We start from the raw sequence: 40,540 nt of genomic DNA on the forward strand, positions 1-40,540 counted from the left end.
GAATCGAACCCGCATCATCAGCTTGGAAGGCTGAGGTAATAGCCATTATACGATGTACGCACATCGTCTTAACGAGAGTGATAATGCCACATCTAACTGAAAACGAAACCTTTTTCTTTCATTTTTATTCTAAGTGCTCGCATAACCACCACACCGCTAGTTTTTCAATCATGTTCGGCGTTTTCAGAGTGAATAAAATGTGACTAAACTCTCGCTAAACGGAGGGCGAGAAACAATGGAAAATCCCCCGCTATTTCTGTGACAAATTCGGTTTGATTTATAAACCAGTTTGTTGGTATTAGCTTGTCATAAAATCCATACAAATTAAGGAATTTTGAGTGTTAACATAAACTGATTTCTAATCGTGTTTTGGCGTCCGTTAATAACAATCAGAATGCATAAATTTAACTTATCAGCCAGTCAAAACATTCAGTAAACTAATCCCAAATGAGTAGAGTTATAGGCACTTCTAAGCCTTTGCAGAAAAAAGTAACGAGTTCAGTTGATAATTCACGCAAAAGTCTCGTCATTCCGTCTATCGTTTGGTACATTTGCCGCACATTTTGTCTCCCCTAAAATACCCATGCCTTCTCAGTTCCGAATTAACAAAATTGTTGAAATTGGTGATACTCTTCACCGCAGTGGTTGCGCTCCGTATAAGCTTGAAAAATATACACAATATTATGCTAAAAAGCATGGTGTGGATGTGATGATTCAAGCAACGCCAACCGCGATTAATTATCAGTTTCCAGACGATAACAACGCCGTTATTCTTAAGCGTCTAAAGCCTGCGTCAATTAACCTGAGTTTGTTGGCCAATACCATCATTCGTATTAACCAGCCAAGCAGTGAGCCTGTACCAGAGCCTGTCGGTTACTCTAAATTTGTGACGGCACTTGCCAATATGGGTATTCCTCCTGCGTATTTGATGCTGGTGGGCAGTACGTTGGAAGCGGTGGGCTTTTCTGCGTTATTGGGTTTGATGGTTTGGGTATGTCAGCAAGTTCTTCATTCACGTCGTGCTATCGCGGTTGAATTCATCTCGGCATTGTTAACGGGTATTTTTGTGGCGTTTTTGGCGAGCACAGGGTTGCCGATTCCGGTGTGGGCGTTGTGTATCGCCTCGATTGTCTTGTTTGTCCCTGGGTTATCCATAGCCAACGCATTAGAATGTTTGGCGTTTAATGACTTGGTTTCTGGTACCAGCTTGCTAGGGCAGAGCGCCTTAACCCTGATTAAGCTGTTTGTCGGGATTATCATGGGGCTAAACATCGGTGAAGCGATATGGGGGCAAGCGGTCTCCATCGACTATACCAATGCGGTACCGATGTGGATGCACATATCTGGCTTGGTGCTGATCTCTGTGTCTATCGGTGTAATGTTCAATGCTCGCCCTAAAGACATCTTACTTGGCTTACCCGTTGCGGTTCTCGGTATGTGGGGCCCGTTCTATCTAGGTTTTGATAGTGGTTGGGTTGTCGGTACTTGGGTAACCACGGTTCTTATTACTTTGTACGGGACTTGGATTGCCAAGAAGATGGAGCTCACGGGCTCTATTTATATCGTGCAAGGGATCATCATCTTGGTTCCGGGTAGCCGAGTATTGGTGAGTGCCAGCCAGTCGGTGTTTGAACAATCGATTTTGCCTATCCCGAGTATTGGTTTGTCGGCGTTATTCATGTTCTCTGCAATCGTGGCAGGGCAAATCACCGCTTACTCGATTTACTCACCAAAAGTCGAACGTTAAGCCGTTCCGCTTTTCAAACCTTTAAACAAACACAGCTTAGCGGCTGTGTTTGTTCGTTTTAGGTACTGCTCTTTTTTAAGACAATTAGCTCTCCGTAAAACTTGTTAGATTTATGCTCGCTAAGCCTGACAAGAGCCATTAAAATGGAACAAATTCTATTTAAATTAAGTATTAACGTATGTCTCTACCTCCTTGCCCGCAATGCCAATCTGAATATGTTTACCCAGACCAAAACAACCTAATCTGCCCTGAGTGCGCCTACGAATGGAACCCAGAAGAAGAGCGTTTAGAAAGAGAAGCCGCGCGTGTTAAGGACGTGAATGGCGTTGTATTGGAAAGTGGCGATAAAGTTACCTTCATTAAAGATCTAAAAATTAAAGGCAGTTCTAGCGTATTGAAAATTGGTACTAAAGCTGTGATTCGACGCATCAATGAAGGCAAAGATCACCAACTAGATTGCAAGCTGGATGGTGGCGGTGAAATGCTGGTTACGGCGAAGTACGTTAAGAAGCAGTAGTCGATAATAGGTCAAAATTGCGAGTCGCTCCTGAACTAAATAGCGTAGAAGCCGTTGGAGAATCAACATCATATGGACATGGTTAAAGCTGCTCTTTCACATTCAACGGCCTTTCATTACTATGTGAACGCTTGCGCTGAGGATGGGGTAGATATTTACACGGGGATTTCCGATGGCAGTGATGCCTATTTAGAAAGACGAATTGCTTATTCAAAAGGCGAGGGTTTGCCAGAAGGGTGGACGCCTGCTTCTACGTATTTTTGTATCGACTCTGGTCAAATCCTTGGTGTCATAAGAGTTCGTCATGGTACCAGTCCGCACATTCACGATGTTATTGGACATATCGGATATGAGACGCTGCCACAAGCCAGAGGGCGGGGTATCGCAAGTCATATGTTGTCTTGGGTTCAACGACACGTATTGACCGAAAGCGCTATTATTACGTGTGAGAGGGGCAATATTGCTTCGCAAAAGGTGATAGAGAAGTGCGGTGGACAATTCCTGAATACCTTTTATTCAGAGCAAGATAAACACGAAGTCTTACGTTACCAACTAGAACCAAAATGAACATTTAAGCGTGGCATTTTTGGTTGTGTCTGGGGCTCTGAATTCCGGCTTAAACGAAAATGAAACCATAGCCAATTATTGTTGGAGGTATTTTGAAGTATTCAACAAGACCGGCTCAGTCATCAGATTATGAATTTCTGTTTGAGCTCAAGAAAGCCGCTGAGTTTGAACCGATCAAAGCCGTATTTGGCTGGGATGAGCAAATTCAACGAGATATACACGCCGAAGAGTGGGCAGAAGAACGACCTGAAATCATTGAATATCAAGGCAAGGCGATTGGCAGTGTGTTGTTGCAAGACAAAGGCGAACACTTCTATTTTTGCCGATTCTTCTTACTGCCTGATTATCATGGAAAGGGCATTGGTAGCCAAGTACTGAAAGATTGCTTAACTAAGGCTGACAGCGTCAATAAACCCGTCGAACTTTGTTACCTAAAAGGTAATCGAGTTGGGGAGTTGTACTTGAGGTTTGGCTTTGAAATCACCTCTCAGAACGAGCAGTTTGTCTATATGTGGCGTAAATAGACACTCATTCAAAATGATCACACCGTGTCGGTAACTTGATAGGCACCTGACACTTATCTAACGTAAAACCTTGTAAAGCTCCCTATGCTTGATGACTAAGCGATTACACTTAGAAAAGATCGAGCGTAAGGGAGTGTGCAATGAATTATTACCCGACTTCAAAAATCGTGGGTGAACAAAGGTTTGGCTTTGGGCCAAAACTAGGTCAAACAACCTATTATTCTCCTGTAGAACAGTTGGATAAAAAGCCATTCGTTCACCAAGCTATACAAGACTTACCGAGTACTGAATCTACTCTGATTAAAGTAGGAGAGAATCGTGTACAACGAATGAAGGCCAAGGGTGACGAACAACAGATGCAAGCCACGAAGAAAGAAGCGCAGTCTTTTCTTCGAACGCAGTATCGACAACAAGCTCAAGCTCGCCACCTACAAAGTGTTGAAACTCCTTATGGTTTTCAAGAGCGCATCATTCAGTTTTGGAGCAATCACTTCGCCATCTCGGTCGATAATCGAAAACTGATGCCCTTGGCCGCCAGCATTGAAAACGATGTGGTTCGCCAGCATTGGAATGGTAACTTTGGCGAGATGCTGATGGCTTCTTCTAAACATCCTGCGATGCTTCTGTATCTCGATAATCAACTCTCGATTGGTCCCAATTCAAAAGTCGGAAAGCGCCGTAATAAGGGGCTCAATGAGAACCTCGCTCGTGAGATCTTAGAACTCCACACTCTTGGCGTTGACGGTTCTTATACTCAGCAAGATGTTATTGCTTTAGCAAAAGGCATTTCAGGCTGGGGCATTAAATTTAAATCTCCTGGTGCTGGGTTTCGATTTGCTAATAATCTGCATGAACCCGGAAGTATCACACTGCTTGGCAAGTCCTATTCTCAATCCGGCGTCTCGCAAGGAGAGTCGTGTTTAAAAACCTTAGCGACCCACAAAGACACTGCTGCGCACTTGGTTGATAAGCTTTGCCAGCATTTCATTGGCGACATATCTAAAGAACTCTCAGAGCAAATGGTTGCTGAATATCTGAAAGGCGAGGGAGATTTACTGCCTATCTATCGCTTGTTATTGAACAGCGCTGAGGCGAGTAAACCTAACCCTAATCGTTTTAGACCGCCGAAGGAGTGGCTGTTTGCCGTTCTTCGTAGTGCCGATATTTCTTTAAACGAGAAACAGGCATTCAATGCACTCAACAATTTAGGGCAGCCTCCTTTTAAACCGGGTTCACCTGCAGGCTGGTCGGATCAAGACAGAGACTACAATAGCCCTTCGGCGTTGACTCAACGTATGCAAGTTGCGAATAGGCTTGCGTCTGCTGCAATAAAATCGGCTAAAGCGTCAGGAGTTAAGCCGAAAGCGGTAGTGGATAAAGTGATCGCGGGTTTATATGGCGATGCTATTGATGAACACACCCAAATTGTATTGAACAAAGCCGACAGCGCTGCAATGCAACTTTCCCTGTTGTGGCTAAGTCCGCAGTTTCAATATCGTTAGGAGTGGGTATGAAAAAGTCAGATTGTTCTCAGAATAAAGCGCCACATAGTATTAACCGCCGCCAGTTCATGGGTATTGCGGCGGCTGTTGGCGTCAGTGCGATGCTGCCATTTCCAAGCTTTGCCAAAACAGGTTCAGACAATATCTTCATTTGGGTATCACTGCGTGGCGCGATGGATGGTTTAAATGTTGTAGTGCCGCATGCCGATCCGGATTACTCTAATTTGAGACCCAACATCGGATTAAAACCTGAACAGCTAGTGAAGTTGGATGATTTCTTTGGGCTTCATCCATCTCTAAAGCAGTGCCATCAATGGTATGAGATTAACGAACTCAGCTTTGTACACGCTTGTTCAACCGCTTATCGTGAGCGTTCACATTTTGATGGACAGAAGATATTAGAGAATGGTACTTCCGACCCGTTTAACACCGTAGGGTGGATTAACCGTTTACTCACGTTGAGCTCAGAAAAATACGATGGAATTGCGATTGATTCGGGCTTACCACTCATCATGCAGGGCGAATCGACCGTGGCAAGTTGGTACCCAAACCGCTTAAAAACACGCGATAAACAAACGGAATTGCTGGAAGAGTTGTTTCAAAGTGACCAAATGCTGTCTTCAAACTTTGAAAGTGTCATGAAGATAGATCAACTGGTGGGAGACCAAGGTGTCGGCAAACAGTTTAAATCATTGATGGGTAAAACAGGCGACATATTATCGGCTGATAACGGACCAAACATCGCAGCGTTAGAATTGGGTGGATGGGACACTCACGCCAATCAAGGCAACGTAAATGGACGGTTGAGTAATCAACTTAAAACTTTGGATGGTGGGTTAGCGGCTCTCAAGACTTCACTAGGTGATCGTTGGCAGAAGACAGTGATCATCGCGGCCAGTGAATTTGGTCGAACAGCAAAAGAAAACGGCACCAAAGGCACCGACCACGGCACTGGCAACGTCATGTTTGTTGCGGGTGGTGCGCTGCCATCGTTGAAAGGAGTGGGGGGTAAGGTTATTGCCAATTGGCCGGGCTTGAGCCAAAGCCAGCTATATGAGGGCCGAGACCTTAATCCAACGACTGATATGCGCTCGGTTATCAAGGGCGTGCTCTACCAACATTTATCGGTAGAAGTGAAACAACTCAACATTATCTTCCCTGATAGTGCCGATATTAGACCGATGAATCTTGTTTAGAGATTTACCAAGACCCTGTTAGATGCGATTCAGTCGTTTGAATCGCATTCTATTTCTGACTCGCTTGTTTACGATTTAATTGCCAACAGTGCTCCGAACGTCACTAAGCCAAATCCACACGCTTGATTAAGCCTTTTCTTTGCTCTCAATAGATGCTTTTGCAATGTACTCGAAGTAAACAGCATAGCGACAATCCCAAACCACAAGCCGTGAAGAACGATCATGTAAAGCCCATAGCCGAGTGCGACATGCTGGTTTTCTGCATCAGGTGAGATGACTTGGCTGAAGATGCTCAAAAAGAACAACATGGTTTTTGGGTTGAGCACGTTACATAAAAAGCCTTGGGCTAAATAGCGCCAAACACTAGTGCTTTGCTTTGTATCTTCGATAGGTGCAAGCTTGTTGTCTGCACTCAAGATACCTTTTAGTCCTAGATAAATAAGGTAGGCTGCACCTGCGTATCTAATCATGTCAAACAGCTGCTCATTCTGTGAGATTAAGTAACTGATCCCAAGTATTGAATAACTGATGTGAACACAAATCGCTAAACTCACACCGATTGCAGTCCAAATCCCTGCTTGTCTTCCTTGATTGACACTGTTTTTCAAAACTAAAACGAAATCAGCGCCTGGACTAATAACAATCAATAGTCCCAATACTGCTAGGCTTAACCACTCCATAATGACTCCAACTCTTTATATTTGATGAGCGAGCATTGTATGGTTTTTTATTGCTGCCTATAATCGAAATGAATTCCATCTATCTGTGAGAAAAAATCACACATGAGACATTTGAAAGCATTTCATATTTTCCACGTAGCAGCGCATTCGAGTAGTTACAGTGAAGCGGCGGATAAACTCAATATCACACATGGCGCGGTGAGTAAGCAGATCAAGGTATTGGAAAATCACTTATCCCAAGTTTTGTTCTACAAACAGGGCAGGAATGTGTGTCTCACCAAAGAAGGGGAATTACTCAAAGGTTACACAGAGCAAGCGTTCCAAGCCTTGGAGACTGGAGTCCATAAGCTTAATCAGCTGAATCATCAAGCGTTGGAAGTTTCATGCGAACCCACATTGACCATGCGTTGGTTAATGCCTCGACTCGGTGATTTCTATAACGAATCCGGAATTGATGTTCGATTGTCGACTGCTGGTGGGCCTGTGAACTTGAATGCGACAGGGCTCGATATGGCGATTCGCCGAGATGACTTTAAATTAACCGAGCGTTACGAACAGATACCACTAGTTGAAGAGTGGGTAGGCCCTGTGTGTTCCCCGGGTTATTGGCAGCAGGTAAAAGATAACTTAGATGATGTGAAATTACTGCACAGCAGTACACGGCCAGGTGCTTGGAGTCATTGGGGTGCTATCACTATAGATAAAGTTAATGGTGGAGAGTGGTCAAAAGCTCGAGCGAACCAAACATTTGCACACTTCTACTTTTGCTTTCAGGCGGCTGTCGATGGGTTAGGCATAGCGCTTGGGTCTTATCCACTTGTCGCCGACGATCTTGAAAGAGGTAACTTGATCGCGCCGTTTGGCTTCGTACCTTCTGGTCACCAGTACATATTGCTCACGCAAGATAGCAACCATGAAGAGCCAGAAAGCCCGTTTGTTGTTTGGCTGAAGAATGAGTTATCGCAGTGTGTTCCAACTTTATAGGAACGACATCCGACCTAGAAGTGTGCTTGTCTTATGTCAGGCTCTAGTTCGTTGTTGTGGAAATCACTCAATAGGCAAAGACAGCACACCGCCATTGAGTTCGACTTGTTTTAGCCATTCGGTTGGAATGCCTCCATCTTCCTCGTAGAAACACGCCGCTAATACCGCGCCAATTACAATTGCACGCCCGCAGCTGTCACCGCCACATAAGATGTTGTCGCGAATACCTTGTTGATAACTTTGAGCACCTGCAATGATGCGAATCAGCAAGGGAAATGCGGCACTCAGTTCACAATGCAATCCGAACTTCTTCGCGGCATCTGTTATTGAAAGTTTGGGATCAGCCAAAGCCATGTCGATTTGGTCGTGTACAAACTTGCTACAGGTTTGTCGCACCATTTCTACCGATTGCAGTGGAGAGTTGCCTTGAATTGCCGCTTGAACCAATAAGGTGATGGCTTGTGCCCATTCCACGGCTTTGTCGTTGTTGTTGGTCACTCGTACCGCACTCTCTACCATTGCTGGTAAGGTGTGAGAAGTATAAGTACATGCGATTAATGGAATGATCTTTGAGATTGTGGGGAGCTGTGTATCATCCGCACCACACGCTGTAATCGGAGCGTTTGCCAATTCTAATTGATGGATGTTCAACAAGCTCATACGAGTCGCTTTATCAATGTAGCCTTTCCAACTACCACCAAAATCAAACCAGAAGCGGAAGTGCTTGATGTAGCTCGCTTCATCGTATTTTTGGTTGTCGACTAAGCTATCGACCATCGCTAATAGCTGAGCACCATATTGCGATTGCTCGCCTGCGGTTTTTCCTTGGTGCGCAAAGTAGCCCTTGTCTTGATAATCGAACTGATTCGGTGAGCGAAATTCTGGCTCAAAACCCGCCACGTGCAAGATCCTCTCTTGGTCATACAACCAATGCAGCCCCATGGAAGCGGCGTCTCCAACCAATGCGCCAACAACGGCGTAAAAAGCTCTTTCTTTATGATTGTCCATGCTGAGTGAAGTCCTTGAGAAGATCCAATGGAATTTGATACTTCAAGTATAGTGACTAAATGATGGGTTTGCTGTGTTTCAGTAGAGAGTTTTCAAGCAATTAATCCTGATTGGTCAATGAGTTAAACCAATCAGGGTAAGTGGATGAATATTATGACTTAGGTGGCTATGTTGACATCTAACAGACGCTTGAATACACGTCTAAATAAACAATGACACTAGCGGTTAAGGTAAACACTCGAGCGTTGTTCAATGACTTTGAAAATACGTGAAAGGGTGAAACATAACGCGAAGTAAACCGCACCAACAATCAGCCAGATCTCGAAGATCAAACCGGAAGAGTTCGCCATTTCAGTGCCAACAAATGTCATCTCTTGAATCGAAATCAGGGATACAATCGAGGTATCTTTTACTAGAGAAATTGCCTGACCTGCTAAAGGCGGTGTGATGGCCGTTAATACTTGCGGGCCAACCACAAATCGATACTTAGACAACGCCGATAAGCCGAGTGAATCGGCCGCTTCCCATTGCCCTTTAGGAATACTTTCTAAGCCAGCTCGAATCACTTCTGCGATGTAAGCCGAAGAGAGCAAACCAATACAGATAACACCAGACGCCAAGTTTTCCCAAAGGTTAGCAGGACCAAACAGAAAGGCTTGAACAGCGTTAATCTCGCCGTTGTGTTCACGTAAGATACTTTCTAAACCAAGTAATGGAATCAGTTGGTTAGAAACGAAGAAATAGAATATGAAGACAAAAACCAGTGGTGGAATATTTCGAACCAGTTGGATAAAAATCAGTGCAGGCGTACGAAAGAAAGCAATTTTAGAGTGCCTAGCAACGCCAAGTAATGTGCCAAAAGAGAGTGCTAAAACCATGCTCCAAACACTCAAGCGCAGTGTCGCGATCAAGCCTTGGAAAAAGTAAGGAATATTGCCTTGAGAAGGCGGAATGAAAATCAGGGTAAACGCATCTTCCCAGCGCCAATGGTAGTTAATACCAACAGCGGAACGATAATAAAGCCAACCTGCGAACGCGAAAATGATCGCAAACAACACTCCATCTAATAGATTGAGGCGTTGATACCAAGGCTTCGTGTGAAGGTTGGGCTTGGGCGTTGATAATGCGCTAGTACTACTCACGTCATTCCTGTTTAAACAATGATAATTAATATGCTGTGAGAGTGGCTATGAGTTTATAGCTATCTCGGGTGTTTCTTAAAAGACAGTACCAGCAAGGTACTGCCTTGATTGGTTCTTTAGCGTCTAATTGGCAGTTGATTATTGACCTTGAGCAATCTGGTCTTGCCAATCTAGAGTAGAGAACCAGTACTCGTAACGCTCTTTCAACCAACCGTCTTCAGTACGTGCTTTGATCCACTCGTTGAAGAATTCTGTCTTGTCAGTTTCACCTAGGCGAACTGCAAATGCTTCATTACCTTTTGATAGGCGTTCTTCGAATGGAATAAATAGCGTGTCTGCGTTTTTAATCGCTTCATGTTCTGGTTTCGGGCTAGACGCGATCACCGCGTGCGCGTTGCCGTTTAACACTTCTTGGAATGCTTGAGCATCGTCATCGAACTGTAGAACTTTCGCTTTAGGGAAGGTTTCACGAGCCACTTGAACTGTGAACGCACCACGACGCGCAGCGATTTTTACACGGCGAGAATCAAAATCAGAGATTTGTGTATAACCTTCTGCTAGCTCTTTATTCGCCGCCAGTTGGACGCCGGAGTGCGAGTAAGGTTCAGTGAACAATACGCTTTTAGCGCGAGCTTCAGTGATAGACATACCGCCAATGATTACATCAAACTTGTTCGAAAGTAGAGAAGGGATGATGCCGTCCCATGCCGTAGGAACGAACTCGACTTTCCAACCCGAATCTTCGGCAAGGCGTTTCGCCACGTCGATTTCAAAGCCAACAAGATCGCCTTGTTTGTTACGCATCGCCCAAGGAACAAACGTCGACATACCAACGCGTAGAGAGCCACGTTCGTTGATTTTGTCTAGGTTAGGCGTTTCAGAAGCAAGAGCAGGCAAACTGACGGCAAGCGCAAGTAGGGCTGTAATTGCGGTTTTAAATAGCTTCATGCTGATAAATCCTTATTGTGTTCGCCAGTTAGCTCCGAGCTTATGCTCAAGCCAAGCAGCAACGGCAGAAAGTGAAAGTGTAAGAGCAAGATAAATGATCGCCACAGAGAACCAAATCTCGAATGGCATCGCGGTTTCAGAAACAATGTTTCTGGCTTCAGTCGTCAGGTCAAAAATAGCCATGACACTCACAATTGAAGAGTTTTTAATAAGAGAGATCACTTCATTGGTCAAAGGTGGCAAGGTGCGTTGCACCACCTGAGGAAGAATCACATCCCAGTAAGTATAGGTCTTTGATAAGCCCAAGGATTGAGCTGCTTCAAATTGTCCTCTCGCAATACCATTTAAACCAGCACGAAATATCTCGGCGGTGTAAGCGCCTTGGAAAAGTGCCAAGGCTAAAACGGCAGTACTAAAGCGATCGAGCCCTAATACGGGGCCAAATACAAAATAGAGCAAATAAATTTGTACTAATAACGGCGTGTTACGAATCAACTCAACATAGCTGGTGGCCAAGGTGCGTCCAACCACAGAATTTGAGTTTCTCAATAGCGCCGTCGTTAAGCCGATGATCAGTGTCGCGACCAAAGAAATCAGAGAGATATTGATGGTAACCAGTAGCCCTTCAACTAACACTGCAGGCCACCATTCGCCATCTTCATAGAAAGCAATATAGTCCGGCACGCGCTCCCATTGCCAGCTGTATCCCATGGTTTGTGCGCCAGAATCGAGAATCCAGACAACAGCGGCCACTAGTACAACAATTTGTATTAGAGCGGAAAGGGCTGGTTTAATAATTCGAATCAACATCAATAAGTCAGGATCTGATTTAGGAACGCTTGAGTACGTTCATGTTGAGGGTTTTCAAAGAGCGCTTGTGGGGTATTCGATTCCACAATTTGTCCTTCATCCATGAAGATAACGCGGTCGGCCACTTGTTTTGCAAAGCCCATTTCGTGGGTGACACACACCATGGTGATGCCTTCGCTCGCCAGTTCAACCATCACATCGAGTACTTCGTTGATCATCTCCGGATCAAGCGCTGAAGTGGGTTCATCGAACAAGAGTAATTCCGGCTTCATACACAGAGAACGGGCGATAGCCACACGTTGTTGCTGGCCGCCAGAAAGTTGCACTGGGTATTTGTTGGCTTGTTCTGCAATGTGCACACGCTCGAGATAGTGCATTGCTATCTTTTCGGCTTCTTGTTTGCTTTTTTTAAGCGTACGAATTGGAGAAAGAGTAAGGTTCTCAAGCACGGTAAGATGGGGGAATAAATGAAAGTGCTGAAACACCATTCCGACTTGGCCCGGTGTGTTGAACTTACTCGGGAGCACTTGTTCTAGCACGGAAAGTTCGCCACTTTCGAAAGGCTCTAGCTGATTGATACAACGGATCAATGTTGATTTACCCGAACCAGACGGCCCGCAAATCACCACTATCTCTCCTTGTTCAATATTTAAATCGATACCCTTTAGGGCATGAAAATCACCATACCACTTGTTAAGTGACTTAAACTTAACCATTTCCTTGAGATTGTTCAAATCGTTGTTCATACCTAGTAAAGAGACAGGTTTACCTTAACAATATAGAAATATGATTGCACATAAAATTAGGGACTTATGAGAATTTAATAGCATCTTGTAGGGCAAATTAAAAAGCAGCGCTCAAAATGAACGCTGCTTCTGTTGTACGAAAGAAAAAAGTAATGGGTTCAGTCAGATGTGAAAATTCATCGTTGTATGACCAATATCTTTACTTTCTCTCTATTTTCCCGATTCTTAGTGAATCGCAGACTCTAGAATCTCACGTGTTTTCTCTGGCGTGATTGCTTGGTTCTCACCAAGTTGTAGGTAGCCGTGTGATTCAAGTTGAGCAACAACATTGTCAATCGCCGTTGCTTTGTTTGTTTCGTAGCCGTCGAACATGGTTGCTACGTCTAGGCTGTGGTAGAAAGCTTCGATTGCAGCAATAGTGCGCTCTGCTAAATCGGCACCCGCTTCTAGGCCAAATACGTTGCGACCCATTTGCTCTAGCTTGCCACGCTTCGCTTCGATTTGATTACGAAGTAGTGAAGGTTGAACAATCGCAAGAGAACGCGCGTGGTCTACGTGCCATAGTGCTGTGAACTCATGGCCAATCATGTGTGTTGCCCAATCTTGAGGAACGCCAGTACCAATCAGGCCGTTAAGCGCTTGGTTTGCAGTCCACATTAGGTTTGCACGCCATGCGTCGTTGTCACGCTCGTCGTATTGCTTACCCAGTACAAGTAGGTTCTTAAGCAGTGTTTCTGCGTAACCGTCTTGAACCATCGCGTCTGTTGGCATTGTGATGTATTGCTCACATACGTGAACCCACGCATCAACTAGACCGTTGATCAGTTGGCGCTCTGGCAGAGACTTCATTACGTCTGGGTCCATAACCGCAAACTTAGGTTGTACTGCAGGGTTCATGAACGCCAGTTTCTCTTGAGTCTCTTTACGAGTGATTACCGCACCCATGTTAGATTCAGAACCTGTCGCAGGAAGTGTCAGTACCGCACCAATTGGTGTCGCTTCGGTTACTTGGTGTTTACCCGCTAGGATATCCCAACCGTCGCCGTCGTATTTAGCCGCTGCAGCAACGTACTTAGAACCGTCGATTACCGAACCACCGCCAACAGCGATAATGAATTCTACGTTTTCTTCTTTAACAAGAGCGACGGCTTTGTCTAGCGTCTCTTTCGTTGGGTTTGCTTCAACGCCAGAGAACTCAATCCAAGAGTGATCTTTTAAAGCTTCTACAACTTGGTCGTATACACCGTTGCTCTTGATTGAACCGCCACCATAGATGACCAGTACTTTCTTCGAAGTATCAACAGCTTGGCTGATAGCGTTGATTTGGCCTTGGCCGAAATGGATAACAGTAGGGTTAACGTAAGTAAATTGCATCAGAGATTCCTTGTGTAAAGCGAAATTTGTTATTTTGGTTTATTGCTCAATTTCTATATTTGCATATTAGTACAGTAATCTAGGTCAATGAAGAGCTGTTCCTCCAAATAAATTGCCTATTTCTACAAACTTGATATTCTTCCTCTGCTTTAGCTTACTTACTCTTAGCACTTAGAATGGAAAGTCGCCACTTATGAAAACACTCGCGCAGTTGTTACAGTCTTATGTAGAACACAAAGGTTGGGATGATCTCGAAGGGATCAGAGAAACTGAAATTGGCGGTGTGTGGTTGTATAGAAGCAGTGGAGGGAATCAGCGTCAGCCATTTACTTACCAGTCTGGCATTATCATGCTCGGACAGGGTAAAAAGAACATCTATATTGGCGACAGACCCGTTACTTACGCGGCTGGTGATTACCTTGTGGTGGGTGTGCCAATGCCGTTAGAGTGCGAAGCCTTGCCTGTTAATGGTGAACCATTGCTTGGCTTGTCGATTAGCATTGATTCTCAACGCTTGCATAGCTTAGTCAAAAAGCTCGAAGATCAAGGCTTCTTAGAGAGCTACTGCAACAAGCACAAACAGAACTCGAGTGGCTTAGAATCGACGCCAATGGAAGAGCAAATGCTAGAGAGCTTTACCCGATTGGTGAAAACGCTGCATTGCGACATTGAGGCCAACATATTGGGCGATGCCATGGTAACGGAGATTGTCTACCGCGCATTAACCGGTTCAGAAGGGCGTGTGCTGTTTGATTTAGCTCATCATGATGGCCATTACGCACGTGTTGCCAAAGCGCTGTCTAAAGTGCATGAAGAGTACGACCAAACCATCACCGTTCAATCGCTTGCTGACGAAGCCAACATGAGCGTGTCTGCCTTCCACAATGCATTCCGTAATGTCACCTTTGAATCACCTCTTCAATACTTGAAAAAGGTTAGACTTAATAAAGCCAAAGAGCTGATTCAACTAGAAGGCCTTCGTATTAGTGATGCTGCACGTCGAGTCGGTTACTCCAGCCCATCTCAATTTAGCCGCGAATTTAAGCGCCACTTCAATACTACTCCAAGAGCGGTTTAGTTCTTCTTTCAACGAAACTATGTGTTGAGAGCTATAATGCCAAAAGCTATGGTGACGATTGCTCATATTTGTTGAATTATATGAGTAAATGTATCTAATCATAGGCATTGTCAGATTGTAGGTATTTGATTCTCGAATATATTATTAACGTACTTATATAAAATAAGCTCTCGAAAATAATTAATTAAATAGCCTAAGAGTTTATGCACAGGTATAGGGGAGAAACTCACTAACTTAGCTATTAACGAAGTTTTAGTGTGAACAACCTATCAAATATTATCTAAAATTCTGGAATTACTCACCGTACTATCAGAGAGAGTATTCAGGATTATTGAATAGACTTAAAATTAAAGATAATTTAGCAGTTGATAAAGCCTAGTACGACGGATAATTAGTCGTTTGATGACTAATTATTCTGTAACTTGCTGATTTATAGTCAACTGAGAGTCTGATGGATATCACGTTTACCCTAAAATAATTCACTTAACATGGCGCTACTTTAATCATTCTTCCAAATACGATTGTTAAATATAAATACGTATACCTATTTTATTTAAAGGATAATACCGATGAGTAGCGATATCATTAAAATTTCAAGAAACACTGAAAACGCACCAATTAATTCTGTATCTACACAAACGGTCGCTTTTTCTCATTATAATAACTTTTCTGCTCAACTTCCGATTGACCCTAAAACGGGTGAAATAGTCATCGGTGATATTAAAGATCAAGCAGCACAATGTTTGAATAATATTAAAGCGATTGTTGAAAGCATCGACCATGTTATGGATGATGTCGTGAAGATTAATGTTTTCGTTAAGAATATTTCTGATATCGATGCTATTGATGAAGTTTACAAAAGCTTCTTCCACAACAGTCTGCCAACACGCACTGTCGTGGGTGTCGCTGCACTGACAAACAGCGATGCGCTGGTTCAAATGGATGCTCTCATTTCTAACGGTGAAGGCACTAAACCACAAGCACCTTGCGCTCTAATTAAGGTATCAAGAAATACGGATAATGCACCTCAAAGTACTGTGTCCACGCAGACTGCTGCCTTTTCTCACTACAACAATCTTTCAGCTCAGTTGCCTATAGATGTAGCCACAGGTGAGTTGGTTGATGGTGGTATCGAAGCGCAAACAGCACAATGTCTATCAAACATCAAAGCTATTCTAGAAAGTATCGGTCATGTCATGAATGATGTGGTTAAAACGACTATCTACCTAAAAAATATCGCAGATGCGGAAGTGGTAAATGAAGTATGTGCTAAATTCTTCCCAAGCTACGTTCCTGCTCGTACTGTTGTTAACGCAGCTGAATTACCAATGGGTGCTTTAATTCAAATTGATACATCCATTTCACATGGCGACGGTACACCGCCGCAATTACCAGAAGACACTCGCTTACTGGTTATTGAAACCAATAATACTGTTTCTGCACCATTCATGCCTTATTCGCATACTGTTGCTTTCTCTCACTACAATCATATTTCAGCCCAATTACCTTTAGATCCGAAAACAAATGAAATCGTTGCTGGCGGGGTAAAAGAACAAGCGGAACAATGTTTAAACAATATTAAGGCGATAATTGAAAGCGTTGACCATAGCATGGACGATACGGTGAAAATTAATATTCAACTTAAGGATATTTCAGATATTGATGTGGTAAACGAAGTCTACACCACATTCTTTAATGCTGAGCTGCCTGCAAGAACGGTAGTAGGGGTTTCAGAAATCCCAATGAATGCTTTAGTACAAATTGATGCTGTCGTTTCTAACTGTGAAGGGACACCTCCACAAGACGTTGTTGCATAAATCAATTGAACCCTTCTCGATAATATCGATCAGATCTCGGTTTAGCTTCCAAATAGGGAGCAAACTCAACAGGCCGAGATCTGATCCGTTCACTTCATTACTCAAGTCCATCGAAGCGACACACCTAAGCTTATCCCGTAAACATGGTATTTATAAGGTTGAAGTGTTTTAATATGAAAAACGGACGCTTAACGTAATAAAGAAAACCAGTTTATGCAATTTAGAGCCATTTTACTGCTATGCCTTACCCTAATAGGGTGTTCGTCCAATCAAGAGTTGGTACCCGACCCAACAACCATCACGCTATTTTATGGTGATACATCCATCGCCGCAGGTGTTTTAGAGGATAAAACATTCAATTCAGTCCTTGCCGATAGGGTTGAAAGCGTTACGTTTTCGGGCTCAATATCAAAGAAAGACTCTGGCTATTTTGTCGATATGTTAGTGATTCGAGAAACAAAAGAGCCACGTTCAACACGACAGCTTAACACCTCGCTTCTAATGAAACCGGGAGAGTTAGTAGATGTTGGCGGCGTGAATAACGATGTGTTCAGGGTAATCCTCGAGTAACAAAAATAAAGTGTTCAATTAATCTGATTTTTTGCTTTACCTCAACCTAACTTCAAGCCTTAAGCTTCTCTTACTGATTAAGAAGGAGCTTATTATGCAAAATAACTACGTAAAAGAACTCGCCGTTAAAACTTACCAAGAAGACCTTCAAAAAGAGTACGTTAGATCTAAAGCTCAGCCATTCCACGCCCCAAGTTTTATCGGTGGGGTGCTGTTGTCAGTTGTGCTGGTGGGACTGTTTTAATTTATGCAGAATTTCTGATCCATTGCCAACTCTCAACATATCTATTTGCTGCACTTTAATGCTTACGGCACAATCTCTTAGGTTGAATTGTGACGCTAATGTCGAGAGGAAGTGAAGTATGGCAAGTCCAAGAGTATTAAAGTCACAGATTACTGATATTACCTGTGGCGAGAATGTCACTATCATCAAGCCAAGTAACGTTTATGGCTGTGAGCTTAAAGATGATGTGTTCGTTGGCCCCTTTGTTGAGATTCAAAAGAACACCGTGATAGGTGCGAGAAGCAAGATTCAATCTCACACCTTTATCTGTGAGTATGTGACCATTGGAAGTGACTGCTTTGTTGGTCACGGAGTCATGTTTGCCAACGACTTATTCAAAGAGGGCAAGCCAGATCCTAATCCTGAAAGTTGGGGGCGTACCTTGATAGCTGACAACGTCACGATCGGTTCTAACGCTACGGTTCTGTCTGTCAGCATTTGCGAAGGTGCAGTAATCGGCGCGGGCAGTGTGGTAACGAAAGACATCACCGAAAAAGGTATCTACGCAGGTAACCCAGCCAAGAAATTGAGAGGTTTACCGTAACCGTATTAATAAGCCGTGGTTCATGAATCATAAGGTGCGGCTTTTTAGGGAAACATTAGAGTATTTGTCATGGATGTATTTTTACACTTACTTCAACCGAATGACGCGAGTGCGCTTTTGGATTTTGAGGTCGAAAATCGAGAGTGGTTTGAGCAATTTATTCCAGTTAGGGGTGATAGCTTCTATTCAAATGCAGGTGTGACCGAGCAAATCACCAGCTTTCTAACTGAATACGAGAATGGTGAGATGATTCCTATGTTGATCAAAGATGCCAATGGCACTGTCTGTGGAAGAATCAACATCCGCGATATCGACCAGATCGCCCATAGTGGAGAGCTAGGGTATCGAGTAGGTCGTTCCTTTGCTTCAAAAGGCATTGCGTCTAACGCAGTAAAGCAGTTTCTACTCTATTTGGAGGAACAGACCAACCTTAAATATGTTGATGCCTATGCGTTAGTGGGCAATATCGGTTCCAACAAAATCTTATCCAATACCGGTTTTGAATTGGTCGAGTATGTTGAGAGCTACGCGGTGTTTAAAGGAGAACATCAAGATGCTAATTTTTATCGTAAGGTTTTAGCTGACTAGGTGACTATCAGTGCCTTATACATTAGAAGCTGGCAGCGTCCTTCTAGCCAGCTTCGAGTCTTTTTATTTAAAGGTTTAAGGTTACTTCTAGGTTTGGCCACTTCTAGATTTACGGTTACTTCTGAGGTTTGTTATGTTCGATTACGCTAATCGCGATAGCCAAAAACAGGATATCTTTCACTAGGAAGAAGTTAGTGACTAAGATGCCATCCGATACTTTCCAAGCGTTTGGCGTTGTAACCAGGAAGCTAAGTGTCACAACAAAGATAGCCGATGCAGCAATGCCTGAGTAGAAAGCTACTGTCGGCTTCTTAAATCCAACGATCAATCCAATCGCGACGATGATCTCCGCGCCACCCACCATGTTAGACACAGCTTGTACTGAGAACAGATTGTAAAGCCAGTTCATTGCAGGATGGTTTGCGATTAAAGGCTCGATAAGCATTGCTTCGGTTGGCGTAAACTTGTAAATACCAATCCAAGCTAACACCAACGCTACGCCAATCACGCCTAGGTTATATCCCACATTACTCTGTTTTAAATCATAGGTTTGAACATGCATAAAAGTACTCAATTTAATAAACTCCCTGAATATGACCGCAATAGCTCAGATTAAATTTCGCATTGAGAATAATAATTAATATATTTATCTAAAAACTTAATAGGTAGCGACTTATTGTCTCGATAGGAACTCAAAGGCTAGTGATGTTGAGAACCAAAGCAATGGGTAGGCGATAGTGCTGTTCAAAAGGTAACGCGAGCTTTCTAATTTTTGTTTTCAATATTCATGATTTGGATTAGATTACGCTGATGTTCACCCTAATTATAAGAAGAGTATAACCAGTGAAAATTCATAGAATTAACCCGACCAAACGTTGGTCTGATGTAACTGTTTTTAACGGTATTGCAAGCTTTGTGGAAGTGGCAGAGACGGATACAACAGCAGGAATTAAGAGTCAGGTTCAGCAAATCTTCGAACAAGCCGAAGAAATGATGAGTTTGGTAGACAGCGACAAATCTCGCGTATTGTCAGTGACTATTTATCTCACGGATTTCGCTAACTTTGATGCACTCAATGAAGTTTGGGAAGCGTGGTTCCCTGAAGGCTGCGCGCCAAGCCGTGCATGCGTGAAAGCAGAACTTGCTAATCCTGAGCTACTGGTTGAGATGTCGTTTATGGTTGCTGCGGGTGAAAAGTTTCAATAAGCCGAACTATCGATTGAAATAAGCTTCGTAGATAGAAGTAACGAACAGATAAAACAAAGCCACTCAGGTGAATCACTTGAGTGGCTTTTTAGTGTTCTACGCTACCCGAAACTAAATCGGGTCAGGTATTAAGCGATACCTTGATCTCTTGCCATCTGCTTCGCGATCTTCGGCGCGTGCCATAGACACGGGAGCAAGATAAACGATACCGGAACCGCTGTGATTACAATGAACGACTGTAGAGCGGAGATGCCGCCTGAACCCATCGAGATAAGTGTGATCGCTACCGCACCCATGATGATACCCCAGAAGGTACGTACCGCTGCGTTTGGCTCTGTCGTACCCGTCATTACCACACTGATTGTGTAAGTCATTGAGTCACCTGTTGTCACGATGAACGTGGTCGTCAGGATCAGGAACAGAATTGCAATCAAAGTCGGGAACGGCAGTTGAGCGGTAATGGCCAGTAGCACAGCAGGAAGGTTAAAGCCTTCGAATGCACTAGAGATCACACCTGGGTTCTCTAATTCAAACGCTAAACCGCTACCACCAACGATGCTGAACCAGAAACACGTTACAAGCGGTGCAACGATGCTGATAGAAACGATCATTTGGCGAATAGTACGGCCACGTGAGATGCGAGCAATGAAGATAGCCATCATTGGGCCATAACCTAAGAACCAACCCCAGAAGAATACCGTCCAACCACCTAGCCACGCTGTATCTTGGCGGTATAGCGCCATTGGGATGAAGTTATCAACCATTTCGCCCATACCTTGCAGGTAGCCATCAACGATGAAGCTCGTTGGGCCAACAAGAAGGATGTAGCCGATTAGACACACAGACAAGATGATGTTGTAACGGCTTACCAGTTGGATACCTTTGTTCACGCCGCTCAAAGCAGAAAGCGTGTACATTGCGATAGCAAAGATAATAACAACACTTTGAGTTGCAAAGCTGTCTGAAATGCCAAACAGTTCGCTCAGTGCGTAGCTGATTTGTAGGCCAAGGAAGCCGATAGGGCCGATAGTACCTGCGGCTACAGCCACGATGCTGCATGCGTCGACAACGTTACCAACCCAACTGTTAATCGCTTTGTCGCCAAGTACTGGGTAAAGCAGAGTGCGAGGCTTAAGAGGAAGGCCTTTGTCGTAATGCAAGTGCATTAACACGATGGAAGACAAACCACCTAAGATTGCCCATGCAAGGAAACCCCAGTGCATGAAAGATTGTGATAGAGCATTGAACGCCATCGCTTGAGGATCTGCGTTGCCATACAGTGGCGGAGCTGAAACAAAGTGAGCGATAGGCTCTGCGGCTGCCCAGAACACACCACCGCCGGCTAGCAGCGTACATAGGACGATAGACATCCATTTAAAGGTGGTCATTTCAGGTAGGGCAAGCGTTCCTAAGCGAACGTGGCCGGTGCGACCTAGTGCAAGCACTAAACCGATAATGAAGTTGAGAAGTAGTAGGACTTGCCAGAAAGCACCGAACCACTTAGTTGAATAACTAAAGCCGATGTTTACAAGTTCGGACAACACGGAGGTGTTGGTGAAGGCTAGGATGACAAAGAGGGTTAAAAAACTGCCACTAAGCCAAAAGACTGGGTTTCCGAGTTCCAGTTTTTCACCCAAAGATTGAGCTTTATTGAAATCGATAGAAGTAGATTCTGCGTTGATGTTTTCGTTGGCGACTTGCGTCAAGTTGGACATTATTTCTTCGCTATATTTGGCTCTTTCGAGCCTATGTATTTCTCCCACACTTGCATTGGAAATGTGAGGTTCGTCAAAAAAATCCGCGATACTACCACAATTGTTAAGAAAAAGTGGGCAAATTTAGAAAAGAAATCAGTTCTACGGCGAAATCAATCCCTTTTGGTTAGTTTTAAAACGAAATTTCAGAACGAACAAATAAAGCAGATATGAATAGAGTTTTGTAATTAAGGATACGAATTAGGCGATATTTTTTAGCGTACCGAAATAAATTTAATATTAGTTGTTCGTGCAAAATAAGTGTCGACTCATTGCATGCTATAAACAAATTAATGCGAGTCATTTTATAAATATCGAATATTTTAGGTGTTAAATTGGCACTGTTACCTACAGTTGTTTTGCGAAGAGATTTAAGTGATGAGAAATATGACACTTAAATTAAGCATCTTGAAACAATAACTTAAGGGACAGCTAACATGCACCTAAACCAAGGAAGAGTGGCCAAGAAAGTTTTTACACTCAGTACTCTCACCGCGTCATGCTTAATGGCGTTCAACAGCTACGCGGCTGTGGATTGTTCAACGTTAGAAGCGTGGGATTCCGCCACGGTGTACACCGGTGGTGATCAGGTTTCACATGACGGCAGCGCGTACTCAGCGAATTACTGGAATCAAAATAACAACCCGAGCCAATTTGAGGGTGACTATGCACAATGGAAAAAGATTGATGTGTGTAGTGGTGGCGGAGGTGGCGGTACGCCAAATGAAGTACCAACGGCTTCATTAACGGCACCCTCTGCTTCTGACGTGATTACTGAAGGCGATAATGTTGTATTGAGTGCAACAGCACTAGATTCTGATGGCAGTGTGGCTTCGGTTGAGTTCTTTGTTGATGGCGCATCTGTTGCGGTAGTCACAGCGGCACCTTTCGAAGCGACTTGGGCTGCAACGTCGGGTAATCATCAGGTTTCTGTTGTTGCAACGGATAATGAAGGCGCAGCAAGTGTTGCAAGTGCGGTTTCTGTTTCTGTTGATTCAGCACAACCAGGGAATGAAGCACCGACAGTTTCAGTTGCACTTTCAGTGACATCTGTTGATGTTGGTGGTGTAGTCACACTGACAGCAACGGCAGCAGATAGCGATGGCACGGTTGATAAGGTTGATTTCTACGTAGCGGGTGCTCTTGTGGGCACTGCTGCAACGAGCCCTTACACGTTAGATTACACAACAACTAAAGCGGGTTCTTTAGCGGTTTACGCGAAAGCAACAGACGACCAAGGTGCGACTGCAGATTCTGCGTTGGCATCTTTGACCGTGAACGGCGCTCCAACAGTGAGCACATGTCGCCCTGATGGCTTATATCAAACTCAAGGTGTCGATGTTCCTTACTGTACAATTTACGATGATGAAGGCCGTGAGAAAATGGGCGCAGACCATCCCCGTCGTGTCATTGGTTACTTCACAAGTTGGCGTGCAGGGGATGACCCACAAGCTGCTTACCTAGTAAATGATATTCCTTGGGAACAACTCACACACATTAACTACGCTTTCGTGAGCATCGGTTCAGATGGCAAAGTAAACGTCGGTGATGTAAACGATCCAAATAACGCAGCGGTTGGTAAAGAGTGGCCGGGTGTGGAAGTTGATCCGGCATTAGGCTTCAAAGGTCACTTCGGTGCATTAGCGACAGCGAAGAAAAAACACGGCGTGAAAACGTTAATCTCAATCGGTGGTTGGGCTGAAACAGGTGGTCACTTCGCGACTGATGGCAGCCGCGTGGCTGATGGTGGTTTCTACACCATGACGACCAATGCTGATGGTTCTATCAACCATCAAGGTATCGAAACATTCGCGACTTCAGCGGTCGAAATGCTGCGTAAGTACCAGTTCGATGGTCTAGATATCGATTACGAATACCCAACTTCTATGGCTGGCGCAGGTAACCCATACGACAAAGACTTCATGGAGCCGCGTCGTCAATACCTGTGGGCGTCGTACCAAGTGTTGATGAAAGTGCTACGTGAGAAGCTCGATGCGGCGTCTGCGCAAGATGGCAATCACTACATGTTAACGATCGCAGCGCCTTCTTCTGGTTACCTATTACGCGGTATGGAAACATTCGATGTAACCAAGTACCTCGATTACGTAAACATCATGTCTTACGACCTTCACGGTGCGTGGAACGATCACGTAGGTCATAACGCAGCCTTGTTTGATACGGGTAAAGATTCAGAGCTAGCGCAGTGGAACGTATACGACACGGCGGCTTACGGTGGTATTGGTTATCTGAACACGGATTGGGCTTACCATTACTTCCGTGGTTCTATGCCAGCAGGCCGTATTAACATCGGTGTGCCTTACTACACTCGTGGTTGGCAAGGCGTAACGGGTGGTGAGAATGGTCTTTGGGGCCGAGCAGCACTGCCAAACCAATATGAATGTTCAGCGGGTACGGGTGAAGGCGAGAAAAACAACTGTGGCCATGGCGCTATTGGTATCGACAACATGTGGCACGATACCGATCCAAAAGGTAACGAAATGGGCGCGGGTTCTAACCCTATGTGGCACGCGAAGAACCTAGAGAAGGGTATTTGGGGCTCTTACGCTGAAGCTTACAAGCTTGATCCTGTGAATGATCCTTCAGATGTTCTAACGGGCACTTACACGAGAAACTACGACAGTGTGGCGGTTGCCCCTTGGTTGTGGAACGCAGAGAAGGGCGTATTCCTTTCAACAGAAGATAAACAGTCTATCGACGTGAAAGCGGACTACGTTATCGACAAAGAGATCGGCGGCATTATGTTCTGGGAACTAGCAGGGGATTATAACTGTTATGTTCTCGATGCGAATGGCAACCGAAGCTCTATCGATACGACTGAGCAAGCGTGTAACAGCGGTAACGGTGAGTTCCACATGGGTAACACCATGACGAAAGCTATCTACGATAAGTTTAAGTCTGCAACACCATATGGAAACAAAGTAGCGACGGGTGCTATTCCAACAGAAGCGCTAGATATCGCGGTATCGGTTGGTGGCTTCAAAGTCGGTGACCAAAACTACCCAATCAACCCTAAGATCACGTTCACGAACAACACAGGGCAAGCTCTTCCGGGTGGAACTGAGTTCCAATTCGATATCCCAGTATCTGCACCTGATAACGCGAAAGATCAATCGGGTGGTGGTTTGACAGTGATTGCTTCAGGTCATACTCGCGCGGATAACATCGGTGGACTAGATGGAACCATGCACCGAGTGGCGTTTACGTTGCCGACATGGGAAGAGCTTCCTGCTGGCGGTGTGTATGAGTTAGACATGGTGTATTACTTGCCAATTTCTGGCCCTGCTAACTACGCGGTGAATGTCGGTGGCGTTGATTACGCGTTTAGCTTCGAGCAGCCAGATCTACCATTAGGTGATATCAGTTCAGGTGGCGGTAACCCTGGCGATGGTGGCACCAATCCAGGTACATGTGATACGGCAGGTTTAGCGGTTTACCCAGACTTACCTCAGAAAGATTGGGCAGGTAACCCAAGCCATGCAAACACAGGAGACCAAGTGGTTCACAACGGTAGTGTTTACCAAGCAAACTGGTGGACAAGTTCTGAACCGGGTAGCGATGGTAGCTGGACTCAAGTTTGTTCTTAATTTAATGCTAAGCAAACTATTTATAGACAATAGAGTGTAGTAATAGGTAATAAACACAAATGCTTTTAAGTCTATTTATCAGGAATTAGTATCAATTAAGTAATCAATCTAGACGTAAAATCAAAAAGCCGAACTGAATCCAGTTCGGCGTTTTTGTTATAAGTCACAGATTACGTATAGAAACCCTTAAAAATATCGACACTCGTTCAGTAAAAAATAAAAACATGATATAAAACAGTCTGTATATAAGAGAAGTCACAGCGTTACCTGAAATTATAAATCTACGGGGTAATCTTGAAAGTCAGACGTAAATACATTCTTAATTTTTCAATTGCGCTCGCCGTCGTGTCGATGATTCTTTCTGCCTTTCAATTTAATCGAACTGAAAGGTCATTGTTGGAATCTAACCAACTGTTTTTTCGTACGATTGTGAACGCGAGTTACGATATTGTCGACACCACAGTTAATGAGGCGATAAAGACATATCTTAAAGGAATTACGGATACCGTTGCGTCTCATGTATGGCATACCACGCCAGAACAAGAAGTTGAACAGGTAAGCCAAATTGCCCGTGAATTGCATATTGGACAATCGGGTTATATCTATTTGATGTCACCCCAAGGCGTCCATCTCTACCATCCATTCTTGCAAGGTCAGAAGCGTGGGCATCTTACTCATATCCAAAAACAGCTCACTATTGACTCTGGCATGATCGAGTACTTTCACGCTAACCCTCATGAGATAAGCCGCAGAGCCAAAGTCGCTTATTCGATGAGGCTACCGAGTGGTAATACTTTGGTTGCGACGACCTATAAAGAAGAATTGATGTATTTGGTCGATCTTGAAGGTTTAAAAGATAAACTTAGAAAGTATGCGTTTGGTGATAGCGGATATGTGTACATTGTCGATCTGCAGGGTAACTTAGTGCTTCATCCAGATTATGAGCACAAATCATTGAAATCCTTAATAGGCTACTCGTCTGAACTGCTTATTGATCGAATCGCCACCAAACCAGAAGGTCAATTCAGTTACTCGATTTCCAGTGATAGTGGCACGACCAACAAAAAAATCTTCTATAAGTTTTACCCTTATCTTAATTGGGTCATTTCTGCAGGTATCTTAGAGCAAGAGCTTAATCAAAATCATAGCCTATTGTTTATTAGCTTGATGGCTTTGGTTGTAAGTTTGTTGAGCATTATTGTCGTGTTGGTGCTTTACCTGCGGCATCGTCATCTTAGAATCTTGGATGTGGCTAGCCTCGATTACCTTACTGGGCTTCCTAGTCGACGGAGTTTTATCGAGCAGCTAAAACTGAAAATTACTCAGAAGTCACCTTATCCGATAACGAATGTCGGCGTCATTTTGCTTGATATTGACCATTTCAAACGGGTCAACGATCAATATGGTCATGCTCAAGGCGATAGGGTTATCTGTGCGGTCGCAAAGTCACTTAAGAGATTTGTTAATCGTCGTCGCTTGATTGCGCGCTATGGCGGTGAAGAGTTTATTTTGGTGACGTTTGATTGTGATGAACATGAGTTATTCGAATTATCAGAGGCGTTACGGTTATGTGTTGAGCAACTTCAAGGCTTAGTGTCGCCAGTAACAATCAGCGCTGGTTGTTGCCATGCTCAAGCACTGACTGACATTGAAACCGCTATCGATAAAGCCGACAAAGCGCTTTATCAAGCAAAAGAGAGTGGACGTAACAACACTCAAGCGTATCGAGAGAACGAATATCACGTTGCTTACATATGATCGGTTGAAAGCCTCATTGAATTGAAAAGTTTTGTTCACACAAATCGAGCTCTTGAGAACGACAAACACAAAAAAGCCCAAATAGATCGCTCTATTTGGGCTTTTTCAGAATTATTTGAAAGGCTAATCGTTAATTTAAGCTTTCGCTGCTTTCATCGCTTCCGTTTTTTTTTCCTTTTGCATTTTTGCAAGGAAGTAGATGTTTACACAAGCGATAAAGCCGTTGGTGGCTGCAACTGGCCATGCGTCAATCATGATGCCGTATGCTGTGAAGAGTGCACAGCCAATAAAGTTAAGGACACGCAGACGAACGATATCTTTCATTGTTAATGAAATTGCGACCATAATAGACGCAGCGTAACCTAAAATTTCAACCATATTGAATTCCATTGTTTGACCCTCTTAAATTTGCCGATACTTTGTCGGTACCAATTCTTCTCTTCATGAGATGATTGAGGAAGCTCCGTGCCTCGAATGGTCTGGTTTTGTTTAACGGGGAGAACTATACCAACTCTGTTTTTGTGATTAAACCCCCAAAACAGACAGAGGTGAAGGTTAGCGATTACGCAAACGTTTAATGACCTTTCTATTAACATAATTACTATTTATGTTGGAGGTTGAATTGATAGTTATTCTTATATAGGTAAGGAAGCCTCGAATGATAAAACGATCCATTTGTGCAACAAAAAGCATAAAAAAAGCAGCACTATTGGCTTTGATGGCTATTGGGCTGACCGCATGCTCTACGCAAGAAATACCACCCACACACAATTATGGTGTGGTCACTAGCGGTGACTTTGGTTTCATGAAACACGGCGTGATGACGTACTCCTGGCACCCTGAGTCAGAAAAGGTTTACCTTTCTCAAAAATACGATGAAACCGTGGTAACCGATTTAGTGCGTGATTCGATTCAAGAACAGCTCTCAAGTAAAGGTTATCAGTTAAAGCAGGATGGTGTCGGTGATGTTGTTGTAGGCTTTGGATTAGCGGAAGAATCGGAACTGAACGATGAGTCTATCTTCGATGCGATTAAGCTATCTACTGGTGTGCCATTTTACGATGGTGAAGGTAAAGTCGCGGAGAAAGGGTCGTTGTACATTGCGTTTTTCGTACCTAACTCAGAGGTCGTACAATGGCAAGCATTAGCACAGTCTGGCATCCAACCTGATTTAGAGCCAAGCGAGAGCAAACAGCGTATTACTGGCTTTGTTGAAATGTTATTTAGACGCATGCCTGAGCGATAGCATTAGGCGTTGAATGCATTCGTGGAGTAAATATTAGTTGTGGAAAATATGGTCAGATCGCAGATTATACTTTTTTATTTGTAACGAATGGTACAAATACGTAAAGCAACGTAAAGTTCGCGCTTCTTTTGCTAGCATTTGTCTATACTGCTCAAAACGTTAACTTAGGTTTGATTCAATGAAACTGTTTTCCAAATACTCTCTCCCTCTATTAAGTATATTCATTGTAAGTAACGCCGCGATGGTAAGTAATGCAGCTATCGCAGCACCTTCTATAGTACCAAGCCCACCTAGCCTAGGCGCAAAAGGGTATGTGTTAATTGATTTTAATTCTGGTGATGTGCTGGTAGAAAAAAACGCACATACGAAGTTAAACCCAGCAAGCTTGACCAAACTGATGACCAGTTATGTGGCAGGTCAAGAGATGAAGCGAGGCAACATCTCTGCTGATGATCAGGTACGAATCAGTGAGAACGCGTGGGCGAAGAACTTCCCAGACTCTTCAAAAATGTTCATCGAAGTAAACACCGATGTAGCAATGATGGATCTTTATCGTGGCTTGATTATTCAATCCGGTAATGATGCTAGCGTTGCGATTGCAGAGCATGTTGCAGGCTCACAAGATGCATTCGTTGACCTGATGAACTCTTGGGCTACCTCTCTGAAGCTAGAAAACACCCATTTTGCCAATGCACATGGTTTGGATGCAGACGACCTCTATTCGACTCCTTACGATATCGCGTTACTCGGTCGTGCCATTATTCGTGATTTACCGGATGTGTATGGCTTATACAGCGAACGCTCTTTCAGTTACAACGGCATCACTCAACATAACCGTAATGGCTTGTTGCGTGATAGAAGCTTAACCGTTGATGGCATGAAAACGGGCTACACCTCTGGTGCTGGCTACAGTTTGGCGAGTTCAGCGACACAAGGTGAGATGAGACTTATCGCGGTTGTGATGGGCGCATCAAGCGTTAAGAGCCGTGAATCAGACAGCAAACAGCTGTTGAGCTACGGTTTCCGTTTCTTCGATACACTAAACCCGCATAAAGGCGGCGATCAAGTGGCTGAAGAGAAGGTATGGTTTGGTGAGCAAGACACATTGAAATTAGGTGTGGCAGAAGACACGTTCATTACGTTGCCTAAGTCAGACAGTAAAAAGCTGACTGCATCTATCGAGCTTAACTCTGAACTGAAAGCGCCAATTGCAGAAGGTCAAACTCTAGGTATGGTTCATTACACCGTTGATGGCGAAGATGTTCAAACTCAGCCTTTGATCGCGCTTGAAGCGGTTGAACAGGGCGGTTTGTTCAAACGTTTAATAGACTACGTTAAGCTGTTCTTCGCGAGCCTGTTCTAAATAGAGCCTGTGGCGATAAGCCGCGCTGAAAAGTCGAAATATTATGGGTGTTGTGAGTGAATCACAGCGCCCTTTGTTATTTCTACATCAATGAAAACGCCGCGCCGCACTATCTTTATTAGCCGTAGCGGGCGGTTTCGATTACTATACGCAAAATTTAGCAGTGTAGTCACTTATGACGATAGATATAAAGAACGTAACCGAACCCGAAGTAACCTGTGCAAATTGTCAGGCATGCTGTTGTCGTTTAGAGGTTATGATCATCACAGATACGGGCGTACCTGAAGAGCACATCGCTTATGATGAATGGGGCGGTGAAACCATGAATCGCTTAGACGACGGCTGGTGTTCTGCGGTAGATAGAGAAACACTGATGTGTACTATCTACGAAAACCGACCATGGATCTGTCGCGAGTTCGAAATGGGCTCTTTCGAATGTGTTGACCAGCGCAAAGATGTGATGGGCTAGGCGTCTGCAGTATTGAACTCAGTAACTAAAGTACGCTAATGAACTGTGATAACCACATTAAAATTAAATATCAGGGTTCTATACCTTAAGCAGTTGTAGAACCTTGATGCGTTTTATGAGATCAAATATTGAGTGAGATAAGAGTCTTAGCTCGATAAGTTAGAGTTTAGAACTCGGAAGGCACTTCAAACTCCATCCATTCACCGGTTGTCGGGTGAATCAACTTTAAGTAGCCAGCGTGCAGGTGTAAGCGCTCGCGTTTGTATCCGTATAAGTCGTCACCACGAATAGGTACACCAAGCCCTAATGGATGAGCACAGTGCACTCGCAGCTGGTGGGTTCGCCCTGTTTTAGGGTACAAGTGAACCTTGGTTTTGCCATTGTGAGTGCTAACCACTTGCCAATGGGTCTCTGCATTTCGGCCGTGTTGGTGACAAACCAGTTGTCTTGGTCTGTCCGTGATGTCGCCGCGCAAAGGAAGGCTGATATTGCCAGGTTCGCCCGTTATCTCGCCATCTAACAAAGCGGTGTAGCGTTTCTCTACGGTTCTATTAATGAACTGCTTCTGAATATGCTTGTTTGATTCCGCCGTGAGCGCCAAGATCAACAAACCTGACGTCGACATATCCAACCTATGGATAATCAAAGGACCAGTCGCATCCGGGTAACGCGCTTTTATGCGGGTATAAACTGAATCTTCGATGAACTTACCGGGAACCGACAAGAACTCTTCAGGCTTATTGACGACTACGATTTCATCGTCTTCATAAACAATATTAAAAGACTTACCAACCGCAGGGTTCACGATAAGCGGGTTATCTTCTAGCTCTATGCCACTTAGCTGGTGTTCGAGGATCTCAAAGCTTTTACTCTGACAAACAGGGTAGAGGTTTGCGTGTTGTCGAATGATATCTGTAGGCGGTAATCCCCACCAAAATTCAGACAAAGCTAACGGCTTGAACCCGTGTTCAAACGCAAAGTTAAGCAACTTAGGTAGGCAGCATTCACCAGAGCCTTCGAGCGCGTCTTTACCATCGAGCAACTCGAGTAAATTCTTAGATTGCTTGGCTTGATTGATAAAGCGATAGTGAGAGAGGCGTTGAGTTTCCAACTGTTGTGAAACTGCTTGGTGATCTTGCTTACGGTTTTTCAGTTCGCTTTCAATCAAATCAATTTGTGATTGGCGCTCTGCGATCTTCTGTTTCCACTCAATACGAAGTGCTTTTAGGTCACGTTTCTCTTGGCTACTTTGATTGCCCAGTTGTTTGAGCAAATTCGCCGCTGACTCTAGATTCCCTAATGCTTTTTCTTGATTGGCTTGTTCTCTGAGTTCGTTACGCTGAGCTTTGTTTGCGGCCATTGCTAACTGAAAGGCTTCGATAGCTTTTGCTGATTCGATTTTTAACCCTTCAAGCTCGGCCAATAATGTGTCTAGATTGTGCGACTGTTGCAGCTTTTCAATGTCGTCCGAGAGCTGCAATTGTCGAGCAAGGTTCGCACTGTTTTGAGATTGAAACTGTTTTGAATCGAAGGCTGGTGGAACAAAGTGAATGTTGTTTAACTGAGAGACCAAAGCCGGATCTAACTGCAAGCCTGAAAACGCAGAAAGGTAACCTAACCCTTGTGTGGTTGGATTCTGAACAAGAAGCACAGCGTAGAGATTACCTTGCGAGGTTTCATTCACACCACAGTCGACAAGTGATTGCTGAAGCTGCAGCATAGCGAATTCACACACAGGGTGCGGGGTATAGTAATACGGAAACGTAAAACGAGTCGGTAGCGCTAAATCGACATTCGTGTTTGCTAGGTGCAGAGGTGTGTATTGAGCGAGGTTTGTTGGCATTAAGATCAAACTCTATGGCTGTTCAGTTAGAGTTCGGTATTGTTGTCGAAATGAAGACAAATGAGAAGCCAAAGCAGAAGATAAATCGGCTTTGGCTTCATTTAGTTTCTTGTGTTTACTCTAGCAAGCACGTGTTTGAGTGAAACTCGATCAGTTCGAGTGTTCTAGCTCTACTTGCTCAGCTTTTTGGTAAGCAGGGTGGCTCTTTAAAAGTTCACCGTATTTAGCGATGTTAGGGTAAAGCGCAGTTGCACCAAAGTTACCCACGATTTCTACGATGAACGACATCATAAAATCTGCACCTGTTAGTGTGTCTGCAACCAAGTAGGTTTTACCTTCAAGTGCATTATTCACGTAAGTTAAGATCTTTTGGTTTTCATCGTCTGCATAACCGCCTAGGAAGTTAGTTTCACAGCCGTCCTTCATTACAAAGATCTTAAGCAGCATTGGCAAAATACCTGAACTCTCAGCGAAGTGAAGCCATTGCGAATACTCAACGTAGTTTGCGGTGCCGCGTGTAGGTGCGAACTTACCCTGACCGTATTTGTCGATTAGGTATTCCGTGATAGCACCAGATTCAGTGATCACGACGCCATCGTCTTCAATGACAGGAGATTTACCCAATGGGTGAATGGATTTGAGTTCTGGTGGTGCAAGAAAATTGACACTGTCTCGTTGGTAGGGTTTGATTTGGTAATCTACCCCAAGCTCTTCCAATAGCCAGATGATGCGCTTTGAGCGCGACTTATTCAGGTGATGCAAAGTAATCATGATTCTACCTAGTTAACGGGTTCAGTTTATTGAATTTATTTAGCTTCGTTCGTTTTGATAACAAGCTTACCGAAGTTCTGACCTTCCAATAGGCCCATGAATGCTTGTGGCGCATTTTCTAGACCTTCAACCAGGTGCTCACGATAGTGCATCTTGCCTTGAGACAACCATTCTGTCATTTGAACAGCAAATTCGTTGTAACGGTGTGCGTAGTCATCAAAGATGATGAAACCTTGCATCTTAATTCTTTTAACAAGCAGCATACCCATCAGGCTAGACATACGATCTGGTCCTTCAGGCAGTGAAGTCGCATTGTATTGAGAGATAAGGCCACACACAGGAATACGAGCACCTGTGTTAAGCAGAGGCATTACTGCATCGAATACCTTGCCGCCAACGTTTTCAAAGTAAACGTCGATGCCGTTGTCACACGCTTTAGCCAATTGCTCCGCGAAGTCGTCAGCTTTGTGGTCGATGCATTCATCAAAGCCAAGAATCTCTTTCGCGTACTGACACTTCTCTTGACCGCCTGCAACGCCGATAACACGACAGCCTTTTAGTTTGCCGATTTGTCCAACGGTTGCGCCTACAGCACCTGTTGCTGCTGCAACGACTAGCGTGTCGCCTTCTATAGGTTGGCCGATATCAAGCAAGCCCATGTAAGCAGTAAAACCAGGCATACCCATGATGCCAAGCGCGTAAGAAGGGTGCGTTGGTTCTTTACCTAGTTTGATAAGGCCTTCACCGTTAGACACACCAAGATCTTGCCAACCTGTGTAAGCCAGTACCCACTCGCCAATTTCGTAATCAGCGTGGTTTGATTCTTCAACCTGACATACGGTTGCGCCTACCATCACTTCATCAATCGCAACGGGATCTGCGTAGGATTTAGCATCGCTCATACGACCACGCATGTATGGGTCTAGAGAAAGGTAAACTGAGCGAAGTAACATCTCGCCGTCTTTGATGCTTGGCGCAGCTACTGTCTCTAAACGGAAGTTGTCTTGAGTCGGTGCGCCAACTGGGCGAGAAGCCAATACGATTCGGCGATTGTCTTGTTGAGTCATTGGATGTCCTTAATTGTGTATTTTATACATTTAGAATTAGACCAGTCGTCTAGTCTTGTTGTCTAAAAATCCCGCCGTCATCAAATTGATAAGAGGGCGGGTGATTTTTTTAAGTTAAAGCCAATAAAGCGCGCTGCGCGTTATTAGCTTTCACCTTTTAAAATTCGTTCGGTAAGGCTCAAAGCTGACTGTAAGCTATGTGAGCTTTGGCTCAGCTTGCTCAATAAGCTGGCGCCTAACCACATTGAGTATAGGTTCTGAGCTGCTTCTTGGCTCTCTTCAACCTTTATGGAGCCATCTTCAATACCGCCGACAATGCACTGTTCGATGGTATTCGTCACTTTTTCTGCACCCTTTAATAGCGCTTGGCGCATAGGATCAGAAAGATCAGAAACTTCCGCGCTGAGTTTAACGACCAAGCATTTATGAGCATTGCAGGTGCCGTTTTCAATCTGTGACCATCGAGTGAAATAACTGACAATTCTCTGGTAATGGTTGCCTTCACCATGAACCAAAATAGTTTCAACTCTGCTGATGTAGGTCTCAAAATAGTGCTGGATCAGAGCCTCGCCAAATTGCTCTTTCGATTTAAAGTAGTGGTAAAACGACCCTTTCGGCACGTCCGCTTCTTTAAGCAATTGCGATAAGCCAACGCCGTTAAAGCCGTTGTTCACTATTAATTGGTAGCCAACATCTAAAACATGCAGGCGTGTGTCATTCGTTTTTTCGTTCATGGGCGGTACTATAAGTTAAATTAGACCAGTCGTCTAGTGGTCGGTTTTCGAGGGTATATTTGGTCGTTGTTACAGTAGCTAAATAGCTCAATATCTAAAGAGGCTTCAAATGTTCAGATATAAAAAAGCCCCGACATAGCGCGTATGTTGGGGCTTAAATCAGTAACTTCGATTATTTGATAGAGATGAGTTCTACATCAAAAATCAGAGTCGATGATGGTGGGATAGGGCCTGAACCGCCTTTACCGTAAGCTAGAGTGCTTGGAATAAATAGACGAACTTTTTGGCCTTCAACCATGTAAGTCAAACCTTCTTGCCAGCCTTTAATTACTTGCTTAAGAGCAAATGAGATTGGCTCGCCGCGCTCAACAGAGCTGTCGAAAACAGTGCCGTCGATTAGCGTACCGTGGTAGTGAACCGTTACTTTGCTGTTCTTAGTTGGGTGCTCTGTGCCTGTACCTTCTTCAAGAACAAGGTATTGAAGACCGCTTTCAGTCGTAATCACGCCTTCTTTAGTGCCGTTTTCAATTAGAAATTGTTGGCCTTGTTCGAAGTTTTCTCCGCCAGACTTATGATTCGTCCAAGTACGGTAAATCATGAAACCCGCCAAAAGAAAGACAATGACCGGGATGACAAATTTAGACATAGTAAAACCTATTTATATTGAGTGCTGAATTTCGTAGTTAATACAAAATGTGTTAATCAGTTGACTAAAGCCGTGATTATGGTTGAGTCAAAAGGTAGTTGATCGTTTTTGCAATGCCAGCAACGTCTTGGTGACCTGCTGTTAGTACTTGGTATTTACCGTTGATGATAAAGGTTGGTACTGAGTTGATCTGACCTTTTACTGAGATCTCTTCTGCTTGCTTAACGTAGTCGAAAAGAGCGACTTGCTGTTCTTTATTCAGCTGGTATGGGCTAACCAAACCACGAGAAGTAAACGCTGTCTCTAGTGCTTGTTGACGCTGCTCAGGTGTTGCATCTGCACCCATTTGAACGGCACCAAATAGGTCGTCCATGAATGCGTGGTCAGGCGTCGCATCAAGCTGCATCACTGCTGTGTAGTAGATCATTGCGCTGATTTGAGCGCTTTCGTTGAACGTCACGTGCATCTTGCCAATAGTTTGGTCTGTTAGAGATTCAATCTCTGGAATGGCACTTTCCATTTGACGGCAGTGACCACAGTTAAGAGAGAAGATTTCAGTGATCGGAGACAAGTTAAATTCTGTTAGAGCAGTAGGAAGCGCTTCGTATTGAACGCCTTTTTGTGGCTCGTCTGTTTCACTACAACCCGCGATAATGAGTACGGCAGCGAGTGCTGTGATGAATTTAGTAAATGGTTTAAACATAATGTTTGCTCTAGCGTTGAGAAGTCGTGAGATTCTAACTATTTAGTACGAATTGGAAAACAATTATAAGGTAAATAAATGCAAACAGTTCGAACTAGCGGCTGAACACAAGCTAGTAGACGGTTAACTGTGATCAACAGCACTTTTTTGGGTTCTGCTTTCTTTTCGTCTAAAGTTTTTCCCTCGGTGCCGATATAGACATTAGTGAATGGTTTATCTGCATGAGTGGTTGGTGAAGTAATGAGATATTTAGCGATAATGTTAAGCATAGCTTTGGCTGGGTGTGAAGCCACGTCACCAACTGACTTACTTGGCGGTGACATGCTAGAGACTGCACCACAAACCGATTACGACTTGATGCATCCTGAATGGGGTGTGGTTCAAACGACTCATGTAGCAAGCAATCGTGGGTACTCTATCCAGAGTAGCACTCATCAACACAGAACCATCACGACCAACTACGGACGTGGCGTTTCGACTAACGACCCACTGGAAGTCTTTTTAAGACAAAACCGCATCGATTTTGAAGTGTTGCCGGGTAACCATGTGATGGTAAAGCTTGAGCAGCACGTGAACTTTAAAACAGGTTCAGCATTCCCCGAGCCAGCTTATAATCAATGGTTAGATACGCTAGGCAGCTACCTTGCTCAACGCCAAGATATTGATGTGGTGATTGAAGGGCACACCGATAATACGGGCACAGATCGAATCAATGATCCGCTTTCAGAGCAGCGAGCAAAAGAAGTGAAGGCTCGATTAGAGAGTAACTATGTGTCGAGTCGCTCCATTTATACTCGTGGATTTGGCGAATACGTACCAGCTTGCACCAACGCTTCTGCGCAAGGCAAGGCGTGTAACCGCCGTGTGGAATTGATGCTGATTGTAGCGAAGTAGTGGTTTGAACTTTCGCTCCCAATTTGAAGCGATTAACGCCAAATAACAGACATAAAAAATCCCTCACATTCGAGGGATTTTTTGTATCTAGATTTTGTCGCTTTATTGCTTATGCAAACTGCTTTTCTAAGTAAGTTACGATATCTGAAGATTCGTACATCCACTCAGTTTTGCCGTCTTTTTCGATACGTAGACAAGGCACTTTCACACGACCGCCGCCAGCTTCAAGCTCAGCACGGTGTTGTTCGTTGTTTTTTGCATCACGAAGTTCAAATTGAACCGACTGACGTTTCATCGCGCGGCGCACTTTCACACAAAATGGGCACGCTTCGAATTGGTATAACGTGTGCGTTTTTGCTTGCTCATTCACTTTGCTTTGTTCTTCTTGAGAACGCTTCACACCACGTGGGCTGAAAACAAAATTCAATAACAAGATGACACGACCTAAGAACCAACGGATAAACTTCATAACTCTCTCTACATATTTAAAATTAGCGTTACAATTTGCAGCATTATATACACAAGTTTTGTCAGATGCTCGCAACAAACCGCTAATATCTATTTTGTCCGTTCGATCGTATGAGACTTAGCCACATTTAGCCCTAAACGCTTAGACAGTCGAGTCAGATTTGCTCGGTCTGTTTTCAGAACTCGCCCTGCTTGTGCCCAGTTAAAGTTGGCATCTTCCAACACCTCAGTAATGATACTGCGTTGAAAATCGTCCGTTGCACCACGTAGCCCTGCAGAAAGGTCGATCGTTGGTGTCGATAATGGTGTGTTTTTCACCTGAGTCGTCGCAATTGGCTGATCTTGGTCTAGAGGACCACAATCTTCCTTGGTGATTGTCACCAGGTTTTTATTGGTGCTGCGCGCTAACGCTTTCAATGCGGAACGACTGATCACATGCTCAAGTTCACGCACGTTACCCGGCCAACCATAACGGTTTAGGAAAGAAAGAACGTCGGAGCGGAACTTAACTTGGTTGATACCAAGCTTACGACGCGCTTGTTCTAAGAAGAAACCCGCTAATAGGCTGATGTCGTCACCACGATCTTTCAGTGCTGGCACCGCGATAGGATACACACTCAATCGGTGGTACAAATCGGCTCTGAATCGACCGTCTTCAACTTCTTGTTTTAGATCTCGGTTTGTCGCTGCCAATACTCGCACATCAATGGTTTGAATGTTGTCTTGGCCAACCGGTTGGATTTCGTTGTTTTGCAGCGCACGTAGGAGCTTACTTTGAGCGGCCAAAGGCAATTCACCAATCTCATCAAGGAACAGTGTGCCACCATCGGCTAAAGCAAATTTACCTAAGCGGTTTTTGTCTGCGCCAGTGAACGCGCCACGAACGTGACCAAACAGTTCACTCTCTACTAAGTTTTCAGAAATTGCAGCACAGTTTACGTAGACGAGTGGGTTACGTTTACGTTGAGATTGGTGGTGCAGGGTGCGAGCCACAAGCTCTTTACCAACCCCGGTGTCACCATGAATCAAGATATTAAACTCAGATGGAGCTACAACAGCGATGTCGTTCTTAAGCGCGACCATGGTGTCACTGTTACCAATCAACTCACCGCCGTCACGTTCCCACGCTTCTACGTTCAATTCTTCGAGTAATTGCTTTGACTGTTTTGCTTGATGCTCAAGTTGCGAGAAGGTCAGTGCCATCTGCATGGTTGAGGCTGCAATAGCTGCCAGTACTTCAAGGTTACGCGCCGGAATATTCGCGAAGACATCAGGTTTCAAGCTGTCTAGAGTCAGAATACCTAAGAGCTTATCGCCAAATAGCAAAGGCAAGCCCATACAAGCATGCATTGGTAAATCGCCATCATGGTCAATAAGCAAACCATCGAAAGGATCGGGTAAGGAGCTGTCAGCATCGAAACGAACAGGAGAGCGAGACGCGCAGATCTCTTCAAACCGTGGGTGTTCTGAAATGATAAAGCGACGACCGAACGTATCTCGGCTGAGCCCTTGCATTGCGATAGGTACTAGCGTGTCGCCTTGAAGGCTTAAAAGCGCGACACAATCACACGTTATGGTTTTGCGAATGGCATCGATCAGGCGATTGAAACGATCTTGATCGTTGACACCACTTGCGAGGCCAATGGTCATTTCCATGAGGGTAGATGCGGAGATATCTTGCATAAAAAACTCTAACTGTGTGTGTTTATCTACATAATAGAGTCTTATTGACTTAAAAAAAAGGTCTTTTTGACATTTTTATAAGATGAGTTTTGAGAAGAAAACCAGTAATGACGGGGATTGATAAAGTTGGCACTGATTGTGCAGAAGATACAGAGAAGCCCAATTATAGCGCTGATTAAACAGACTATTCTTGATCTCAATCAATCAGGTTGCATTAATCAGGTTTCGCGATTTTTTGAAATGAAAACGAGTCAAAATAACTCAGTTTCTAAAAATAACTAAGGTTTCAGAAAATCGATAAGTCATTCTTAATTTTTAGTAGTCAAAATGACATATAGGTCATAAGGCTCAGTGTTCGGAGTAAATTCATGCTTAACAATGCACATATCGAAATCATCAAATCTACTATTCCTCTACTTGAGAGCGCAGGCCCAGCTTTAACTCAGCATTTTTATCAACGTATGTTCACGCATAACCCTGAGTTGAAAGATATCTTCAATATGACTCACCAAAGAACAGGTCGCCAAGGCGTAGCACTGTTTGAAGCTATCGCGGCATATGCAAAGAACATTGAAAATCTAGCAGCGTTAACAACTGCCGTTGAACGTATTGCTCAGAAACACACAAGCTTTAACATTCAACCAGAGCACTACCAAATTGTTGGTTTGCACCTGATTGAGACATTACGTGAACTAGCTGCTGACGCCTTTACTCCAGAAGTGGAAGAAGCATGGACAGCCGCTTACCTATTCTTGGCGCAAGTATTCATCGATCGTGAAGCTGAACTTTACCTACAGCGTAAGCAAGCTGTTGGTGGTTGGGAAGCAGCGCGTGCGTTTGTGATTGCAGACAAAATCGAAGAGTCAGCGCTAGTAACAAGCTTTATCCTTCAGCCAAAAGACGGCGGTGAAGTTCTGGATTACACACCAGGTCAATACATCGGTATCGAAGTGAAACCAGAAGGCTCTCAATACAGCGAGATTCGTCAATACTCACTGTCTGATAAGCCAAACGGCAAGCAATACCGTATTTCTGTTAAACGTGAGGGACAAGGCCAAGAGACACAAGGCGTTGTATCTAACCACCTACACGATACGGTTGCTGTTGGTGATGAGGTTAGCCTATACGCACCAGCGGGTGACTTCATGTATCAAGAGCGCAGCAAGCCAGTAACACTTATCTCTGCAGGTGTTGGTGTAACGCCAATGCAGTCTATGCTTGAGTTCCTAAACACGGAAGATAAAAACGAGCCAGTACTTTACCTTCACGCTTGTGAGAACGTAGGCCAACACTCTTTCACGACTCGTGTTAAAGATATTGTTGCCGACAAAGGTTGGGAAGCGAAAACGTGGTACATGAACAAAGATGAATCTGCATGTGAAAACACGCATCAAGGTCAAATGGATCTAGCGTCTATCTCTGATACTAAAGGCTTTGAAGAGAGCGATTTCTACATCTGTGGTCCTGTTGGTTTCATGAAGAATATCGTAGAGCAGCTAGATGCAATGAAAGTTGACCGTTCACGCGTTCACTACGAAGTATTCGGCCCTCACGCTAACTTCTAATAGGTCTCGGCATTTCTAGTAACACTCGCCTGAACTATTAATACCTTGCCTATTCAAAGGCCTCACAGTGTGAGGCCTTTTTGGGTTGTGCGCCGAGCATGGCGTTGATCTAGGAGGTGAAAGTCCTCTACGGGCTCAGT

The 40,540-nt window shown here is 44.2% G+C and carries 39 protein-coding genes; 21 read left to right on the forward strand and 18 right to left on the reverse strand.

What is annotated here, in order from left to right; all coding sequences use genetic code 11:
* Positions 1 to 583: 583 nt before the first annotated feature.
* The 6 genes from AB6F11_RS17190 to AB6F11_RS17215 all read left to right on the forward strand — a co-directional run bounded on the left by AB6F11_RS17190 (position 584) and on the right by AB6F11_RS17215 (position 6,053).
* Positions 584 to 1,747: a threonine/serine exporter family protein gene (locus tag AB6F11_RS17190; RefSeq protein WP_017058966.1), complete on the forward strand. Its 1,164-nt coding sequence runs from the start codon at positions 584 to 586 to the stop codon at positions 1,745 to 1,747.
* Between the two features lie 178 nt (positions 1,748 to 1,925).
* Positions 1,926 to 2,264: a zinc ribbon domain-containing protein YjdM gene (locus tag AB6F11_RS17195; protein ID WP_004731484.1), complete on the forward strand. Its 339-nt coding sequence runs from the start codon at positions 1,926 to 1,928 to the stop codon at positions 2,262 to 2,264.
* Between the two features lie 72 nt (positions 2,265 to 2,336).
* Entirely contained in the window at positions 2,337 to 2,831 is a 495-nt protein-coding gene (locus tag AB6F11_RS17200; protein WP_017069746.1) for a GNAT family N-acetyltransferase, read from the forward strand.
* Positions 2,832 to 2,923: 92 nt separating this feature from the next.
* The gene (locus tag AB6F11_RS17205; protein ID WP_104216147.1) at positions 2,924 to 3,355 is read left to right on the forward strand and encodes a GNAT family N-acetyltransferase; all 432 of its coding nucleotides are present in this window, start codon (positions 2,924 to 2,926) and stop codon (positions 3,353 to 3,355) included.
* Between the two features lie 140 nt (positions 3,356 to 3,495).
* Positions 3,496 to 4,857, forward strand: a complete 1,362-nt coding sequence (locus AB6F11_RS17210) for a DUF1800 family protein (protein WP_104216148.1) — start codon at positions 3,496 to 3,498, stop codon at positions 4,855 to 4,857.
* A gap of 8 nt (positions 4,858 to 4,865) precedes the next feature.
* Positions 4,866 to 6,053, forward strand: a complete 1,188-nt coding sequence (locus AB6F11_RS17215; RefSeq protein WP_104216149.1) for a DUF1501 domain-containing protein — start codon at positions 4,866 to 4,868, stop codon at positions 6,051 to 6,053.
* A gap of 68 nt (positions 6,054 to 6,121) precedes the next feature.
* Here AB6F11_RS17215 and AB6F11_RS17220 read toward each other — a convergent pair whose 3' ends face one another.
* A complete protein-coding gene (locus tag AB6F11_RS17220; protein ID WP_102394538.1) occupies positions 6,122 to 6,733 on the reverse strand; it encodes a LysE family translocator in 612 nt (203 codons plus the stop codon).
* 102 nt (positions 6,734 to 6,835) lie between these two features.
* Between AB6F11_RS17220 and AB6F11_RS17225 the strand changes: the two genes are divergently transcribed.
* On the forward strand, positions 6,836 to 7,717 hold the full coding sequence (locus tag AB6F11_RS17225; RefSeq protein ID WP_017062668.1) for a LysR substrate-binding domain-containing protein: 882 nt from the start codon (positions 6,836 to 6,838) through the stop codon (positions 7,715 to 7,717).
* A 63-nt stretch (positions 7,718 to 7,780) separates the two neighbouring features.
* Here AB6F11_RS17225 and AB6F11_RS17230 read toward each other — a convergent pair whose 3' ends face one another.
* The 6 genes from AB6F11_RS17230 to AB6F11_RS17255 all read right to left on the reverse strand — a co-directional run bounded on the left by AB6F11_RS17230 (position 7,781) and on the right by AB6F11_RS17255 (position 13,745).
* Positions 7,781 to 8,725 (reverse strand): ADP-ribosylglycohydrolase family protein, encoded by a 945-nt coding sequence (locus AB6F11_RS17230; protein ID WP_104216150.1) that lies wholly within the window; start codon positions 8,723 to 8,725, stop codon positions 7,781 to 7,783.
* A 218-nt stretch (positions 8,726 to 8,943) separates the two neighbouring features.
* The gene (locus tag AB6F11_RS17235; RefSeq protein ID WP_102320750.1) at positions 8,944 to 9,867 is read right to left on the reverse strand and encodes an amino acid ABC transporter permease; all 924 of its coding nucleotides are present in this window, start codon (positions 9,865 to 9,867) and stop codon (positions 8,944 to 8,946) included.
* A gap of 138 nt (positions 9,868 to 10,005) precedes the next feature.
* Positions 10,006 to 10,815, reverse strand: a complete 810-nt coding sequence (locus AB6F11_RS17240) for a transporter substrate-binding domain-containing protein (protein WP_017062665.1) — start codon at positions 10,813 to 10,815, stop codon at positions 10,006 to 10,008.
* Between the two features lie 12 nt (positions 10,816 to 10,827).
* Complete coding sequence (locus AB6F11_RS17245; protein ID WP_104216151.1) at positions 10,828 to 11,625, reverse strand: amino acid ABC transporter permease; 798 nt, start codon at positions 11,623 to 11,625, stop codon at positions 10,828 to 10,830.
* Positions 11,625 to 12,371: an amino acid ABC transporter ATP-binding protein gene (locus tag AB6F11_RS17250; RefSeq protein ID WP_029224268.1), complete on the reverse strand. Its 747-nt coding sequence runs from the start codon at positions 12,369 to 12,371 to the stop codon at positions 11,625 to 11,627. Before AB6F11_RS17250 ends, AB6F11_RS17245 begins: the two co-directional genes overlap by 1 nt.
* A 225-nt stretch (positions 12,372 to 12,596) precedes the next feature.
* A complete protein-coding gene (locus AB6F11_RS17255) occupies positions 12,597 to 13,745 on the reverse strand; it encodes an iron-containing alcohol dehydrogenase (protein ID WP_104216152.1) in 1,149 nt (382 codons plus the stop codon).
* A 193-nt stretch (positions 13,746 to 13,938) separates the two neighbouring features.
* Here AB6F11_RS17255 and AB6F11_RS17260 point away from each other — a divergent pair, with 193 nt between their 5' ends.
* From AB6F11_RS17260 to AB6F11_RS17285, 6 genes are all read left to right on the forward strand, one after another.
* Positions 13,939 to 14,823, forward strand: coding sequence for an AraC family transcriptional regulator (locus AB6F11_RS17260; protein ID WP_017081508.1), 885 nt, complete (start codon positions 13,939 to 13,941; stop codon positions 14,821 to 14,823).
* A gap of 569 nt (positions 14,824 to 15,392) precedes the next feature.
* Positions 15,393 to 16,640, forward strand: a complete 1,248-nt coding sequence (locus AB6F11_RS17265; RefSeq protein WP_104216153.1) for a RidA family protein — start codon at positions 15,393 to 15,395, stop codon at positions 16,638 to 16,640.
* Positions 16,641 to 16,853: 213 nt separating this feature from the next.
* Positions 16,854 to 17,210 carry a hypothetical protein gene (locus AB6F11_RS17270; RefSeq protein ID WP_017062659.1) on the forward strand — a complete coding sequence of 119 codons (357 nt, stop codon included), beginning with the start codon at positions 16,854 to 16,856 and terminating at the stop codon, positions 17,208 to 17,210.
* 94 nt (positions 17,211 to 17,304) lie between these two features.
* A complete protein-coding gene (locus AB6F11_RS17275) occupies positions 17,305 to 17,454 on the forward strand; it encodes a hypothetical protein (protein ID WP_017062658.1) in 150 nt (49 codons plus the stop codon).
* A gap of 118 nt (positions 17,455 to 17,572) precedes the next feature.
* Positions 17,573 to 18,037 (forward strand): acyltransferase, encoded by a 465-nt coding sequence (locus tag AB6F11_RS17280; protein WP_104216154.1) that lies wholly within the window; start codon positions 17,573 to 17,575, stop codon positions 18,035 to 18,037.
* A 69-nt stretch (positions 18,038 to 18,106) separates the two neighbouring features.
* On the forward strand, positions 18,107 to 18,625 hold the full coding sequence (locus tag AB6F11_RS17285) for a GNAT family N-acetyltransferase (RefSeq protein ID WP_017062656.1): 519 nt from the start codon (positions 18,107 to 18,109) through the stop codon (positions 18,623 to 18,625).
* 115 nt (positions 18,626 to 18,740) lie between these two features.
* Here the strand turns inward: AB6F11_RS17285 and AB6F11_RS17290 are convergent, their stop codons facing one another.
* Entirely contained in the window at positions 18,741 to 19,187 is a 447-nt protein-coding gene (locus AB6F11_RS17290) for a DUF417 family protein (RefSeq protein WP_017062655.1), read from the reverse strand.
* A gap of 281 nt (positions 19,188 to 19,468) precedes the next feature.
* Here AB6F11_RS17290 and AB6F11_RS17295 point away from each other — a divergent pair, with 281 nt between their 5' ends.
* Positions 19,469 to 19,831, forward strand: a complete 363-nt coding sequence (locus AB6F11_RS17295) for a RidA family protein (RefSeq protein WP_017062654.1) — start codon at positions 19,469 to 19,471, stop codon at positions 19,829 to 19,831.
* 128 nt (positions 19,832 to 19,959) lie between these two features.
* Here the strand turns inward: AB6F11_RS17295 and AB6F11_RS17300 are convergent, their stop codons facing one another.
* Positions 19,960 to 21,546: a BCCT family transporter gene (locus AB6F11_RS17300; protein ID WP_017062653.1), complete on the reverse strand. Its 1,587-nt coding sequence runs from the start codon at positions 21,544 to 21,546 to the stop codon at positions 19,960 to 19,962.
* A 476-nt stretch (positions 21,547 to 22,022) separates the two neighbouring features.
* On the opposite strand from AB6F11_RS17300, the gene AB6F11_RS17305 reads away from it, so the two are divergent.
* Both AB6F11_RS17305 and AB6F11_RS17310 read left to right on the forward strand, forming a co-directional pair.
* On the forward strand, positions 22,023 to 25,190 hold the full coding sequence (locus AB6F11_RS17305) for a chitinase C-terminal domain-containing protein (RefSeq protein WP_104216155.1): 3,168 nt from the start codon (positions 22,023 to 22,025) through the stop codon (positions 25,188 to 25,190).
* 294 nt (positions 25,191 to 25,484) lie between these two features.
* Positions 25,485 to 26,948 carry a sensor domain-containing diguanylate cyclase gene (locus tag AB6F11_RS17310; RefSeq protein ID WP_104216156.1) on the forward strand — a complete coding sequence of 488 codons (1,464 nt, stop codon included), beginning with the start codon at positions 25,485 to 25,487 and terminating at the stop codon, positions 26,946 to 26,948.
* Positions 26,949 to 27,083: 135 nt separating this feature from the next.
* On the opposite strand, the gene AB6F11_RS17315 is transcribed toward AB6F11_RS17310, so the two are convergent.
* The gene (locus AB6F11_RS17315) at positions 27,084 to 27,338 is read right to left on the reverse strand and encodes a YgjV family protein (RefSeq protein WP_017068159.1); all 255 of its coding nucleotides are present in this window, start codon (positions 27,336 to 27,338) and stop codon (positions 27,084 to 27,086) included.
* A 268-nt stretch (positions 27,339 to 27,606) separates the two neighbouring features.
* Between AB6F11_RS17315 and AB6F11_RS17320 the strand changes: the two genes are divergently transcribed.
* From AB6F11_RS17320 to AB6F11_RS17330, 3 genes are all read left to right on the forward strand, one after another.
* Positions 27,607 to 28,194, forward strand: coding sequence for a DUF4136 domain-containing protein (locus AB6F11_RS17320; protein ID WP_017064475.1), 588 nt, complete (start codon positions 27,607 to 27,609; stop codon positions 28,192 to 28,194).
* A gap of 178 nt (positions 28,195 to 28,372) precedes the next feature.
* A complete protein-coding gene (locus AB6F11_RS17325) occupies positions 28,373 to 29,557 on the forward strand; it encodes a D-alanyl-D-alanine carboxypeptidase family protein (RefSeq protein ID WP_104216157.1) in 1,185 nt (394 codons plus the stop codon).
* Positions 29,558 to 29,732: 175 nt separating this feature from the next.
* Positions 29,733 to 30,026, forward strand: coding sequence for a YkgJ family cysteine cluster protein (locus AB6F11_RS17330; RefSeq protein WP_104216158.1), 294 nt, complete (start codon positions 29,733 to 29,735; stop codon positions 30,024 to 30,026).
* Between the two features lie 166 nt (positions 30,027 to 30,192).
* Here the strand turns inward: AB6F11_RS17330 and AB6F11_RS17335 are convergent, their stop codons facing one another.
* The 6 genes from AB6F11_RS17335 to AB6F11_RS17360 all read right to left on the reverse strand — a co-directional run bounded on the left by AB6F11_RS17335 (position 30,193) and on the right by AB6F11_RS17360 (position 35,790).
* Complete coding sequence (locus tag AB6F11_RS17335; RefSeq protein ID WP_104216159.1) at positions 30,193 to 31,869, reverse strand: RluA family pseudouridine synthase; 1,677 nt, start codon at positions 31,867 to 31,869, stop codon at positions 30,193 to 30,195.
* A 150-nt stretch (positions 31,870 to 32,019) separates the two neighbouring features.
* A complete protein-coding gene (locus tag AB6F11_RS17340; RefSeq protein ID WP_104216160.1) occupies positions 32,020 to 32,640 on the reverse strand; it encodes a glutathione S-transferase family protein in 621 nt (206 codons plus the stop codon).
* Between the two features lie 35 nt (positions 32,641 to 32,675).
* The gene (locus AB6F11_RS17345; RefSeq protein ID WP_104216161.1) at positions 32,676 to 33,707 is read right to left on the reverse strand and encodes an NADP-dependent oxidoreductase; all 1,032 of its coding nucleotides are present in this window, start codon (positions 33,705 to 33,707) and stop codon (positions 32,676 to 32,678) included.
* A gap of 143 nt (positions 33,708 to 33,850) precedes the next feature.
* Positions 33,851 to 34,441: a TetR/AcrR family transcriptional regulator gene (locus AB6F11_RS17350; RefSeq protein WP_017062643.1), complete on the reverse strand. Its 591-nt coding sequence runs from the start codon at positions 34,439 to 34,441 to the stop codon at positions 33,851 to 33,853.
* Positions 34,442 to 34,613: 172 nt separating this feature from the next.
* A complete protein-coding gene (locus tag AB6F11_RS17355; RefSeq protein ID WP_017062642.1) occupies positions 34,614 to 35,087 on the reverse strand; it encodes an FKBP-type peptidyl-prolyl cis-trans isomerase in 474 nt (157 codons plus the stop codon).
* A 76-nt stretch (positions 35,088 to 35,163) separates the two neighbouring features.
* Entirely contained in the window at positions 35,164 to 35,790 is a 627-nt protein-coding gene (locus tag AB6F11_RS17360; protein WP_017062641.1) for a thioredoxin domain-containing protein, read from the reverse strand.
* Between the two features lie 258 nt (positions 35,791 to 36,048).
* Here AB6F11_RS17360 and AB6F11_RS17365 point away from each other — a divergent pair, with 258 nt between their 5' ends.
* On the forward strand, positions 36,049 to 36,684 hold the full coding sequence (locus tag AB6F11_RS17365) for an OmpA family protein (RefSeq protein ID WP_104216162.1): 636 nt from the start codon (positions 36,049 to 36,051) through the stop codon (positions 36,682 to 36,684).
* A gap of 109 nt (positions 36,685 to 36,793) precedes the next feature.
* Here AB6F11_RS17365 and AB6F11_RS17370 read toward each other — a convergent pair whose 3' ends face one another.
* Positions 36,794 to 37,153, reverse strand: a complete 360-nt coding sequence (locus AB6F11_RS17370) for a glutaredoxin (RefSeq protein ID WP_017062638.1) — start codon at positions 37,151 to 37,153, stop codon at positions 36,794 to 36,796.
* Between the two features lie 89 nt (positions 37,154 to 37,242).
* On the reverse strand, positions 37,243 to 38,835 hold the full coding sequence (gene norR, locus AB6F11_RS17375) for a nitric oxide reductase transcriptional regulator NorR (RefSeq protein ID WP_017062637.1): 1,593 nt from the start codon (positions 38,833 to 38,835) through the stop codon (positions 37,243 to 37,245).
* Between the two features lie 368 nt (positions 38,836 to 39,203).
* Here norR and hmpA point away from each other — a divergent pair, with 368 nt between their 5' ends.
* Positions 39,204 to 40,400, forward strand: a complete 1,197-nt coding sequence (gene hmpA, locus AB6F11_RS17380; RefSeq protein WP_017062636.1) for an NO-inducible flavohemoprotein — start codon at positions 39,204 to 39,206, stop codon at positions 40,398 to 40,400.
* Positions 40,401 to 40,540 lie beyond the last annotated feature (140 nt).

Origin of the sequence: Vibrio sp. 10N.247.311.14 (assembly GCF_041467715.1) — a bacterium.
Lineage (GTDB): Bacteria > Pseudomonadota > Gammaproteobacteria > Enterobacterales > Vibrionaceae > Vibrio > Vibrio crassostreae_C.

Bases quoted from the DNA above. Each gene is read 5' to 3' on its own strand.
- AB6F11_RS17190 (WP_017058966.1), top strand. From the start codon at position 584: ATGCCTTCTCAGTTCCGAATTAACAAAATTGTTGAAATTGGTGATACT.
- AB6F11_RS17195 (WP_004731484.1), top strand. From the start codon at position 1,926: ATGTCTCTACCTCCTTGCCCGCAATGCCAATCTGAATATGTTTACCCA.
- AB6F11_RS17200 (WP_017069746.1), top strand. From the start codon at position 2,337: ATGGACATGGTTAAAGCTGCTCTTTCACATTCAACGGCCTTTCATTAC.
- AB6F11_RS17210 (WP_104216148.1), top strand. From the start codon at position 3,496: ATGAATTATTACCCGACTTCAAAAATCGTGGGTGAACAAAGGTTTGGC.
- AB6F11_RS17215 (WP_104216149.1), top strand. From the start codon at position 4,866: ATGAAAAAGTCAGATTGTTCTCAGAATAAAGCGCCACATAGTATTAAC.
- AB6F11_RS17220 (WP_102394538.1), bottom strand. From the start codon at position 6,733: ATGGAGTGGTTAAGCCTAGCAGTATTGGGACTATTGATTGTTATTAGT.
- AB6F11_RS17225 (WP_017062668.1), top strand. From the start codon at position 6,836: ATGAGACATTTGAAAGCATTTCATATTTTCCACGTAGCAGCGCATTCG.
- AB6F11_RS17230 (WP_104216150.1), bottom strand. From the start codon at position 8,725: ATGGACAATCATAAAGAAAGAGCTTTTTACGCCGTTGTTGGCGCATTG.
- AB6F11_RS17240 (WP_017062665.1), bottom strand. From the start codon at position 10,815: ATGAAGCTATTTAAAACCGCAATTACAGCCCTACTTGCGCTTGCCGTC.
- AB6F11_RS17245 (WP_104216151.1), bottom strand. From the start codon at position 11,625: ATGTTGATTCGAATTATTAAACCAGCCCTTTCCGCTCTAATACAAATT.
- AB6F11_RS17250 (WP_029224268.1), bottom strand. From the start codon at position 12,371: ATGAACAACGATTTGAACAATCTCAAGGAAATGGTTAAGTTTAAGTCA.
- AB6F11_RS17255 (WP_104216152.1), bottom strand. From the start codon at position 13,745: ATGCAATTTACTTACGTTAACCCTACTGTTATCCATTTCGGCCAAGGC.
- AB6F11_RS17260 (WP_017081508.1), top strand. From the start codon at position 13,939: ATGAAAACACTCGCGCAGTTGTTACAGTCTTATGTAGAACACAAAGGT.
- AB6F11_RS17265 (WP_104216153.1), top strand. From the start codon at position 15,393: ATGAGTAGCGATATCATTAAAATTTCAAGAAACACTGAAAACGCACCA.
- AB6F11_RS17270 (WP_017062659.1), top strand. From the start codon at position 16,854: ATGCAATTTAGAGCCATTTTACTGCTATGCCTTACCCTAATAGGGTGT.
- AB6F11_RS17275 (WP_017062658.1), top strand. From the start codon at position 17,305: ATGCAAAATAACTACGTAAAAGAACTCGCCGTTAAAACTTACCAAGAA.
- AB6F11_RS17280 (WP_104216154.1), top strand. From the start codon at position 17,573: ATGGCAAGTCCAAGAGTATTAAAGTCACAGATTACTGATATTACCTGT.
- AB6F11_RS17285 (WP_017062656.1), top strand. From the start codon at position 18,107: ATGGATGTATTTTTACACTTACTTCAACCGAATGACGCGAGTGCGCTT.
- AB6F11_RS17290 (WP_017062655.1), bottom strand. From the start codon at position 19,187: ATGCATGTTCAAACCTATGATTTAAAACAGAGTAATGTGGGATATAAC.
- AB6F11_RS17300 (WP_017062653.1), bottom strand. From the start codon at position 21,546: ATGTCCAACTTGACGCAAGTCGCCAACGAAAACATCAACGCAGAATCT.
- AB6F11_RS17305 (WP_104216155.1), top strand. From the start codon at position 22,023: ATGCACCTAAACCAAGGAAGAGTGGCCAAGAAAGTTTTTACACTCAGT.
- AB6F11_RS17315 (WP_017068159.1), bottom strand. From the start codon at position 27,338: ATGGAATTCAATATGGTTGAAATTTTAGGTTACGCTGCGTCTATTATG.
- AB6F11_RS17320 (WP_017064475.1), top strand. From the start codon at position 27,607: ATGATAAAACGATCCATTTGTGCAACAAAAAGCATAAAAAAAGCAGCA.
- AB6F11_RS17325 (WP_104216157.1), top strand. From the start codon at position 28,373: ATGAAACTGTTTTCCAAATACTCTCTCCCTCTATTAAGTATATTCATT.
- AB6F11_RS17330 (WP_104216158.1), top strand. From the start codon at position 29,733: ATGACGATAGATATAAAGAACGTAACCGAACCCGAAGTAACCTGTGCA.
- AB6F11_RS17335 (WP_104216159.1), bottom strand. From the start codon at position 31,869: ATGCCAACAAACCTCGCTCAATACACACCTCTGCACCTAGCAAACACG.
- AB6F11_RS17340 (WP_104216160.1), bottom strand. From the start codon at position 32,640: ATGATTACTTTGCATCACCTGAATAAGTCGCGCTCAAAGCGCATCATC.
- AB6F11_RS17345 (WP_104216161.1), bottom strand. From the start codon at position 33,707: ATGACTCAACAAGACAATCGCCGAATCGTATTGGCTTCTCGCCCAGTT.
- AB6F11_RS17350 (WP_017062643.1), bottom strand. From the start codon at position 34,441: ATGAACGAAAAAACGAATGACACACGCCTGCATGTTTTAGATGTTGGC.
- AB6F11_RS17355 (WP_017062642.1), bottom strand. From the start codon at position 35,087: ATGTCTAAATTTGTCATCCCGGTCATTGTCTTTCTTTTGGCGGGTTTC.
- AB6F11_RS17360 (WP_017062641.1), bottom strand. From the start codon at position 35,790: ATGTTTAAACCATTTACTAAATTCATCACAGCACTCGCTGCCGTACTC.
- AB6F11_RS17365 (WP_104216162.1), top strand. From the start codon at position 36,049: ATGTTAAGCATAGCTTTGGCTGGGTGTGAAGCCACGTCACCAACTGAC.
- AB6F11_RS17370 (WP_017062638.1), bottom strand. From the start codon at position 37,153: ATGAAGTTTATCCGTTGGTTCTTAGGTCGTGTCATCTTGTTATTGAAT.
- norR (WP_017062637.1), bottom strand. From the start codon at position 38,835: ATGCAAGATATCTCCGCATCTACCCTCATGGAAATGACCATTGGCCTC.
- hmpA (WP_017062636.1), top strand. From the start codon at position 39,204: ATGCTTAACAATGCACATATCGAAATCATCAAATCTACTATTCCTCTA.